The organism is Sulfitobacter sp. HI0027, from assembly GCF_001634775.1.
In the GTDB taxonomy this organism is placed as follows: domain Bacteria; phylum Pseudomonadota; class Alphaproteobacteria; order Rhodobacterales; family Rhodobacteraceae; genus Sulfitobacter.
On sequence record NZ_LWER01000135.1, the window covers coordinates 1 to 57,671 of the forward strand.

The 57,671-nt window shown below is 56.9% G+C and carries 49 protein-coding genes and 8 pseudogenes; 18 read left to right on the forward strand and 39 right to left on the reverse strand.

Annotation, left to right across the window (positions count from 1 at the left end):
- On the forward strand, window positions 1-211 hold a 211-nt coding region (locus A3722_RS07875), incomplete at its 5' end, for an ATP-binding protein (RefSeq protein WP_161487636.1).
- Between the two features lie 172 nt (window positions 212-383).
- On the opposite strand, the gene A3722_RS07880 is transcribed toward A3722_RS07875, so the two are convergent.
- From A3722_RS07880 to A3722_RS07910, 7 genes are read right to left on the reverse strand one after another with little or no spacing between them, the layout of a single operon-like run.
- Complete coding sequence (locus tag A3722_RS07880; RefSeq protein ID WP_067624000.1) at window positions 384-1,286, reverse strand: CobW family GTP-binding protein; 903 nt, start codon at window positions 1,284-1,286, stop codon at window positions 384-386.
- Window positions 1,283-2,785 carry an amidohydrolase family protein gene (locus tag A3722_RS07885; RefSeq protein WP_067624001.1) on the reverse strand — a complete coding sequence of 501 codons (1,503 nt, stop codon included), beginning with the start codon at window positions 2,783-2,785 and terminating at the stop codon, window positions 1,283-1,285. Before A3722_RS07885 ends, A3722_RS07880 begins: the two co-directional genes overlap by 4 nt.
- 13 nt (window positions 2,786-2,798) lie before the next feature.
- Window positions 2,799-4,247 (reverse strand): M81 family metallopeptidase, encoded by a 1,449-nt coding sequence (locus A3722_RS07890; protein WP_067624004.1) that lies wholly within the window; start codon window positions 4,245-4,247, stop codon window positions 2,799-2,801.
- On the reverse strand, window positions 4,244-4,768 hold the full coding sequence (locus A3722_RS07895; RefSeq protein ID WP_067624006.1) for a TRAP transporter small permease: 525 nt from the start codon (window positions 4,766-4,768) through the stop codon (window positions 4,244-4,246). The genes A3722_RS07890 and A3722_RS07895 overlap by 4 nt, the downstream gene beginning before the upstream one ends.
- A gap of 3 nt (window positions 4,769-4,771) precedes the next feature.
- Window positions 4,772-5,743, reverse strand: a complete 972-nt coding sequence (locus tag A3722_RS07900) for a TRAP transporter substrate-binding protein (protein ID WP_067624007.1) — start codon at window positions 5,741-5,743, stop codon at window positions 4,772-4,774.
- Window positions 5,744-5,778: 35 nt separating this feature from the next.
- Window positions 5,779-7,062, reverse strand: coding sequence for a TRAP transporter large permease (locus A3722_RS07905; RefSeq protein WP_067624009.1), 1,284 nt, complete (start codon window positions 7,060-7,062; stop codon window positions 5,779-5,781).
- Complete coding sequence (locus A3722_RS07910) at window positions 7,059-8,183, reverse strand: NAD(P)/FAD-dependent oxidoreductase (RefSeq protein WP_067624011.1); 1,125 nt, start codon at window positions 8,181-8,183, stop codon at window positions 7,059-7,061. The genes A3722_RS07905 and A3722_RS07910 overlap by 4 nt, the downstream gene beginning before the upstream one ends.
- Before the next feature lie 166 nt (window positions 8,184-8,349).
- Between A3722_RS07910 and A3722_RS07915 the strand changes: the two genes are divergently transcribed.
- The 4 genes and pseudogenes from A3722_RS07915 (at window position 8,350) to A3722_RS25270 (ending at window position 9,747) form a co-directional block, all read left to right on the forward strand.
- Window positions 8,350-8,961, forward strand: a complete 612-nt coding sequence (locus A3722_RS07915) for a helix-turn-helix domain-containing protein (protein ID WP_067624013.1) — start codon at window positions 8,350-8,352, stop codon at window positions 8,959-8,961.
- Window positions 8,962-9,005: 44 nt separating this feature from the next.
- Window positions 9,006-9,218, forward strand: a pseudogene (locus A3722_RS07920) (helix-turn-helix domain-containing protein); the annotation flags it as partial.
- A 189-nt stretch (window positions 9,219-9,407) separates the two neighbouring features.
- Window positions 9,408-9,644: pseudogene (locus tag A3722_RS07925) on the forward strand (UvrD-helicase domain-containing protein); the annotation flags it as partial.
- Window positions 9,610-9,747, forward strand: coding sequence for a DUF4145 domain-containing protein (locus A3722_RS25270; protein WP_150120002.1), 138 nt, complete (start codon window positions 9,610-9,612; stop codon window positions 9,745-9,747). The pseudogene A3722_RS07925 and the gene A3722_RS25270, both read left to right, overlap by 35 nt.
- A 157-nt stretch (window positions 9,748-9,904) precedes the next feature.
- Here A3722_RS25270 and A3722_RS07930 read toward each other — a convergent pair whose 3' ends face one another.
- Genes A3722_RS07930 through A3722_RS07960 form a run of 7 tightly spaced genes read right to left on the reverse strand, consistent with a single transcriptional unit; the run spans window position 9,905 to window position 16,540 of the window.
- Window positions 9,905-10,918 carry a TRAP transporter substrate-binding protein gene (locus A3722_RS07930; protein WP_067624020.1) on the reverse strand — a complete coding sequence of 338 codons (1,014 nt, stop codon included), beginning with the start codon at window positions 10,916-10,918 and terminating at the stop codon, window positions 9,905-9,907.
- Between the two features lie 28 nt (window positions 10,919-10,946).
- Entirely contained in the window at window positions 10,947-12,233 is a 1,287-nt protein-coding gene (locus A3722_RS07935) for a TRAP transporter large permease (protein WP_067624023.1), read from the reverse strand.
- Complete coding sequence (locus tag A3722_RS07940) at window positions 12,230-12,817, reverse strand: TRAP transporter small permease (RefSeq protein WP_067624025.1); 588 nt, start codon at window positions 12,815-12,817, stop codon at window positions 12,230-12,232. The genes A3722_RS07935 and A3722_RS07940 overlap by 4 nt, the downstream gene beginning before the upstream one ends.
- Window positions 12,818-12,831: 14 nt before the next feature.
- A complete protein-coding gene (locus A3722_RS07945) occupies window positions 12,832-13,692 on the reverse strand; it encodes an HpcH/HpaI aldolase/citrate lyase family protein (RefSeq protein WP_067624028.1) in 861 nt (286 codons plus the stop codon).
- The gene (locus A3722_RS07950) at window positions 13,692-14,156 is read right to left on the reverse strand and encodes a MaoC family dehydratase (protein ID WP_067624031.1); all 465 of its coding nucleotides are present in this window, start codon (window positions 14,154-14,156) and stop codon (window positions 13,692-13,694) included. The genes A3722_RS07945 and A3722_RS07950 overlap by 1 nt, the downstream gene beginning before the upstream one ends.
- A gap of 11 nt (window positions 14,157-14,167) precedes the next feature.
- Entirely contained in the window at window positions 14,168-15,334 is a 1,167-nt protein-coding gene (locus A3722_RS07955) for an acyl-CoA dehydrogenase family protein (RefSeq protein ID WP_067624034.1), read from the reverse strand.
- Entirely contained in the window at window positions 15,335-16,540 is a 1,206-nt protein-coding gene (locus tag A3722_RS07960) for a CaiB/BaiF CoA transferase family protein (RefSeq protein ID WP_067624036.1), read from the reverse strand.
- A 190-nt stretch (window positions 16,541-16,730) separates the two neighbouring features.
- Between A3722_RS07960 and A3722_RS07965 the strand changes: the two genes are divergently transcribed.
- Together A3722_RS07965 and A3722_RS07970 are read left to right on the forward strand one after the other, a co-directional pair.
- Complete coding sequence (locus A3722_RS07965; protein ID WP_082849389.1) at window positions 16,731-17,516, forward strand: IclR family transcriptional regulator; 786 nt, start codon at window positions 16,731-16,733, stop codon at window positions 17,514-17,516.
- 65 nt (window positions 17,517-17,581) lie between these two features.
- Window positions 17,582-18,610: pseudogene (locus A3722_RS07970) on the forward strand (IS110 family transposase).
- A 181-nt stretch (window positions 18,611-18,791) separates the two neighbouring features.
- Here the strand turns inward: A3722_RS07970 and A3722_RS07975 are convergent.
- A pseudogene (locus A3722_RS07975) lies at window positions 18,792-19,709 on the reverse strand (IS256 family transposase); the annotation flags it as partial.
- A gap of 233 nt (window positions 19,710-19,942) precedes the next feature.
- On the opposite strand from A3722_RS07975, the gene tnpA reads away from it, so the two are divergent.
- Window positions 19,943-20,329, forward strand: a complete 387-nt coding sequence (gene tnpA, locus A3722_RS07980; protein ID WP_236627366.1) for an IS66-like element accessory protein TnpA — start codon at window positions 19,943-19,945, stop codon at window positions 20,327-20,329.
- A gap of 377 nt (window positions 20,330-20,706) precedes the next feature.
- On the opposite strand, the gene A3722_RS07985 is transcribed toward tnpA, so the two are convergent.
- Genes A3722_RS07985 through A3722_RS08010 form a run of 6 tightly spaced genes read right to left on the reverse strand, consistent with a single transcriptional unit; the run spans window position 20,707 to window position 26,005 of the window.
- Complete coding sequence (locus tag A3722_RS07985; protein WP_161487374.1) at window positions 20,707-21,876, reverse strand: CaiB/BaiF CoA transferase family protein; 1,170 nt, start codon at window positions 21,874-21,876, stop codon at window positions 20,707-20,709.
- A complete protein-coding gene (locus A3722_RS07990) occupies window positions 21,869-22,054 on the reverse strand; it encodes a hypothetical protein (protein ID WP_067624046.1) in 186 nt (61 codons plus the stop codon). The genes A3722_RS07985 and A3722_RS07990 overlap by 8 nt, the downstream gene beginning before the upstream one ends.
- Window positions 22,047-23,972 (reverse strand): TRAP transporter permease, encoded by a 1,926-nt coding sequence (locus tag A3722_RS07995; protein WP_150120003.1) that lies wholly within the window; start codon window positions 23,970-23,972, stop codon window positions 22,047-22,049. The genes A3722_RS07990 and A3722_RS07995 overlap by 8 nt, the downstream gene beginning before the upstream one ends.
- A 41-nt stretch (window positions 23,973-24,013) precedes the next feature.
- Window positions 24,014-24,997, reverse strand: a complete 984-nt coding sequence (locus tag A3722_RS08000; RefSeq protein WP_067624052.1) for a TAXI family TRAP transporter solute-binding subunit — start codon at window positions 24,995-24,997, stop codon at window positions 24,014-24,016.
- Window positions 24,998-25,056: 59 nt separating this feature from the next.
- Window positions 25,057-25,512: a MaoC family dehydratase gene (locus tag A3722_RS08005; RefSeq protein ID WP_082849390.1), complete on the reverse strand. Its 456-nt coding sequence runs from the start codon at window positions 25,510-25,512 to the stop codon at window positions 25,057-25,059.
- A gap of 13 nt (window positions 25,513-25,525) precedes the next feature.
- A complete protein-coding gene (locus A3722_RS08010; RefSeq protein WP_082849391.1) occupies window positions 25,526-26,005 on the reverse strand; it encodes a MaoC family dehydratase in 480 nt (159 codons plus the stop codon).
- 160 nt (window positions 26,006-26,165) lie between these two features.
- Between A3722_RS08010 and A3722_RS08015 the strand changes: the two genes are divergently transcribed.
- Complete coding sequence (locus A3722_RS08015) at window positions 26,166-26,945, forward strand: IclR family transcriptional regulator domain-containing protein (protein WP_067624057.1); 780 nt, start codon at window positions 26,166-26,168, stop codon at window positions 26,943-26,945.
- A 75-nt stretch (window positions 26,946-27,020) separates the two neighbouring features.
- Here A3722_RS08015 and A3722_RS08020 read toward each other — a convergent pair whose 3' ends face one another.
- The 4 genes from A3722_RS08020 to A3722_RS08035 are packed head-to-tail and all read right to left on the reverse strand — an operon-like array spanning window position 27,021 to window position 31,351.
- Entirely contained in the window at window positions 27,021-28,472 is a 1,452-nt protein-coding gene (locus tag A3722_RS08020; protein WP_067624059.1) for an N-acyl-D-amino-acid deacylase family protein, read from the reverse strand.
- Window positions 28,473-28,513: 41 nt separating this feature from the next.
- Entirely contained in the window at window positions 28,514-29,044 is a 531-nt protein-coding gene (locus A3722_RS08025) for a TRAP transporter small permease (RefSeq protein ID WP_067624062.1), read from the reverse strand.
- A 15-nt stretch (window positions 29,045-29,059) separates the two neighbouring features.
- The gene (locus A3722_RS08030; protein ID WP_067624065.1) at window positions 29,060-30,043 is read right to left on the reverse strand and encodes a TRAP transporter substrate-binding protein; all 984 of its coding nucleotides are present in this window, start codon (window positions 30,041-30,043) and stop codon (window positions 29,060-29,062) included.
- Between the two features lie 24 nt (window positions 30,044-30,067).
- Window positions 30,068-31,351, reverse strand: a complete 1,284-nt coding sequence (locus A3722_RS08035) for a TRAP transporter large permease (RefSeq protein WP_067624068.1) — start codon at window positions 31,349-31,351, stop codon at window positions 30,068-30,070.
- A 126-nt stretch (window positions 31,352-31,477) separates the two neighbouring features.
- Here A3722_RS08035 and A3722_RS08040 point away from each other — a divergent pair, with 126 nt between their 5' ends.
- Window positions 31,478-32,380, forward strand: coding sequence for a LysR family transcriptional regulator (locus tag A3722_RS08040; protein WP_067624070.1), 903 nt, complete (start codon window positions 31,478-31,480; stop codon window positions 32,378-32,380).
- A 343-nt stretch (window positions 32,381-32,723) separates the two neighbouring features.
- Here the strand turns inward: A3722_RS08040 and A3722_RS08045 are convergent.
- Window positions 32,724-33,023, reverse strand: a pseudogene (locus A3722_RS08045) (transposase); the annotation flags it as partial.
- 199 nt (window positions 33,024-33,222) lie between these two features.
- Between A3722_RS08045 and A3722_RS08050 the strand changes: the two are divergent.
- The 3 genes from A3722_RS08050 to A3722_RS23195 all read left to right on the forward strand — a co-directional run bounded on the left by A3722_RS08050 (window position 33,223) and on the right by A3722_RS23195 (window position 36,166).
- Complete coding sequence (locus A3722_RS08050) at window positions 33,223-34,164, forward strand: DNA-processing protein DprA (protein ID WP_067624076.1); 942 nt, start codon at window positions 33,223-33,225, stop codon at window positions 34,162-34,164.
- Between the two features lie 13 nt (window positions 34,165-34,177).
- Complete coding sequence (locus tag A3722_RS08055) at window positions 34,178-35,443, forward strand: phosphoribosyltransferase family protein (RefSeq protein ID WP_067624079.1); 1,266 nt, start codon at window positions 34,178-34,180, stop codon at window positions 35,441-35,443.
- A gap of 312 nt (window positions 35,444-35,755) precedes the next feature.
- The gene (locus A3722_RS23195; RefSeq protein WP_082849394.1) at window positions 35,756-36,166 is read left to right on the forward strand and encodes a GFA family protein; all 411 of its coding nucleotides are present in this window, start codon (window positions 35,756-35,758) and stop codon (window positions 36,164-36,166) included.
- 227 nt (window positions 36,167-36,393) lie between these two features.
- Here the strand turns inward: A3722_RS23195 and A3722_RS08065 are convergent, their stop codons facing one another.
- The 11 genes from A3722_RS08065 to A3722_RS08110 form a co-directional block, all read right to left on the reverse strand.
- Complete coding sequence (locus tag A3722_RS08065; RefSeq protein ID WP_067624085.1) at window positions 36,394-38,508, reverse strand: J domain-containing protein; 2,115 nt, start codon at window positions 38,506-38,508, stop codon at window positions 36,394-36,396.
- Window positions 38,509-39,019: 511 nt separating this feature from the next.
- Window positions 39,020-39,463 carry a DUF6634 family protein gene (locus A3722_RS08070; RefSeq protein ID WP_067624137.1) on the reverse strand — a complete coding sequence of 148 codons (444 nt, stop codon included), beginning with the start codon at window positions 39,461-39,463 and terminating at the stop codon, window positions 39,020-39,022.
- Between the two features lie 89 nt (window positions 39,464-39,552).
- On the reverse strand, window positions 39,553-40,602 hold the full coding sequence (locus A3722_RS08075; RefSeq protein WP_067624093.1) for an AAA family ATPase: 1,050 nt from the start codon (window positions 40,600-40,602) through the stop codon (window positions 39,553-39,555).
- 462 nt (window positions 40,603-41,064) lie between these two features.
- Entirely contained in the window at window positions 41,065-42,102 is a 1,038-nt protein-coding gene (locus tag A3722_RS08080; RefSeq protein WP_067624096.1) for an IS630 family transposase, read from the reverse strand.
- A 15-nt stretch (window positions 42,103-42,117) separates the two neighbouring features.
- A complete protein-coding gene (locus tag A3722_RS23935; protein WP_236627367.1) occupies window positions 42,118-42,276 on the reverse strand; it encodes a hypothetical protein in 159 nt (52 codons plus the stop codon).
- 182 nt (window positions 42,277-42,458) lie between these two features.
- The gene (locus A3722_RS08085) at window positions 42,459-43,886 is read right to left on the reverse strand and encodes a C69 family dipeptidase (protein WP_067624097.1); all 1,428 of its coding nucleotides are present in this window, start codon (window positions 43,884-43,886) and stop codon (window positions 42,459-42,461) included.
- 32 nt (window positions 43,887-43,918) lie between these two features.
- Entirely contained in the window at window positions 43,919-45,979 is a 2,061-nt protein-coding gene (locus tag A3722_RS08090; protein WP_067624100.1) for a dipeptide ABC transporter ATP-binding protein, read from the reverse strand.
- A 1-nt stretch (window position 45,980) separates the two neighbouring features.
- Window positions 45,981-46,925 (reverse strand): ABC transporter permease, encoded by a 945-nt coding sequence (locus A3722_RS08095; RefSeq protein ID WP_236627368.1) that lies wholly within the window; start codon window positions 46,923-46,925, stop codon window positions 45,981-45,983.
- Entirely contained in the window at window positions 46,906-47,850 is a 945-nt protein-coding gene (locus A3722_RS08100; RefSeq protein WP_067624103.1) for an ABC transporter permease, read from the reverse strand. Before A3722_RS08100 ends, A3722_RS08095 begins: the two co-directional genes overlap by 20 nt.
- Window positions 47,851-47,926: 76 nt before the next feature.
- Window positions 47,927-49,477: an ABC transporter substrate-binding protein gene (locus A3722_RS08105; RefSeq protein ID WP_067624106.1), complete on the reverse strand. Its 1,551-nt coding sequence runs from the start codon at window positions 49,475-49,477 to the stop codon at window positions 47,927-47,929.
- 105 nt (window positions 49,478-49,582) lie between these two features.
- Window positions 49,583-51,604 carry a CocE/NonD family hydrolase gene (locus A3722_RS08110; RefSeq protein ID WP_067624109.1) on the reverse strand — a complete coding sequence of 674 codons (2,022 nt, stop codon included), beginning with the start codon at window positions 51,602-51,604 and terminating at the stop codon, window positions 49,583-49,585.
- 133 nt (window positions 51,605-51,737) lie between these two features.
- Between A3722_RS08110 and A3722_RS08115 the strand changes: the two genes are divergently transcribed.
- Entirely contained in the window at window positions 51,738-52,550 is an 813-nt protein-coding gene (locus A3722_RS08115; protein WP_067624111.1) for a helix-turn-helix domain-containing protein, read from the forward strand.
- A 110-nt stretch (window positions 52,551-52,660) separates the two neighbouring features.
- A pseudogene (locus tag A3722_RS23205) lies at window positions 52,661-53,271 on the forward strand (IS5 family transposase).
- A 230-nt stretch (window positions 53,272-53,501) separates the two neighbouring features.
- Here A3722_RS23205 and A3722_RS08130 read toward each other — a convergent pair.
- Window positions 53,502-54,302, reverse strand: coding sequence for a 3-keto-5-aminohexanoate cleavage protein (locus tag A3722_RS08130; RefSeq protein ID WP_067624118.1), 801 nt, complete (start codon window positions 54,300-54,302; stop codon window positions 53,502-53,504).
- Window positions 54,299-55,627 (reverse strand): aspartate aminotransferase family protein, encoded by a 1,329-nt coding sequence (locus A3722_RS08135; RefSeq protein WP_067624120.1) that lies wholly within the window; start codon window positions 55,625-55,627, stop codon window positions 54,299-54,301. Before A3722_RS08135 ends, A3722_RS08130 begins: the two co-directional genes overlap by 4 nt.
- A 178-nt stretch (window positions 55,628-55,805) precedes the next feature.
- Between A3722_RS08135 and A3722_RS08140 the strand changes: the two genes are divergently transcribed.
- The 3 genes and pseudogenes from A3722_RS08140 to A3722_RS23215 form a co-directional block, all read left to right on the forward strand.
- Window positions 55,806-56,660 carry a MurR/RpiR family transcriptional regulator gene (locus A3722_RS08140; protein WP_067624123.1) on the forward strand — a complete coding sequence of 285 codons (855 nt, stop codon included), beginning with the start codon at window positions 55,806-55,808 and terminating at the stop codon, window positions 56,658-56,660.
- A gap of 220 nt (window positions 56,661-56,880) precedes the next feature.
- A pseudogene (locus A3722_RS23210) lies at window positions 56,881-57,410 on the forward strand (IS6 family transposase); the annotation flags it as partial.
- Window positions 57,409-57,501, forward strand: a pseudogene (locus tag A3722_RS23215) (IS66 family transposase); the annotation flags it as partial. The pseudogenes A3722_RS23210 and A3722_RS23215, both read left to right, overlap by 2 nt.
- Between the last annotated feature and the right edge of the window lie 170 nt (window positions 57,502-57,671).

Genomic DNA, 57,671 nt, shown 5'->3' on the forward strand with positions numbered 1-57,671 from the left:
TGAGCGCACCAGTGTGATCATCACCACCAACCTTAGCTTCTCAGAATGGGCGCAGGTCTTCGGGGATGCAAAGATGACCACCGCTCTCTTGGATCGGCTTACCCACCGCTGCCACATCCTCGAAACCGGAAACGACAGCTACCGCTTCAAGGTCAGTTCTGAGGCAGCAAAGAAAACTGCAAAGGAGGCCAAAACATTGACCGCATCATAGACCACGACGCATAACTGAGGGTGGGTCAAATCTCGGTGAAAATACCGGGTCAGTTCTCAGTGACAATCAACAGCCTCAATGCCAACAGCGCATTTCGCCTAAAGGTCTGCCACTTTTTCTCTTTCAGTTTTGGGAGGACCTGAGGATGTTCACTGTGGACTAACTTGACCGCTCAGCGAGGCGTCAACTCGTCGAGCGCTCCCGCCGCGTGGGCGGCGTCAAAGACTGTGCGGTCGCCGATCAAGACAAGCTGGCAACCGTCTTCGTCCGATTTGGGCGCACGAGACAGGGTTGCGCGGGTTCCGGTAAGTTGGAATAGCATCCGGCCTTGCTGCTTCTCGAAGGTCATAAAACCTTTGGCCCGCAACAGGCTCGGTGCCAATTGCGACATCACTGCCTGAAACTTTTGAAGTTCTATTGCGCCGTCATGACGCCATTCCAAATAGGTAAACCTGTCATCTTGCAATGGCGGACGGCTGCTGTCCCTCGCTACTGGCGCGTCGCCTCCGATAAACGCAGAAATCGGCACAGGCTGCGCTAGGTCAAAAACATGAAATTTTCTCTGGACTGCAAATGCTGAGTGAACCGAGGCAAGGGCATCAGCGGATAATCCTTCAGTCTTGGCGAGACAGAGAAAATCCGACCCGCGGACTTGTGCCCGCCACAAAGGATCGTCCGACCTGTTGGGTACATCTGGCGCATCAATCACGCAGACAACCGTTTCCAGCCGTGCCTGATTCCACAGAACCGGATCAATCAGCGATTGAATGATACCAGCAGGATCGCCAACTCCACTGGCTTCGATCACGATCAGTTCCGGCTGCGGGCTTTGACCAAGCACGATCTTTAACGTACGCAATAGATCACCCTGAAGCGAACAGCATATGCATCCGTTCTTGAGACCAATGACGCCGTCGGCCGCCGCGTCCAGCAAAGCCGCGTCGATATTGATCGAACCGAAATCGTTCACGATTGCGGCGATACGCAATCCGTGTTCAGCTTGTAAAAGCTGGTTGATAAAGGTTGTCTTTCCGGCCCCCAGAAACCCAGTAACAAGAAGAACCGGAACGCTCATGCGGCGCTGCGGCGGATCGGTCGGCCCGGCGCGGCCGAGGTCTCAAGCTGCCCGTCCGCGATGACGGCCACTCCGTTTACGAGTAGATACCGGACACCCTCGGACGGGCGGTTCATTTCAACAAAGTCGGCGCGATCTGTCAGCGTGTCCATGTCAAAGATAACCAGATCGGCATCGCACCCTTCCTGAACGCGTACCTTCTGGGCGATCTGCGGCGCGCAGCCTTCGATCACCCGCGCGGGCAAGATCGTGCATTTCTTCAACCCCTCCATCAAGGTCATAACGCCCCGTTCGCGCACATATTCCCGCAAGAACCGCGTAAACGTGCCGGATGATCTGGGATGCGCAGAAAGACCGTCGGGCAAGGGCCAGTCCAGTCCTTCATAGATACTGCCGTCCGCGTTGACCCAAGGCATGGCATCCGACGCGATCGAACCCGCGGGAAAGGTCACCGACATATCCAACAGCTGGCGGTGCTCTTCGTTCACTTCCACATCCAGATAGTGCCACATCACCAGATCGGTCGGGGATGCTTCCCTAGCGCGTTCGATATCTTCGCGGCCGGTAAAACGGTGGTGGTTATGGACCAACTCGACATTCGAATATTCGCTACCTGTCCGTTTGGTGAAATCGGGATCGACAAAGAATCCTGCGCTGACCACCGTGGCGCCAGTGCCATATGGGTAGGCCTCGGTCGTGACGGGCAGACCCTGTTCCTGTGCCTTTGCAACCAGTTCGGTGACCCGTTCGATATCCATCAGCGACGTGGAGTTCAGGTGGCAAATATGCATATGCGCGCCTGTGGCACCCGCCAGTCCGATCAATCGCACATAGCTGTCTACCGAACTTTGCGGATCAATATTGCTGAGATAGGCGATGTGGGTGAAGGTCGGTGTGCCGTATTCAAAAGCCAGGTCGCAAATCTCACTCATCTCTTTCACGCCTGCCCCCGGAGCGTAACCGTTAGGGAGGCCGATGCCGATAGCCCCTTCGTTTAACCCCTGGCGCACATGGTCCACGATCGCCTTGGTCTGCTGAGGGTCTGCTGTCTCGGTTGACCAACGCATGTCATCTGCCCCTGCGCCCATCTGGTCGATGGGATGTATGGACGCATCCAGTTCGATAGCCCCCAAGACCGCCTTGCGCCCGAATATCCATGCCGCAGCGGTTCCGTAATTCAACGCGCGCGGGATTTCAGCTTGCCGGTCGTACCAACCCGCAACCGGCAATGCGCCCACTTCAAGCTCGAGCGAGGTGGTGACACCGTCAAAGGCCTGCATCCTGTCGGCCGCCACCGACTGGCCATGTGCGTGAATGTCTAGGAAACCGGGCGCCACTATCAGACCGGTTGCGTCGATCTCGTGGGAGGAGTTTCCGTCAATCGTGCCAATCTTGGCGATCGTCCCATCCTTGATGGCAACGTCACAGGTCTGGTCAAACCCCGTTTCCGGGTCCATCACGCGGCCCCCGCGAATGATGATATCGAATGCGTCGGCCATCACAGGCTCCTTCTCATGCAAAGGGATTTTCGATCTTGGGCCAGTAATTTCCGTCCCGCTTTGTATAGGGCACGATTGTAAAATCAGGTGTGATCGCCCCCGGTGTGCCCAGATGGATGACCTCAGCCGCAATCGGCGCGAAACCATCGTAGAAGTGCTGAGACGACTTCACCACGATGTATTTCATCCGTGCCAGATCCATACCGGTGTTTTCAAAGGCTTCTGGGTGGAATGTCTGGGTGCGCTTTGTGTTTATGATGATGTGCAAGCCATCGCTTTCCAGCCAGACACAGTCGCCCATGTTCATTGCTGCCGTTCCCAGATGCTGCACCGCGTCAAGGGCGATACCGCGCACCGTTACGTGCAGATCCACAGGATCGCCCGACATCGGCCCGATCTTACCGCCAACGCGCACCTGCATTTCGGCGCCCACGCCTGCGTCCATACACATGCCGACAAGGACAGGGTCCCAAAACGTGCCAAGCGCGATATCAGTCAGCCCCCTGTCCAAGGCTGCCCTGAGCACGAATGTTGAATCCGACGGCGCGCCCCCGCCCGCGTTATCCGCAAAATCGGCCAGCACAACCGGCCCTTGCGTCAAGGCCACAGCGCGGTCCAGCCCCTCATCCATGCTGGGGAATGTCCGCAATTGGCCGCGCATCTGCCAAAGCTCGGCACCAAGGTCCTGAGCCTGTCGTTGTGCCAAATCCGGGTCACCATCCGTGACAACCAAAGTGCGCGCACCGCAGCGGGGATTGTCCCCCCACGGGAATCCATGCACCAACGAGACCGACAGGATCCCGTTCTTGCCCTCCATCGCCGACATGCGGTCAACATAGCTGCGCACCGGCTCGAACGGCGTGTGATACATGGCCATCATGCGACAATCATAATCCCGCATGACAGGCCGGGTTTTGCCTGCGGCCGCATCGGCACAGATCGTAAACAACTCCTGGGCGCGTTCCACCACGTCCACGTGGGGGTATTCCTTGTAGCAGATGATCGCGGTCGCGTTGTCCAGCATCTGGTCTGTCAGGTGACAATGCGGGTCCAGTTCCAGTCCGATTGTGGTATCCGGCCCGACGATCTCACGCATGCGGGCCATCATATCACCCTCACAGTCGTCATATCCCTGGGCAATCATGGCACCATGCATCGACATCAAAACCACATCGACGGGCATTGCCGCGCGCAGGTCATCCAGAATGTCATCACGCATGGTCTCATAGACCTCGCGCACCGTGGGACCGGCCGGTTGGGCGTAGGTCGCCAAACCTTCGTCAACGTCCCACCCCAGTGCCTCGGCCCACTGCCGCCAGACAGTGACGGCCGCCGCATACAACCCCGCCTCTCCACGCGATGCTGTTTTCGTGTGCAGGTGTTCCTTGAATCCGCTCCACCCGGTTGGAATGGGCGAGAATGAATTGGTTTCGGTCGCAAGCGACGCCATGAACAGTTTCATTTCAGTTCCTTGGATTCAGTTAACGCTCTGGCCACATCTGCAACGATGTGCAGGAGAATAAGTGTAAAGGCGAGCGGGATGGCGATGCCGAAAACCACCATCGGCAGGTCCATCGTTTCGGTCTGCCGCCCCGCAAGGCGGGCAAGGTAGCCGCGCGCCGGGTTTGCACCTGGCCCGAAAAAGCTGAACCATAGGATCGGCAAGGCAAAGCAACACACCCCGAACGCCCGGAAAAGCGTAAACACCAGACCTTTGCCCCCCGCAGCCGAAAGTGCTTCGGGAAACAGTGTGGGATCAAGCCGACGGCGAAAGGCACAGGATGCGCCTAGCAACCCCCCCCAGACCATTGAGAACCGTGCCAGTTCCTCTGTCCAGATCGGCGGTTGGTTCAGAAGATAGCGGGCGATGACCTGCCAACCGGCCGCCGCCAGCATGATGGCGACGGCCAAGGTCGCCCCCACCAGTGCTGCACGGTTCAGGCCGTCAGAAAGCTTGTTCAGCAAATCGGAAACCGCCCGCATCGCTCAGCGTCCTACCGCTGCGTTCCAAGCGTCAAGCGCCCCTTCGGGCATATCTGTCGCTTCGTAGATAGGCTGGCTGGCTGCCCGGAATTTCTCCCGTTCCTCCGGCGACAGTTCGATCACCTCGATACCTGCTTCTTCCAGTTGTTTCAGCACGGCAGCATCATCCGAAACCAGCTTGCGGTTTGCATCATGGGCTGCTTGAACCGCTTCTGTGACAACTTCGCGTTCGTCGTCGGACAGGCTTTGATACCAGTCCTCTGACGCAATCGCGACGCGCACTGACGGGCTCATTTCGGCGTTGGTGAAATAGCTGATGAACGCAGTGTGACCGTATGTCAGCGGCACGAAAGCAGGGTTGATGTAGCCGCCTGCAACACCGGTTTGCAGGGCATTGGGCACTTCGGACCATGACACGATTGTGCCCTTCGAACCCCACTGTTCAAATGTGTTGATTTGCACTTCGTCCAATGCGCGCATCCGCACGTTCTGCATGTCTTCAAATTTGCGGATCGGCACTTCGGTTGTGAAAATTCCTGTCGCGGTCCCGGTCATAACCAGATCGAGAACACGCACACCCTTGGGCGTGGTGCCCGCGTTGATGCGCTCAAGCATACCACCCTGTTCCAGCGCCATATCAAGCTGTTCGAGATCGTCGAAGAAATAAGGCATCGACGCGCCCGAGATCGTCCCGTCCAAGGTGCCTGCGGATTTGGCATCGGACATCGAAACCTCCAGAAGCCCTTGGCTGACCTGATCAAGCCGTTCGGCTTCTTCGCCCAACGAGTTGCGCTCGTATTCTTCGGCTTCCATCCCGTTTTCATTCAGGTAGTTGCCGAAAGTATTGGCCCACACATATGTGCCGGATTTTTCAAGATCCGGCGGGCTGTCCAGCGCGATCTTGACCTGGGCCGCGGAGGGGATCGCCAAGGCCGCAATGATCGCAGAGACTGCGAGTGTAGATGTGATTTTCATTTTCTTTCCTTCCCTGATTGTTCAGTTTTTTTAGTTTACTTCCACAGCCCCAGCGTACGTGGCAGCCACAGGCTGATTTCAGGCGTGAACACGAGGATGCCCAAGACGACGAGTTCTGCAAAAACGAACGGCATAACAGCACGCGCCAGCTTCCAGTAATTAACGCCGGTCACAGTCGACACGATCAGCAGGCACCCGCCAAGTGGCGGGGAAACCAGACCGATGCACAGGTTAAAGCAAATAACGATGCCAAGATGCACAGGGTCGGCCCCGTTCGCTAGCGCCACGGGGGCGAGCAACGGCACCAGCAAAGCCAACGCCACCGGCACGTCCATCACCATCCCCGCAAGGATAAAGATCAGGTTCATCAGCAGAAGGAAACCAACCGGCCCAAGGCCCATCTGCTCGACTAGTCCAGCGATCGCCTGCGGAATACGTTCAAGTGCTGCCAGATGGCCAAAAGCGGCAACCGCGCACAGGATCATGAAGATTGATCCGGTCAGAATTGCTGTGCGTGAAAAGCTCTCCCAGATATCCGAAAGCGTCAGCGGCGAATAGAAGAACGCGGCAATCACAGCCGCCAGCACCGCAACAGCCGCGGCTTCTGTCGGGGTCATCCAGCCCAGAATGATCCCGCCCACAATGATGATCGGCAGGCAAAGTGCGGGCAGCGCCGCAAAGATGGCAACGAAGAGGTTGGGCGCATCGCCTTTCTCCACGCGGGGGTGGTCGTCACGCCAAGCGAAAAACCCATTAACCATAAACAAGGCAGTTGCCAGCAAAAGACCCGGCATGATCCCGGCCACGAACAACGCCGCAACCGATGTCTGCATGAGCGCACCATAGAAAATCAGTATGATCGAAGGCGGGACAATCGGCCCGATGATCGACGAGGCAGCGGTGATGGCCCCTGCATATTCAGCAGTGTAGCCTCGTTCGCGCATCGCGGGCACCAAGGTATTTGACAAGGCCGCCGCATCCGCAACGGCAGACCCCGAAATGCCCGCGAAGAACACCGAGGTCATAATGTTCACATGGCCCAGACCACCGCGCAGCCGCCCGATCAGGGCCATCGACAGATCAATCAGGGATTTGGTGACGCCACCGCGGTTCATCAGTTCACCAGCGAGAATGAACAGCGGCATCGCCAACAGCGAGAAAACGGAAATCTGCGAGAAAACCTTTTGCGGCAGCACGGCAAGGTATCGCGTGTTGTCCGAAAGCACGAAGGTCAGCACAGCCGCGCCGCCAATGACATAGGCCAGCGCCAGCCCCGAGGCCAGCAAGACCCCTGCTACTATGGGAACGATCCAGATCATCCGGCAAGCGCCTCTCTGTCGGGGGCAACGCGTGCCACATCAAAACCATGGTCAACTATGTGATCGGGAACAGGCAGGCCCTGAACAAGGGCTGCAGCCATTTCCGCCGCCGCCGGAGCGGACTGGATGCCATAGCCCCCCTGTCCGGCCATCCAGAAAAACCCGGGGGCATCCTTGGAGAAGCCAATGACAGGTTCTTTGTCGGCGACAAAGCTGCGCAAGCCGGCCCATTTATTCTCAATGCGCCTGATATCCAGCGAGAATGCCGTCATGATACGATCCGCGCAGATCGCGATATCCAGCTCGTCCGGCTGCACGTCACAAGGATCGACAGGTGTCTCATCTGCAGGCGAAATCAAAAGATGCCCCGCATCCGGCTTGAGATAAAAATTCTCTTCTATGTCGATGGTGATAGGTCCATCACGACCAGTGAAACAGTCAGGCTCTGCCACTACCATCGCCGTGCGCCGTTTTGGCACAAGATTGATCGCCTCAACCTGCGCCAGCCGCGCGATCTGGTCTGCCCAGGCTCCGGCAGCATTCACCACGACCGGCACTGTGAACCTGCCCTGCTTCGCCTCGACGACCCAGCCTTCGCCCTCATGCGACAGCGCGCGGACTTCTGCGTCCGTGATCAACGTGCCACCGCGCGCCTTGAACTGACGCAGGTAGCCCTGGTGCAAGGCTGCGACATCAATGTCTTGGCCGCCGACATCCAGCATACCCGCCGCAGCATAGCCCTCTCGCAGCAAGGGCTGGTGCTCGCGCAGCGCCTCGGCGTCCAGCATTTGGACCGATGTCACAACAGAGGCTTCCTTGAACAACTCCGCCAGTGGATCGGTCTGATCTTCGCGCGCAATCATCAGGATATCCCGCCGCGTTAGCAACGGTGCCCGAGCGAAATTTGCAGGTGGGGCATCAAAGAACGCCCGCGATGCCCGCGTCAGGGAACGCACACCCGCAGGACCGTAGTTCGGCGCAAAAACAGCGGCTGACCGCCCGGTTGTGTGATAGCCGGGATGGCGTTCCATCTCCAACATGATGACGCGCATCTTGCCGGCAAGTTCAGCCGCCAGAGAGGCACCGGCAATCCCTGCACCAATCACGACAGCGTCGGCCATATCATCCAATTCCTGCAACGCGTTCCTCCGATGGAGTTGCTTCCACATCCGAAACGCTAACCAAAAATTTTCGAATCACAACTAGAAATTTTCCTTTACGAAAATTATTCCCTTTTCTGACGAATGTGCATAAATTGATCCAACAACAACTGGAGGCACTTGGCCAATGACAGCGGCACACGAATTGGGCGCGCGGCTTAGGCATCTGCGCAAGTCTCGACAGCTCACACTCAACGCCCTCGCCAAACTGTCAGGCGTCGCAGTTTCCACAATTTCCAAGATCGAAAATGGGGCACTGTCCCCCACCTTGGACAAAGTATTGCGGCTTGCAAATGGGTTGGAATTGTCCATCGGCCAACTGATTGGCGAAGAGCAAATCGAAGGCGACAAACGTCCGCCGAACAGTCGATTTCTGCCAGCTCGCGAAGGCGAAGGCATTGTGATTGATACACAAAACTACGAGTACAGGTATCTCTGCGCCGAGCTTACAAACAAGCAGATGATACCGATCCATGCCCGCATCAAGGCGTCCGGCTTGCAGGAGTTCGGACCGCTGGAACGACATGGAGGCGAAGAGTTCCTGATCGTGCTGGACGGCGTCGTCGAAGTTCATACCGAGTTTTATGCGCCAGTCATCCTACGCCGCGGCGAGAGCATCTATCTCGACAGTACAATGGGCCACGCATACGTCAGTGCCGGGGATCAAGACGCAGAAGTGTGCTGCGTCTGCACAGAACCACTTCGGCTTGGCGACAGCATCAAGCCTGCCGTGGACTAGGTGTTTGATGGTGCGAGCCTTTCTCTGGCTTGGAAGGAAGCATTATGGGACAAGTTCGTCACGGGAGCGCCACGACAACGCACGCCGTCAGAGCTGCAATACAGCGATCGCAAGCTTCGCTCGCGCAGTTAAGTAAGGAGCTGGGCATCAACCCCAAGACCGTTGCGAAGTGGCGAAAGCGCGCGACTGTCGAAGACTTGAAGACCGGGCCAAAGAAGCCGCGTTCAACCGTTCTCACCGAAGCTGAGGAGGCAATGGACAGTGTTGGTGGGATGATGTTTGGGCAAAAACTGATCCCAATTCCGATGAAACACAGAACAAAGATGCTCAGCGCGGCGAGAAACGGCTGCGCGTCTTTACTCCCGTTCAGGCCAGTAAACAAAGCCCAGCCTGTTGATTTGCGTGTCGGATTGACCCATTGGGTCAATCCGACGCGAAAATGAACATGGAAACCTTTTTTCGACACCGTTGAGTCCATGCCTCTGACGCCAGAACAGAGGTTGTCGGTCGCCGTCGATGAAGACGCGACGCTGGTTCTTGCTGGCGCGGGATCAGGTAAGACTTCGGTCATCACCGCGAAAGCCGCATACCTTGTGAAAGCCGAAATACGGAAGCCGCACGAACTCCGGCTTCTCGCCTTCGCCAAGGATGCGGCGACTGAGATGTCGGAACGCATCGAAGCTGGACAGGCGGGTTCTCGGGCTGCTCCACACAATCCGGAAACTGGGAAACATCGCAGCACACGGAAAACGCCCAGTATCGGCAGATGAAGCCCGGGATGCCTGATCGGGACGCGAATCTTCGTTGCGTTGCGATATAACAACCTGACAAAGACTTATTTTCCCGCCATATGATCTCTCAAGATGGTTTTTCGGACGCTGCGTCTGGCTATGAAGCATAGGCGATCCACCCAACTTCGCCGACGCAACGCCCAATTTAGAGCTTAGTTCAGAGCTTCTGTGAACGCAGAAAGCACTTCGGAGCCGGGTTTGCCACGGGCATCAAGCTCTGCCGCCCATTCCTTACCGACGCCATCGAGAACTTTCCTGATTTCAAGGACGTCAGCTTCGGACATCGTCACGAACTGGACCCCACCTTCCGCTATGGCTTTCTTGTCGATGCCATCAAGCTCGTCTACACGCGCGCAGGCCTGACGGGTCGCATTTTCACCAGCTTTGGTCAGAGTGGTCTGAAGTTCGGCGGGCAGACTGTCGAACTTCTCTTGGCTGATCATGTAACCAAGCACAAAAGACCCTAGGTTCAACCCCTCGGTCGCGGATTTCAGATGCGGCGTCAGATCGTAGGGGGGTATCGAGCTGTGCGGAAAGACGACAGCGTCCAGTGTGCCGCGTGACAGAGCCTCGCGTGTTTCAGGAGCGGACATTTGTACCGGCACGCCACCAAGCTTAGTCATGGCAAGCGCCTGGGTGCCTCCGCTTGTCCGCATCTTCTGTCCCTGGAAACTGGCGAGGTCGCTGATCTCCTTGGTCGAGAACAGCTGATAGGGTGCCAATGCGAGAACCATCAGCGCACGCATGCCCTCGGGCGCATATTCCGTCTTGTCGAGCACGCCGCCCGGTTTGGCGAGCTCCCAATAGGCCATCGTACCTTCGCAGGACGAGTCGAAAGCACCCGGAAGCTGTGCGACCGCGCTGAGTGGAAGCTTGTCGGCCAAATAGGAGGCACCGATATACCCGATATCGGCAACACCAGTCTGGGTCAGCGACAGCATATCCTTGGCCTTGCCCAGCTGTTGCGCGGGGAAATAGTCAAAGCCAACCGTTCCGCCGGATTTCTCTTCGACCTCCGCCAGAAAAGGCTTGAGCAGGCTTTCGGCGATGTAATGATCCACCGGCAGGCTGTCCGCCACGCGTAGGGTGATGTCCTGAGCCGTTACCGCGCCGGCGCTCATACCAAGCGCCATTCCGGCCAGATATCCGCAAACTCTCTGTTTCATTTTAGTCTTCTCCTCCTTGGTTGTGTTTTCATTGCATTGTGGCTGGCAGCCACAGGATTATTCCGGGGAAAGCGGCAAGCAGCGCGATGATCAGCAGATGAGCCCAGACATGGGGCATGACGCCCCGGAATATCTCTTCCAGTGGCCGACGCGTGTACCGCGCAACGACGAAGACGTTCATGCCCATCGGCGGGGTAACCATGCCAACCTCTGCGGTGACAACGATCAGCACGCCGAACCAAACCGGATCGAACCCAAGCTGATAGACCAATGGCAGGACCACTGGCACAGTCAGGATCAGGATGGCGATCTGGTCCATGAAGAAACCCAGGATCAGATAGCCGAACAAGATCACGGCCAGGATCACCCAGCGCGAGGTCTCCAACGCGCCGACCCAGCTTGCCAGATCGTTCGTCACCCGTGTCAGCGTGAAGAAATAGCCGAACACATGCGCCCCCAGAATGATGAAAAGGATCATGCAAGTGGTTTGTGCAGCTGAACGCAGCGCCATCCAGGCATTCACAATCGACAGCTTGCGTTCCCAAGCAGCAATCAGCATGGCGAAAAATGCACCGATTCCGGCAGCCTCGGTGGGGGTGGCGATGCCGGAATATATCGTTCCCGTCACGGCAAAGAACAAAATCAGAACCGGGCCGACCCGTTTGAGAGAACGAAACTTGTCTGCAAAGCTATAAGCCTTGCCGAAGGGTGCCGCCTCGGGATCACGCCAAACCAGATAGGCAATGGTCAGCATGATCGTTGCCGTAACCAGTATGCCGGGGATCACGCCCCCGATCAGCAGCTTGGACACCGGAATATCGGCAATGATCCCGTAGAGGATCAGCGCGATGGACGGTGGGATCAGCATCGACAGCGTGCCAGAAATGGCGACCACGCCGCCCGCCAGCTTGGGATCATAGCCCTCTTTCAACATTGCGGGGATCGAGGTTGAGGCCAATGTTGCCGCTGCCGCCGTAGACGACCCAGAAATGGCGCCAAAGCCTGCACCCGCGAGAGCGGTGGCCATGGCAACCCCGCCCCGAAGGCGGCCGACCCAGACGGTTGCCGCGCGGAACAGGTCATCGGCGACACGCGAGATGATGACGAATTCCGCCATCAGGATAAACATCGGGATCGTGATGATCTCGTAGTCGTTCGCGGTGGAAAGCGGTGTTGTCTTCAGGATCCCTGCGAGGATCGGCCAACCGCCGAACATATAGAGACCCACGGCCCCCGACACCCCCATCGCCAGCGCGACGGGCATCCCGATCACCAGCATCAACGCCAGCAGGAGAAGTACAATTGCCACGCTCATTCGCCATGCTCCCCCGACTTTATGTCGGTGTTCGGTGGTGGAGGAAGTTCAACCAGATCGGATGAGGAGAAGACCGAGAGCAGATGGAAAATCGCCCGATAGCCGCAGCGCAGGGCCAATGTAGCCATTCCCAACGTCAGGAAAGCATGGGCGACCCATGTGGGCCAGGGTACGATTTCCGCCGCCCGATGGTCGGAGACCAGTGCGTCTTGCGCCTGAACAAAGCCGAGCCAGGCTATCACGACGACAAAGAACGTGGCCGCGCCGTAGCCCGCCGCCTGTGAAAGATGCCGTATCGGGCGAGGCATAAACGGCACGAACACATCCAGCGCGATATGGCCGTGATGGTGCATCGTGTCCGACAGAGCCAGAAAGAACACGGCACCCACGAGGTACAGACCGATCAGGCTGTAGGACCAAGCCAGAGGGGCTGCGAACATGTAGCGCATGGCTACGTCGAGCACGACAATCAGCATGATCGCAGCCATTGCCGCTGCCGAAATGCTGATCATCACGGTTTCCACCCGTGCCAAAAGCGCTGATAGCGCATTGGCCGGTCGGTTCTCCTCGATCACTCCTCCCATAGTTTCCTCCATTTCTACGTTTGAGTTGGTCCGCGTGCGGCCATTATTCTCCGCGCGGCGCGTTCGTGTGGTTTGTCGATCATCTGTCCATCGATGTTGATGACCCCAGCATTCGGGTTCGCCTCAAAACCGTCGAGAACCTTTTGCGCCCAGATCAGTTCCTCTTCGGTGGGTTGAAACGCGCGGTTCACCGGGGCGATGTGGTTGGGGTGGATCACGGCCTTGGCCCCAAATCCGTCACGCCTTGCGATCCTGGCCTCCGCCTCCAGAGCCTCAAGATCATTCAACGCGGCACAGATTGTATCGACGGCAACAACACCCGCCGCCGCCGCACCTGCAAGACACAGGTTGCGCGCCAGCCGGAAGGGTTCGTAATAAACATTGCTCTCCGCATTCTCCCGCGCGCCGAGCGAAGCGGCCAAGTCTTCGGCACCCCACATCATTCCCCAAAGGCGGGGGTCAACATTGCGATATTGCCCAAGAGTAAACAGCGATGCGGCAGTTTCGGTCACGATCGCCAGTATCCGGGTTTGCGGCAGTGCATGCGATGCCTCGAAGGCGGCCATATAATGCGCCAGCTGGCGCAGATCGTCGGGTCCCTCGCATTTGGGCAAGACAATCCCGTCCGGCGCAAGAGGCATGACCGCTGCAAGATCAGCGAGCGTCAAATCGGTATCCAGCGCATTGACGCGCACGAAGATCGCCTTGCCGCAGCTTTCCTCACGGAGCATGTCCGCCACGCAATCGCGGGCCTCCGCCTTGGCCGAGGCCGCGACAGAATCCTCCAGATCGAGGATCAGTGCATCGGCGTCGCCGCCTCTGGCCTTGGCGAATTTCCGGGTGCTGTCGCCGGGAACAAATAGAAAACTGTGCATCAGGCCTGCCCCTCAACGGGGTGCTTGCGCATCAAGGCTATGCGTGTGCATTTTGCCACGAGAACGCCGTTTTGATTAAAGCAAGAGTGCTCGAACTCCACTAGCCCGGCATCGGCCCGTGACTTGCTTTCGCGTTTGGAAACCACCAGCGTTTCTGCGCGCAACGTATCCCCATGAAAGACCGGAGCGGGGAACCGGACATCTGACATACCAAGATTGCCGATCGTCGTGCCCAGCGTTGTGTCCTGTACCGACAGGCCAATCAGGATCGCCAGCGTGAACATCGAGTTGAACAACCTTTGCCCCCATTCGGTGCCTTCGGAAAACGCAGCGTCAATGTGCAGAGGCTGCGGATTCATCGACATCAGGCTGAACATCGTGTTGTCAGCCTCGTTGACGGTGCGAGACAGCTCGTGGCAAAACTGGCGATCCACCTCGAAATCCTCAAAGTAAAGTCCGGGCATGGTCGCTCCTTTCAGTAGGATTTCGGAAGGCCCAGTGCCTTTTCGGCGATGAAGCACAGGGCAAGCTGAGGTGAGACCGGGGCGATGCGCGGGATCAGGCTTTCGCGGAGGTAGCGCTCGACGTGATATTCCTTGGCATAGCCAAAGCCGCCATGGGTCATCACCGCCGTCTGGCACGCGTTGAAACCAGCCTCACCGGCAAGATATTTTGCCGTATTGGCCGAAACGCCACAGGGCATGCCGTTGTCGTATTCCCAAGCCGCCTTCATGATCATCAACCAGGCTGCTTCCAGTTCGGCATAGGCGATAGCCAGCGGATGCTGGATCGATTGGTTTTTACCGATAGGCCGGTTGAAAACCTCACGTTCCTTTGCGTAGTTTGTGGCGCGTTCCAGCGCGACGAAGCCCAACCCGACCGCTTCAGCCGCGATCAGGATCCGTTCGGGGTTCAGGCCGTGCAGGATATATTCAAATCCGCGCCCTTCCTCACCAATCCGGTCGCTTTCGGGGATCTCGAAATCCTCAAAGAACAGCTCGTTGGAATCTACCGCCTTGCGGCCCATTTTCTCAATTTCGCTGACCTTGATACGTTCGCGGTCAAAGGGCGTGTAAAAGAGCGACAGACCGTGCGTCGGGGACTTCACTTCTTCCAGCGGCATTGTGCGCGCCAGAAGCAGAATATTGTCTGCCACCTGAGCAGTGGAAATCCACACCTTCTGGCCGTTTACCACATATTTGTCACCGCGCTTGTCGGCGCGTAGCTTCAGCTGGGTGGTGTTAAGACCCGTATTGGGTTCGGTGACGCCAAAACAGGCCTTTTCCTTGCCGATTGCCATCGGACGAAGCATGCGCTGTTTTTGCTCTTCAGAGCCAAACACGGCCACCGGATTCAAACCGAAAATATTGATGTGGACAGCCGATGCACCAGACAACCCCGCACCGGACTCCGAAATGGCGCGCATCATTACGGCAGCTTCGGTAATCCCCAACCCGCTGCCACCATGCTCTTCAGATGTGCAAATGCCCAGCCAGCCTTCTGCTGCCAGGGCTTCGTAAAAATCTTCCGGAAACCCGCCATCTCGGTCGCGGCGCAACCAATACTCGGCATCAAAGCCCGCGCAAATCCGGTCAACCGCGTCGCGGATAGCGTTTTGATCATCGGTCAAGGCAAAGTTCATTTATTGGTCCTCTTTGGTGCAATGCAACGTGCCGTTGCGCTGAAGCTCGGCGATTTCGTCGTCCGAGAATCCGGCTTCGGACAAGATTTCTGGTCCGTGTTCGCCCAAGCGTGGCGCATAGCGTTTCACCTTGGCCGGTGTGCGTGAAAAGCTGACCGGAACGGCCATCTGGCGCAGCTTGCCTTCGCTGGGGTGATCGACCGATTGAAAGAAACCTGTCTCGACCAGATGCGGATCCTCGATAATGGATTCAAAGCTGTGCATCGGCATCGCCGGCACATCGGCCTTGCGAAAAACCTCCAGCCACTCTGCGGTTGTCTTGGTCAAAATGATTTCCCCAAGCGATGCATAGACAAAATCGATGTTGGCCATCCGGTTGGCAAAGCTGGCAAACCTGCCGTCGCTCTGCGGAATGTCGGAGCGACCGATCTCGTCGAAGAAACGCTGCCAATGGCCGTCGTTGTAGATGAGGGCGCAGACATAGCCGTCCATGGTCTTGTAGGGACGACGATCCCTTGAGAGGTGACGCGAATAGCCGCCAGCATCCATCGGAGGGTCAAATGTAAGGCCACCCAAATGGTCACCCAAAATCATCGAGACCATTGTCTCGAACATGGGGATCTCGATCTTCTGGCCCTTGCCAGAGCGTTCACGCTCAAGCACCGATGCAAGGATCGCATTGTTGGCGGCAATTCCGACAATCCGGTCGGCCACCGCAGCCGGTACATAGGCCGGCTCCTTACCTGCGCGCGTAAAGCTGTGAGAGATGCAGGAACCGCCCTGGATCAGATCGTCATAAGCCGGACGCGCTGCATAGGGCCCCGTCTGCCCGTAGCCCACCAGAGCAGCATAGATCAGACGCGGGTTGATTGCCGAAAGCTCTTCATAAGACAGCCCCAGCCGTGCCATGGCCTTCGGCCGGATATTTGTCACCAGCACATCTGTGCGCTCGACCAGCCGCAACATTGCTTTACGGCCGTCTTCCTGTTTCAGATCAAGCGCGATGTCCCGCTTGGACCGGTTCACGTTCATGAACAAGGGCCCCATTTCTTTGTGTCGCGCCGGACCGATCTGCCGGATCACATCGCCGGTCGGAGACTCGACCTTGACTACCTCCGCGCCGAAATCGCCAAGGATCTGCGTTGCATATGGCCCCATCAACACTGTTGTGAGGTCCAGAATTCGCAGTCCTTCCAAGGGTCCCATCGTCGCGCTCTCCAGGTGATCTTAAATATGGACAAATCGTCCACAATGTTGAACAGTTGCGGTATGAGTATCCTGATGTCAACGAGTTTTTTTGGGTGTGTTCCGGAGGCTGGCAATAAAGCTTCTGGACCTACGCTGGACAAAATCTCGATGGACAGGGCACAGTAGGACACCGGGCGGAGAGAAAAACATGGCCGTAAAACAAATAGAAAATTTGTTGGATTTGCTCGAGTTTTTTGCTGATCGGCAACGTCCAGCAACGCTTGCAGATGTTGTGTCACACTTCGATTGGCCACGATCCAGCGCGTTCAACATTCTTTCGACACTGTCGGAACAAGGCTATCTCTACGAACCCCGCGCGCGTGCCGGCTACTATCCCACGCCACGCTGGTCTCAGCTCGCTGCGGGATTTGCTCAAGGAGAACCGATTCCCGGACGGTTGATTAAGATGATGATGGAACTGGCGGCCGAAACGAATGAGACCGTCTGCATATCTGCGCCCAGTGGGCTACACGCCGTTTTTCTGGATGTCATCGAGTCGCCTGCAAGCATCCGTTATGCAGCGCAGCCGGGAAAGCGCGTTCCTATTCACGCCACGGCCTCCGGTCAGGCCTTGCTGTCACAATACCCCAAAAACTCTCTGGATGTGTTGCTGCGCAAGGTGAACTTCGAGCAGTATGGCCCGGGCACCCCGATCTCCGGCGATGAGGTATTGGCACAGATAGAAACTGGGCGAAGACGCGGATGGTTCCAGTCCGCCTCCCACTTCTCACCGGACCTCGGCGGGGTAGCTGTTCCAGTTGCCCACAATTCGCGCATATTCGGGATCACAATCGCGGGTCCGCTCTTTCGCGTTGGCGAGAAGGCTGAACACCACGCCATATTGCTTCACAAGGCGATTGACCGCATTTTAGGAGATGGCCACAGCCTGAAAACACTTACAAACTTTGATGTTCCGGTGGCTTTGATGATGTAACCGCCCCCCGACGGCATCGATTTGCCAACGTGGGTCTGCAATGATCCACAAAAAGGAGAGCGGTCATGTCGGATATTATCACAGTCGGACTCGATTTGGCGAAGAATTTATTCCAAGTGCATGGAGCTGACGGCACAGGCCGGGCGGTTCTACGCAAGAAGTTGTGGAGAACGCAGGTTTTGGCGTTTTTCATCCAACTTCCGCGATGCGTGGTTGCGATGTAGGCATGCGGAGGCGCGCATTTCTGGGGCCGTGAGATTGGTAAGTTGGGTCACGAAGTAAGACTGATCCCGCCCGCCTATGTCAAACCCTTCGTAAAACACCAGAAAAACGATGCTTCGGATGCTGAAGCTATTTGTAAAGCCGCTGTGCGCCCGTCGATGCGTTTCGTTCCGGTGAAGTCCGAAGATGTGCAGGGCGCGGCTATGGTCTTCCGGGTCCGGGAACTGCTGATCCGCCAGCGCACACAGGCGATTAATGCGCTTCGCGGCCATCTGACGGAGTTTGGAGAGGTGGTTCCCCAAGGCGCAGCAAACGCAGTACGCCTGAGTGCAATCATAGAGGATCCGGCAAGCGGCTTGTCCGAGGAAGCCCGGGCAACGTTGCTGGTCCTGATCGAGACAAAGACCCGTCTCGACGACCAGATCGCCAAGCTCAACGCTGAGATCAGCCAGCGTGCCAAAGAAAATGAGGTGGCGCGTAGACTGATGACGATCCCAGGTATCGGACCGTTGATCGTCACAGCTCTGGTTGCACTCGCGCCGCCCTCCGAGACATTCCGTAGTGGGCGCGATTTTGCAGCTTGGCTCGGCCTCGTGCCGCGACAGCATTCGACAGACGGCAAGCAGAGGCTAGGGGCGACGACAAAGACGGGGGAGCGGACTTTGCGGCGATTGCTGATTATTGGAGCCAACAGCGTCATCATAAAGCGGCATTTCCACTCGATGGCACAGCCGGGTACTTGGTTGGGAGGAATGCTGTTGCGCAAGACGCCAATGCTAGTGCGCGTTGCGCTGGCGAACAAAATGGCGCGGATTGTCTGGGCGCTCATGGTCAAAAAAGAAGTTTACAGAGCTCCGGCTGCGACGGCGTAAGGCGACTGACAGCCGCGAGGACGTCGGTACGGAGGAGGGCAAGGAGTTGTATGGCGCAACGGTCGTGAGACGGGATTGGGAAAACCAGTGTGCAACAGAGTGCCTTTGAGCACGCGGCTTTGATCTGGGAGTGTCATGAACTTTGTGTATCTGGCCTGGCCCATGCGGGTTTTAGATACAGTCACGCATTGAAGCGATCGTCGAACATTATGGCAAAATGATTGCGGGCCGCAAACCATTCTCGAACATTCCGGCCGCCTTTCTCAAAGTTGCGGATCGCCAAGTAGATCAGCTTCGTGGCTGCGTCTTCGGTCGGGAACGATCCTCGCGTCTTGATCGATTTTCGGATTACCCGGTTCAAGCTTTCAATTGCGTTGGTGGTGTAGATGATTTTCCGAATGGCGGGATCAAAGGCAAAGAACGGTATTACCTCTTGCCAAGCTCTGCGCCAGGCGGGGGCGATTGACGCAGATTCCCCAGCCCATTTTTCTTCAAAGGCATCCAGCTCCGCAGCGGCTTGCTCGGCTGTAGGGGCACTGTAAATCCGCCGCAGATCGGCTGCCACCTCCTTGCGATCTTTCCAAGCACAGAAGTTCAGCGAATGGCGCACGAGATGAACAATGCACGTTTGCACGGCCGTGTCCGGAAAGGCTGCTGTGATGGCATCAGGGAAGCCCTTGAGGCCGTCTACGACCGCAATCAGGATGTCTTGCAGCCCACGGTTCTTCAACTCTGTCATCACGGAGAGCCAAAATTTGGCGCCCTCATTGTCAGCGATCCAAAGACCGAGAACCTCGCGCACGCCATCCCTGCTGACGCCGAGGGCCACGTAGACGGCTTTGTTCTTGACCATGCGACTATCGGCGTCGCGGATTTTGACCCGTAGAGCGTCAACAATGACGATGGGATACATCCGGTCCAGCGCCCGGGATTGCCACTCCCGAACCTCATCCAACACCGCATCGGTCACGCGGCTGATCAAGTCGGGCGAAACTTGCAGGCCATAGACGTCCTCAAGATGAGCACGGATGTCGCGGACGGTCAGACCCGCGGCGTAAAGCCCGATAATCTTGTCATCCATCCCATCAATGCGGGTCTGCCCTGTTGAATTTGACGAGGAATTGACCCGGTTTTCTGAAACGCCGTGACCCACCGATATCAACAATCCCGCCTAGTTTTCATGAGCTTATCATGTTTCTGATGGGTCAGCATCAAATGAAAAAGTGGGTCAATCCGACGCGAATATGAGTAAGCGGTGCGCCGCCCGCACACTTACGGCATAGCGCCTGATCTGCGATTCAGAGGCTTCTTTGATTTGTGGGGAGTTTCTCGATGGGAGCGACAAGCGAGTTTCTGGCAAGGATGCCGCACCGTGCGGATGGGAAGCGGAATTGGCCGCCGGAGGTGAAGGCCCAGATCGTGGCGGAGACGCTGATTGAAGGCGAGACGGTCAAGGCTGTAGCGAGGCGATACGAGCTGATCCCGAGCACAGTGTCGGATTGGCGGCGGATGGCGCGGCAGGGCGAGCTGGTTCTGGCAAACCTGGACGGCATGGACTTTGTGCCAGTTGAGATCGCGGCGCCTTCGCCTGTCGCCCAGCCTCTGCTCGCTACTTCCTCCAACACGCTTGATGTGATGAAAGGCGATGTCACCGTGCGTCTTGATGCTGCGGCGCCAGCGGCGCGGATCGCTGAGATCGCGCGGGCTTTGGCCACGTGATCACGACATCCCATACCCAAACATCTGGAACGGGTTGAGGTGGTCATTGAACCCGAACGATCCTGCGCCTGCGGAGCTGAGCGTCACGTCATTGGAGAGGTACAGTTGCTAGCAACTGACCTCGTGAAAGCTTCTTACCAAACGCGACTGACCCGTCATTGTACGCACCGCGCAACTGGAAAACGCGCTTTGCCAAGTCGACACCAATTTTAGTAATTTCGGACATGGATGCTCCTTCCTTCTGTGATGGCTTTTAAAACTCAACAGAGTGGCACATTGCGACGCCGTCGGGAGGAGGCATCCACGCCATCAACAGAGCCATGCTCTAACATTAAATTTAGCCACTTGATGGGGGGTACCACCTCCCGGTCACGCGGTTATCTGCCGCAATAGATTGCACCCAGCTTATCCAAGCTTTCAATATTCAGGTTCGATAAGCCAGCTGACCGCAGTGTAGCCTCTGTGTGTTCGCCCACATCAGGACTAGAGATCAATAGTTCAGGTGCTCCCGGCACGACCGGCACGGGCACCATTCCGACACCGGGATGGTCAAGCCATTGGAATGATTCGACTTCATCTACGTGCGGATCATCGAAGTAGTCGGAATAGTTGTAGACGATAGAGTTCATTACATCTGCCTGCGTAAGATGCGCGGCCCAATACTCGGAATCTTTTTTTGCAAACTCGGAAAACAAGACCTTGTTAAGTTCGCGTTCATTTTCAAGCCGCTGGCGGCCTGTCTGATATTTCGGGTCACCTACCAAGTCCTCCCTACCCAGCACGCGACACAACGCAATGAAATGATCGTCACGCATCGCGGTGATGTTTATCTGTCCGTTGCGGGTCGGATAGGCACCGACAGGTGCATATAGGTTGCCTGTGTCACCGTCTTGCAGATGGTACTCGATCATCTTGGGCGTTTGAAACGCCGCAGCAGCCTGCATGAGATTACAATCAATCCATTTCCCACGATTAAATCGCAGCTTTGAAATCAGAGCCATTGCAACTGCGTTTGCACCGTACAGACCGGTCATGACGTCCATGGCAACCATACGGGACCTTTGCGGTATACCTTGCTCATTTGCATTCATCGTCATCCAACCCGAAAACGCCTGTATGACAGCGTCGGTAACCGGGCGGTTCACATAGGGTCCCTGCTGACCAAATCCGGAAACAGAAAGGTAAATCAGGTCGGGTTTCAGGCCCGCCAACTCGTCGTAGGATAGCCCGAGCCGGGCCATGACACCCGGGCGAAAGCTTTCAGCGACAACGTCAGCTGATTTTACCAACGTTTTCACAGCCTCGCGCACGTCGGGGTTTTTCAAATCTACCGCCATGCTTTTCTTGCCTCGGTTAAAAGCAATTGAATGGGCCGTGTGCTCTCCATACGCACGCCCGAGCGTCCGCCCCCATTCTCCCTTCAACGGTTCGATCTTTATGACATCCGCGCCATGAAGAGCCATAAGTTGCGTTGCGTGTGGGCCTGCAACTCCCGCAGTAAAGTCCAGAACTTTCAGCCCCGAAAATGCGTCTTGCATATCACTCATCATCTTGCCCTGGTTTTCTTCGTGTCAGGCGCAACCAGACGACCGCCAACACCGAGAACAGACCTATCCAGCCGATGTACTGCAAAAAGCCTCGGAAATGCAGGCCGAACCAAGCCGGAATAACGGCAACCGCTAAAATGGGAAGGAATATCAGCCATTTAAGAATGAAGTTACGCATCGGCTTGCCCCACTTTGTCTTTACGCACTCTGAACCAGAGCCCTGACAATACGACTACAGCGACCAGCATTGACTGCCACGTCGGGACGATAAACAGCAATGCAACTGTCCCCAGCAGACCGCGTTCCCATCCAGACAGTATACGTCGGAAGAACCCTTGTACCGCGGCTGCCAGACAGATGATCCCGACACCTGCCGTTACACTGTCGATCAGGATACGATACCAAGCTCCTTCTAACAGAAGGCTTGGCGTATAGATGAACATAAACGGTATCATGAACGAGGCGATGCCAACTTTCACCGCTTCGATCCCGGTCGACCACGGATTCGACCCCGCAATGCCGGCCGCGGCATAGGTGGTCAGCGCCACGGGCGGGGTGACTCCGGACAGACATCCGAAATAAAAAATAAACAGATTGGCCGCCATGATAGGTGCGCCCATTTCGGTAATCGAAGGAGCAACAAGCGCCGCAAGCGTGATATAGACGATCGTGGTTGTCATCCCCATACCGAGGATCACACAGACAATGGCCGTGATTGCCAGCGCCAGCGCCAGATTCCCGTCAGCCAGCACAGTCACAGCACCGGAAACCCGCCCCGCAAGGCCCGAAAGGTCCATCGACCCGATGATAATGCCGGCCGCCGCGCAGGCCATGACGATCGGTATGGTAGCGCGAATGCCGGTTTCAAGCGCAGCACAAAAGTCCTGGGGCGACAGGCGTGTTTCCGCTCTGAACAGCGTCACGATCACAGTCAGGACTAGCGCGGTCGCACCGGCGATCATCGGAGTGAACCCGAACAAAAGGAAGCCGACGATCGCGCCAAAAGCGATGAGTATTGGCCAGCCTTCACGCAGGGTAATCCATGCACTCGGCAAATCCTTGCGTGGAACGCCAGTCAGTCCAGCTCTGCGCGCTTGGAAATGGATCATCGCCAAGATCGAAATGTAGTAGAGCAGCGCCGGAATTGCAGCAGCGAGCACCACATCCCGATAACTTGCACCCGGGATATACATAGGAATGATGAAAGCCGCTGCCCCCATGACGGGCGGCACGATTTGACCTCCGTTGGATGCCATGGCTTCGACGGCAGCCGCAAATCTGGGATTGAAGCCCGAACTTTTCATCAAAGGGATCGTGAACGAGCCGGTTGTGACCACGTTCGCCGTGGTGCTGCCAGACAGTGTGCCATACAGCCCCGACGCCAAAGCCGCTGCTTTTGCAGCGCCGCCTGACATCCAGCCCGTCGCAGCATAGGCCAAGTCGGTAAAGAATGTCCCGGCGCCAGATCTTACCAGTACCGCCCCGTACATCATGAATATGACGATAAATGAGGACGAAACAGCAATGGGCACCCCAAGCATACCATCAAGATCCACGGTCAGATAACCAACGAGAGACGAGAACCGCGTCGGAGCGGCAAGGAAAATTGATGGGAAATGGTCTGAATACAAAGCATGAAACATGAAGAGCGCAGGCAAGATCACAAGGGCAAACCCCACCGTACGGCGAACGCCCTCCAGCACCAGCAAGATCAACACGGTTCCGCTGACGACATCACCACGGCTTGGAAAGCTCGAACGGGAGGCAAGCGCGTCCACATCCTGCATCCGATAGACAAGCACCCCCACAGCGCAAGAAATAAGTACAAAGTCGATCACCGACGTCCAGCGTAGCTTTTCGTGCCATCCGGACCGACCCAGAGGATAAAACAAAAACGCCAGAACCAGAAACATGGTAATATGAACCGTGCGGTGCCGGAATGCCTCGGCCGTGCCGAACAAACCGCCAAGCAGGTGATACATTGCGGTCCCGAGTGAGACCGCAATGATAATGGCCACAAGCCACGTCGGGACGGGAAGAGCCTGCCGGAGCAGATAGGCGTCGGTTGCATTTCCGATTTCTCGTCTGTCAGTCACTTCCGACCCCCCCTATGCGCGCCTGCTTTGCAAAGACCGCTTCAAAATGCGCCCTTTTCCTCAAGGTACTTCTGCGCCCCTGGATGGAAGGGGATGACACCGCCCTTCAAACTGGTTGTCGCATAATCCAATGCCAACGACGGGTCGGCGCCCATGAATTTCTTGAGGTCAGCGTCTTCGTAGAGAAGCTTAGTAAGTTCAAAGACAACTGCGTCAGGCACATCCTTGTTTACAAGAAAGATTGACCACATGGTCGGAACCGGAAAATTACCGGCGCTGCCTTTGTAGGGATCTGCGGGGTAAGTCATCTCGACGTACGCACCAGCTGGCGTCAGAGTAGGCAAAATCCTGTCCACCTCTTCTTGTGTGTACGGCACGATAGAAATGCCAGGCTGTTCGTTAAGCTTCAGCAAAAGCGGGCTTGGAACGGACGAGTAGTACATGAATGCATCCAGACGACGGTCTGCCATCATGTTGGTCACATCTCCAAAACCAAGGTACTGCATTTGCCCGCCGTTTTCAGACAGACTTTCCTCGGTGACGCCAAAATCGTTCAAGATCTGCATCGCGATTGCGGCAGTTGACCACTCTCGCTTGCCAGGGCTCACGACTTTGCCTTGCAGGTCTTCCATCTTTTCGATGCCTGCCCCGTTGCGAGCCACGGCGTGCAAGTAGGCCGGATAAAAGGTCCCAACGACACGTGCGTCCTGCCACTTCTGGTCAAACCCACCTTCGCCATTCCATGCCTCGATTGAGGTAGGAGAAAAGCTGAAGCCCATTTGCGCATCGCCGGAACTGACCAGCTTGTGGTTCACGTTCGAGCCACCCGGCACATGGCTGACCGCCATCTCCGGAAAAGCCTTGCCAAGCTTGTCAGCCAACTGTGTTCCAAACGTATGCCACAGGCCACCAGGCGATGTGGAAACGATCTTGAAGAATTTTGGCACCTCTTGGGCCGATGTCACAGCTGGTAGCGCGGCTATGGCTAAGGCCAGAACCCCGCGTTTTGCAAAAGTCTTAATCATTGTCTTTCCTCCCTATTGTTGCATTTCCCCGATCAGCCGGACTTTCGCCCGACTGCTCCTCATACCGGGATAGTCTCTCGAAATTCGGCCAGTCCCTGACCTGTTGCGACGGGGTCTCCGTGCTGGTTCTTGACGACGATATCGAATTGAACCCATTGACCGCTGTCGGTCAGATTCTTCCGGCTTACCGTAGCTTCGGGCGTGATGGTGTCGCCCAATTTGACGGGTTTGATCCACCGGGTTTCAAGTCTCCGGTGATATCCTCCGCGAGGCACCAGCCAATCCGTCAGCGTCCGCGTGATAAGCGCAAAGTTCTGCATGCCGTGCATGATAACACTGCCGAACGAAGTACCACCGAAGTCGTTCTTTTCCATCCAATCCGGATCGAAATGAAGCGGGTTATAGTCCAGCGATGCATCGCCAAAGTCCTGAATCGTTTCTGTTGTGACAGTGAAAGAGCGGCCACGAACGACCTCGCCCAGTTCAATTTTGTCAAAATTTTCCATAACAGTCATGTGTTGCGTCTCCTTATATCGGCCGGATGGTCTGGCCGCGGCCTGAGCACACAACCTGGCCATTCTGGTTGGTGAAAAGGTTCTCGTGAACCGCAAACAACCTGTCTTTCTTGATGAACTTGTCTAATGCCGACCCGCGCATTTCGATCGTGTCCCCGGGTCGGATTGGCACGTGATAGTACCAATTCTGACCAGCATTGATTGTGCCCGGAGACCTCATCCAATCCTTGGATGTCGTGCAGGCAAACATCAAAAGAATGTGGATGGAGGGCGGGGCGACAATTCCTTTGTATGGTGTCGAGAGGGCGTACTCTTCATCAAAATACAGCGGATTGTCTTCACCCACCTTGCGGGCAAAATCCTGAATTATCTTTTTGGTCAGAGTAACGGGTCGGGTCTCGCGTAGCTCGCCTGGGACGATCATGTCCCATGTCGCCCTGTCGTCCACTTCCTTCCAGAAATCCGTCTCAAACTCTTCGCCCATTACGTTCATGCGCTACTCCCTTATGTAAATTTGTTTGTTATTCAAACACAGAGTAATGTATTCAAACAACTCGACCAAAGGGTGCAGTGTCGTTCTGCCACCCGTCAATCCAAGGCAATCACGCAAAAGGCTAAATCAGGCCATTTGTTTGAATAGAGAACAGATAGCAATGTCAGAGAACGAACCCTCAAACACATACGCCCAAACTTTTGCGCGCGGCCTGAAAGTTATTACGACCTTTGATGAGGGCTCGCGCGTCCTCACCTTGACGGATGTCGCAGACCGCACAGGAGTGACCCGCTCCACGGCACGTCGATTGCTTCACACACTCGTCACGCTTGGCTATGCCGCGACAGACGGAAAGTACTTTTCTCTCACGCCGAAGATCCTGGACCTGGGATTTGCTTATCTGGCGTCTTCGGAAATATGGCGGTTTGCCGAAGCGGACATCCAGGCACTTGCATCGGAGGTAGGCGAAAGCTCGTCGATCTCAGTCTTGGACGGTCACGACATCGTTTACGTACTTCGGGTTCAGACTCAGCGTATTCTCAGAAACTCTCTGAATGTCGGAAGCCGCGTGCCCGCACACGCCAACTCTATGGGACGCATCCAACTGGCCGAATTGCCAGAACGGGAATTGCGTCACTACATTGAAACTGCGCACCTTGAACCCTTTACACCCTGGACCATCACCGACCCCAAGCGGCTTCACGAAAAGATTTCTCGTGACGGGCAGCAGGGCTGGTCCATGGTCTATCGCGAGTTGGAAGAAGGTATCGCTGGTATCGCCGTTCCGATACGCGCAGCCGGAGGACGCGTTATTGCGGCGGCCAATATCTCCTTGGCGCCAGTTCGGCTAAAGGAAGCAGGAAGACAAGAAGAACTCATCCAAATTCTACGGGAAACCGCCAATAATATTCAAAGGCACCTTTTAGAAGGTCGGACGTGACCTCAGAGATGACGACAATTCGATCCCGCGCCACGCAGCGAACGTCCCCTGCGATATGACAGATGGGAGGATATGCTAGACCACTCTGCACGGCACTGTCTGCTCAAGCGGGCGCCCTGGCCGAGCACCCGTCTTGTGGCCATCTTTCCAGACTTCTCGTCCATTGACAAAGACCCAGTCAATCCCAATCGCGGGACGGATTGGCGTCTCGAATGTGGCTCCCTCGGCAATCGTGTCCGGATCAAAGATAACCAAGTCGGCAAAGTGGCCCACTGTGATCCGTCCACGGCCTCCCAGGCCGAACCGGTCAGCAGGCATAGACGTCATGCGCTTGACCGCTTCTTCTAAAGAGAAAAGGCCGACGTCGCGCGCATAGCGCCCGAGCACGCGCGGGAAGGTGCCCCACACGCGTGGATGCGGATGCGATCCGGTGGGGATGCCGTCGGAACAAATGATCGTATGCTCATATGAAAGGATCCGCTGCACGTCTTCTTCGTCCATTATGAAAAAGATACCAGTTGCTGGAAGCAAACGCTCCAGAGCGTCGTCGATGTCCGTATTCCATCGCAGAGCGATATCGGCAAGATCTTGTCCGGCCAGCTCAGGATAGGGCTTGCTCTCGGCGACAATGACACGTGTTGCTTGTTTGTGACGTCCCGAATTGAGCATGGTCGAGGACGCAATCCAAGGCGTAGTATCAAGCCCGACATCTTGTTTTTGCATCGCGTCGTCGATCATCTTGAGTGTCTGGATTGATTTGCCGTGATTAGCCAACCCAGCACATTTATGGTGGGACACATGCACCCCGCAGCAACTCTCGCGACCAACGGCGAAAGTTTCCTGCAACGCTTCGATTACGCGGTCGCCTTCGTCGCGCATGTGAGTCACATAAAGCTTGCCGTGTTGGTGCGCGATGCGAGCAAGCGAGATCAGCTCTTCGGTCGGGGCCGCCCGTGAAGGAGGATAAAAGGTGCCAGTCGACAGTCCGATTGCACCCTCCTCCAAGGCTTTATCCAGCTGGCGGCACATTTCTAAGGTCTGAGCCTTGTCCGCAGGCAAACCAAGGTTGGTTAACTCGTTGATCCGCAGGGTAGAATGTCCGATCAGGCACGCCGCGTTGACAGCGGCAGGTGCGTCAGCGATGCGGTCACGGTAGGCCGCATAGCTTGGGAATGCCAGTTGATCGTCGTCCACGATCATGCGCAGCGCATCCGGCATTCTGCTCGTGTCTTTCAACGGGGCAATCGAAAAGCCGCAGTTGCCGTTTATCACGGTCGTGACCCCTTGAGACGTCATAAACTCCATGTCCGGGTGGGTCAGCATCGCACCGTCGTGATGCACGTGTGGATCAATAAATCCCGGCGCGACGACCTTGCCCCGCGCGTCTATTTCACGGCCCGCAATCCAATGAGACAGATTACCCGTTGCGGCAATCCTGTCATCTGTGACCGCTACGTCCCCCTTGAAACGAGTCGCCCCCGTCCCGTCAATAATATCCGCACCGCGAATGATAAGATCAGCCTGCATGGGACCACCTTTCTGAAAATTTTGTATTTTTGTTCGGGTTTTTATTGATCGGCGTCCGTGTGTGCCGGTCGATCGTCTCCACTCCAGCGCGCGACTAGATGCACAAGAATAAACACGATCATCAAAGGCACCGCGATTGCCACCCAGACCGTGCTGAAGGGAAGAGCATCAGCCATTGTCCGACTATGCCGCAGAAGAAAGCCGCGTGCAGGGTTCATGCCGGGGCCAAAAAAGACATACCACAAGATCGGTAGAAGATAGATTAAGACCACCACAGACTTGATCAGCCGAGCCCCGATCTTTATCCAGACCGGACCGCGGTTAATACCATTGAACAGCGCCGGATCGAACCGACGTTTAAAGGACATCGAGGCACCAATCAGACCAGCCCAGATCATTGCATAGCGGGCCAGTTCTTCGGTATAAGCAGGTGGTTGGCTGAAAACATATCTGGCCACCACCTGCAAAATTACGGCCCCCACAAGCACCACGATTGCGATACCGGAAAGGACCATAGCCACCTTATCCAGTGTGTCGCTAAAGCGGATCATCGAACTTCTATACGTGCTCATGAAGGCCTCCTTACCCTATTGACCCAAGGATGCTTTTGCTTCGGTCCACTGCTGAAGTTGGGCTTCACTCAGTGATGCCGACCAAGTTTCACGGGCCACTTCTGCCATTTTTTCTCGCTCGCCGTCTTCAAGCTCGGTTATGGTCACACCGGCAGCCTCATGTTTGGCGCGAACTTCGCCTGACCATGCATTGACCCACTCCCGATTTGCCTTGATACCTGCCTCCAACGCGGTATCGATCAACGCCTTTTCTTCATCTGGAAGCGCGCCGTACCAGTCCTCCGAAATCAGAACGACACGCGTGGAAGGCGTCAGATCAATGGGTGTAAAGTGCTTGAGAAACTCCGTATGGCCTGTGCGGATTGCAGAGTTTGGTGGATTGAAATAGCCATCTGCAACGCCGGTTTGCAGAGCATTTGCCACCTCGGACCACGAGATAATCGTGCCAGTGGTGCCGAGAGCCTCTTGCAGTGCCAACTGTTCAGAATTCAGCGCCCGAAATCGTAGGTCCGACAGGTCTGACATTTTCGAAACGGGCTTTTTGGAATTGTGAATTCCGATATCCATGCCGATGTAGTTCAAGCCGACAACCTTGACCCCATTTTGCAAAAGCGGTTCGTTCAATTTGACCAGCATATCGGTATCGGCCATAACCTGATCCAGCTCTTCCCTGCTTTCGAAGAAAAACGGCAGTTGAACGCCTTTGGCCAATGGTGATTGCCCGAATGTGGTCGACAAAGCAGCGAGGTTGATTTCAATTAGGCCTTGGGACACTTGGTCATAGCGCTCTTTTTCCGATCCCAACGTGTCGGACGGAAAAACCTTCACATCAAACTCAGTTCCTTCCAGCGCATCCGCAAAACCATGGACGAATGCGGCTTCGGCGTTCGTATCAGGATCATCCGCGCCGTTTAGTGCAACCTTCACCTCAGCGGCCTGAGTGGACAGTGCCACTACGCTTAGGGCCGTTGCGGCCAGCAGTTTTGAAAAGATTTTCATGTTCTCACTCCTTGGTTGGTTGTGTCAAGCAAGCCCAAGCCACCGTGGCAGAGCCAAAGAAATATCGGGAAAATAAGTAAGGATCAGTAGCAGCAAAACCTCGGCGACAAAGAACGGGAAGGTCGCGCGGATCAGCCGCCAGTAGTCCATGCGGACGGTCGTCGCGAGGATCAGCAAAACCCCTCCGAGTGGTGGAGAGAGCAAGCCAGTGGTGATGTTAAAGCAAATCACGATCCCCAGATGTACAGGATCAACGCCCATGCTCAGCGCGACGGGCACAAAGATCGGCGCGAAGAGTGCAACCGCCGCCTTTACATCCATTGCCATGCCAGCCAGCAAGAAAATCACATTGACGAGCATCAGGTATTGTAACGGTCCAAGGCCCCACGCCATCACAGTGCTTGAAATCGCCTGCGGCCATTGCAGCAGCGCTGCAAGATAGGAAAAGGTCGAAATCGCACACAAGATTATGAACAGCGCGCCCAACAGTACCCCAGTACGCTCGATGCTTTTGAATACATCCTTGACTGTCATTCCCCCAAAGACGAAGCCCACGATCAAAGCAGCAACCACAGCCACTGCTGCCGCTTCTGCAGGTGTCATAAATCCGAATAACGTTCCGCCCAGAATGATGACAGGCAGCATCATGGCTGGAATGGCTCTCACGAATGATCCCAGAAACGGCGGCACGTCATCGTTCGGTCCGCCCGGATGGTTGTCGCGGTGAGCGTAGAATGCGTTCATCGCCAACAGCACACCCGCAAGCAACAACCCCGGTATGATGCCTGCAGCAAAGAGTGCGGTGACATTGGTTTCCATCAACGCGCCGTAAAAAATCAGGATCGACGACGGGGGGATGATCGGACCAATAATTGAAGATGCACCCGTGATAGCCGCCGCATAGTCTTTCGAGTATCCGCGCCGACGCATTTCAGGCACGAGCGAATTTCCAAGTGCTGCGGCGTCTGAAACGGCTGAGCCTGACACGCCGGCGAAAAATACCGATGTGAGAACATTTACGTGGCCAAGTCCGCCCTTGAGACGACCAAGAAATGACATGCAAAAGTCAATCAGGGATGTCGCCAATCCTCCACGGTTCATCAGATCACCTGCAAAGATAAACATAGGCATGGCCAGAAAAGCAAACACGTCCAGTTGGCTAAATAACCGCTGGGGTAAAGCTGCCATGAAACCCTCACGACCCGCGGCAAAGAACGTCAGGATCGCAGAGGCACCGATGACATATGCAATCGCTGACCCTGCAAGCAGGCCCATGAAGGTGAAGACAAGTATTAGTGGCGCCTGCATTGTCGGCGGTTCCTTATTCAATGTTACCGCCAAGACTGCGGGCAAAAGAATGTTAAAGAAATAGAAAGCTTTTCGGCCATACATAGCATAATGCTATGGTCAGGACGTAGAGAAGGGCTCCAAAATATGAAACCAATCACCCTTCAAAGGCTTCAGGTTTTTCGCACAGTCTATGAGCGCGCCTCCATCACTGCCGCGGCCCGCGCACTCAAAATTTCGCAGCCGACCGCCAGCCGTCATCTGCGAGATTTCGAGCTGGCCTTAGGACTGAAGCTGTTTCTTATTGATAAGGGTCGGGTAATTCCAACACCGGAAGCTGACTCGATCTATAACGAAAGCCGTTTCTTGGACGATGGTATCACCCGACTAGAGCGCAGAATCGATTCCTTGCGAAAGGGTGTAGGAATGCGCCTGCCAGTGATGACAGTCGGGTTGCTTAGCCCGCATTTTGTTCCGAACGCATTGCGCCGCACGATGCATTCACTCCCCGGTCTGCGTGTTTCCGTCGATGTCGGCACGTCGGAGCAGCAGATTGTCGCAATCAGGGCCGGCATGGTCGAAGTGGGTCTTGTTGTTGGCAGATTTCAAAGTGAAGATGTCGTCTCAGAAGTAATCGGTCGGGGCCGACTTGTCGTGCTCAGCCCCGCTGATGGTCCACTTGCCGCAATGACGAGCGTCTGCCTGGAGGATCTGGTTGCGACGCAAATGCTTGGTCTGACCGCGCGCGGGCCGCTTGGCCGCATCTTGAACGAAGAATTGATAAAGCGCGGATTGCCCTACGATGACACTGTGACTGGAAACACGTTGGTATCGGTACCTCACTTGGTGAAGGCGATGCAGAGATCAGCTGTGGTTGATGAATTCACGGCTGCATTTCATGGTGTAGATGGACTTAAAACTTTAGATTTAGTTCCGGCGCTACCGTTTGAAGTCCACGCGATTACAAGAAGCGGAAGCGCCAGTAAGGCAACCATCCAACTCTTTATAAAAGAAATGAAGTCTTTGCTCGATGAGTGGTCAGGCCCATAATTGCGACGACCTCCAACTGTATGAACGGCGGAGCAATACTCAGCCACGGCGGCATTCGCCTTGCCACGCTTAACGAAAGGTTTGACATAAGCCTCGGGCGTCAACGCACATTAGGGCCCATCCGCTTTGAGCCGTCAGATCCAATGAAACGGCGCGCGAAAATTGGACTTTCGCTGCAAACAAGAGGGCACACCTGTTGATTTTAAGGACGAATTGACCCTTTTTTCCATTTGACGCTGACCCTCCTGAAGCTTTCTATCTCACGGAAAGCTGGCGGAATTATTCACAGCCGGTGGGTCACTGCGTTTCGGAAAACTGGGGCAATTTCTTGCAGAATTCAACAATGTGCCTTCAGGTAGGTCGCGTCGATCATAACTGTCTTCTGTTCGCCGTGCTCGGCAGCCAGCCCCACCATCATCCGCGCAAATATGCCCTTTTCGCTCCAACGCTTCCAACGGCTATAAAGCGTCTTGTGTGGGCCATAGGCTTCAGGAGCATCGCGCCACCTTAACCCATTGCGGTTGATGAAAATTATCCCGCTCAGAATCCGCCTGTCGTCGACCCTTGGCTTACCGTGCGACTTTGGAAAGTAGGGCTTCAGACGCGCCATCTGTGCGTCGGTCAGCCAGAAAAGATTGCTCATGTCACCGCTCCGTTTTCGGAGCCGTGAATCACGCAGCGCTCGGGAAATCAATGCATCCTGACCCTAAAGCGTAATGCCAAAGGCGGAAGCACATCAGTGCTTCATGACCACTTGCCCTGGGCCTTCCCTCCGCCTTTAGTTACAGATACCATTTGAGCATCGGCAATGACGCTGTTCTCAGCAGCAGGAAATTTGGTATATGAACAAAGAGCACATATCATTCTTGGCTCTGTGCGATTTACGTGGGGTTGGTTTCGAGACGCTGAAAAAGATCTCATCAGAACGTATCAAATATTCTTCGTTCTTCGATTTTGAGATAAGGTCGGAGCTCTCTAAAGATGATGCTCTGATGACAAAATTCTCTAAGATTTTTGAGCACCTAGACACACCGGCCTCCTGCAGCGGAGCCCTCGATGAGGGGCGCCGAAAGCTCGAATATTTCGAGCGTCGAGGGGTATCTCTTATTTTTCGAACGGACGAACGGTATCCCAAACGCCTTTCTGATCTTAACGATCCGCCTCACTGGATTTTCGTTGAGGGGAATATCAAAGCCCTGCAAGGAAATTCAGTTGCAGCGGTTGGCTCTCGTAAAGTGTCGCCTGACGGAAAGTGGCTCGCAACCTATTTCGGCTACTGCTTGAAAGAATTGGGTGTCGTAACTGTAAGCGGCTTAGCGGAGGGAATCGATCAAATTGTTCATCGTGCGAGTATAGCGTCTGGACTTCCCACCATCGCGGTCCTCGGAACAGGAATCTTGCTGAATTACCCCAAGGGCTCTGAAGGTCTCAGGCAAGAAATAATTGACGGCGACGGCTGCATCGTAACGGAGTACCTACCTAACGACTCCTTCAGCGCTCGCAATTTTGTCCGGAGAAATAGAATTCAAGCTGCGCTCGGGGATGTTGTTTTTCCGATCGAGTGGGGTGTGAAAAGCGGGACCGCGCACACGGTTAAATTTGCATCCGATTTAAAGAGGCCAATTATGTATGCTCGAACTCCAATGCAGGCGGAGCAGGATTGGATACCTTCAAATCTGCTGCACAACTCAGTCCGTCTAACATTACCTCAAGAACACGTCGCATTTCTAAATTTTTTCAAGGTTGGCTTAGCCGCTGAGCCCGCCCAGAAATCTCTACTTTAAGTGAAGGCACAACATGCACAACCTTAAAGGAATAATCTTCTCTCTCAGCGACGTCCTTGCGCATAAGGGATCGATAAATCCTGATCTTTTCTTTGAAACAGTGAAACTGTTGAAATTCCTCTTGTCTAAGGGGATACAGCCTGTCCTCGTTTCAAACACCACTTGGACTGTCGCTATAAAAGACGAGGATGAGAAGCCCTTTCAGGAATATCTGTCGCAGTTCGTCGGCTCACAACTCCCCTACTACCAAGGCGGCAAGGATATTGACTACAAGCAATACGCGACTGCCATGCAAGCCATCTTGGACAAACATGGCTGGACTGCTCCCGAAGTCTTCTATGTTGGGAATACACAAGAAGATGTCCAAGCTGCATCCAATGGCGGCTTTCCACTTCTTAACGCCAAGTGGCATGGTGACAATTCTCAGTATGGTTTTGAGTTTGCCTCTCCAAAAGACATTGCAAGCTTCGTTGACTGCTGCTGCCTGACACCTCAGGATTGGTTCTGGGGCATTGAAGATGGTGCTTTAAGAATTTATTCGATTGCGCCTTTTGCCGAATATTCAAAAGCCTATCCCGAGGGCGCGATTTACTCGTATGACGCGAAGCAAGCCGTAAAACAGGATACTGGCAACATCCGATTCTGGGGCCTTTTAATGGCAGCACGCATTCACTTGTCTGGCATTGGGACGGAAGTTGACTTTGTCGCACCATATCCCGGCCATAAGACGACATCTAATAAAACCAAGCTGATGAACGCCGTCGCCGTTGTTTCAGGCTCTCTTCGTGCAAGATATTTATTCGACTTCATCGATCGGCATACTGATGCTGAAAAATCGCAAATACTTAGAAATAATGGAAAATCGCCAACCGCAAATAATCAACTATCGACAATCAAGCTGAACCCGACACCAACACGAACTGGGCCCAAGCAGCTAAAGTACAAAAACAAGCCCAACATCAAAGGCAAGACTGTCTTAGTGGTGGATGACATCTGCACACAAGGCTACTCATTAGAGGCATCCCGCGCCTTCCTTGAGGCAGCTGGAGCAAACGTAATTCTCTTGTCATGGCTTAAAACGCCGGGCCGCAACGACTATCATGCAATTGACAAAATCACTCCAGCCATCAAGCGACCATTCTCAAAGTTCTCTCCTGCAGGTGTCGATGAAAAAATATACTCAAATTCAGGGAACGTAATGAACCCCAACGCCGATACAGAAATTGCGGTGGCTTACAAGAAGTATGTTTCTTGGGGATGGCCGACAGGACTCATCTGAAGAACCAAATTTTCAGTTTTCATCTGCGCAGCGAACGGCAGGTTTTCCGCCCTTCGTGCTTGATCGGGAGTCGTGCTACGTCATGTACGAAGGGTAACTTTAGGTTGCTTCAGGACCTTAGCAGATTGCCGTCCAAATGGCCACTTTGGTGCGTTGATGTCGATCTGAGGGGGCCGGTACTCGCGATGCATGCCGCGCCGCCGCGGGTCGGATTGGAGTCCTCTTTGACCGTGTTCCAACACGTGGATACAAGGGATAGGTGAGAGTGCATTCGACTAGCAGCAGTGGTTTTACCTTTCGAGAGGGGTGTGAATGGACAACAATCTGGCCACCGGACAATGCCTTTGTGGCGCAGTGAAATTCCGCATATCGGGAGAGTTCGAGAGCTTTTTCCTGTGCCACTGCGCCCGCTGCCGCAAAGACAGCGGTTCAGCCCATTCGGCGAACCTTTTTTCGTCCACGGCCAAAATTACCTGGGTGTCAGGCGAGGAAAACATAAAGGCGTTCCAGCTCTCCGGGACACGCCATATAAAGAGCTTTTGCTCCGATTGCGGGGCGGCGCTGCCTGTTTCCCAGCCGGAGGTTGGTTTGCTTGTGGTGCCTGCAGGGTCAATTGACAGCCGGATCGACATACGACCCAACGCGCATATCTGCTGTTCCAGTCGCGCAAGCTGGGACAACGACTTGGCCTCCATCGAAAGGATCGACGGGCTTCCCTGTTGAATGGTCGAGTCCATGATGCACCTCGGACAACAGCCTGACGACAAGAACACGACCATCGGTTTCGACCTGCTCTGCCGAACTTCATTCCCCTAGAATGTTGCGCCATGGACGAATGGCCGGACTGGCCAAGCTGCGGGCCGCATTGACGTAGAGGGTGGATGATGGTTCCAGGCCGAAAATGGACGCGTCTCGCCTGTTTTGGTTGGTCGTTGAACGGGTAACTCGCTTTATCCCTTGAAGCCGCTGAACCGGCCGCGATGGGTTCGTGTTTCGACGACGAGCACGCCATCCTCGATCCCAGCCCGACGGATGGGCGCTTTGGTCAGGGCGATGCCCAGCGGTTTGCCCGCCTTCGTCAATACCCGCACACCCTTGTTCTCAACCAGCAAGACAAATCCCTCGTCTACCAGCAGATCGCATTTGGTCGTGCAATCCTGCAGCCCCACAAGCTGTTCGCCCTCGAGGACGTAGAGCCGAGTGAATGTCTGGATGTAAAGGTAGCGATCCGTCTCTAGGATCCTGAGTGGTGTGCTGCCCACATCGTAGAGGGCGATCGGCTTGCCGGAACCATCGATGCGCAGGACCCGCCCCTGGGAGGTTCCCAGCAACACTGTATCGCCACTCCCTGAGAAGGTCGCAGCCTGAAGGCGATCAGGACCACCGCCGGTCGTGAAAGTCACAGTGGCGGTGAGCGTAAGCAAGTCCTCAGCGCTTTCCTTGCCCTGCAGTTCTTCGTGGCTTGCCCCGGTCAGCACCTCGTATGCTGCGTTGACCACCTTCATCCGCTCCTCGCTACCGGGATTGAGGTCCGGGTGCAGCTGACGCACCAAGCCACGGTATTTCTGCCGAATCTCATCCGGCGTTACTGGCAGTGCAAGCTCAAGTCCCTTGAGCGCCTCTTCGATTTCCACGGCGGTTCCCGTATGCCTGCCCATGCCGCCCGCTTCAAAGGTATGATGATAGGTCTCCACGCGGCGTTCAGGCATACGGACGCCCCAGAGGCGTTTTCCGTCCCGGTCGATGCACCAGCCTTCATCCACATGCGTGTAAAGGTAGCGGTCTCGACTGGGGCTGAGCGCGATGCAGTTGAGCGCCAAGTGGGGTTCACCCCACAGGATACCACCTTCCCCGCCAAGATCGAGACGGCGGCGCCCCGCTGCGACTTCGGGCGTGGCGGAAAGGTCGGTCTCGAAATCGACTTTCAGGTCCGCACCATAGACGGTCAGGATATTCGTTTTCGACCGTGTCGCGAAGCCCTGGCCCTCGGGATGGACATCGAGCGCATAAATCGGGCGCTCCAGTCGTTCGATCATTGGGGTGACGCCCTGCTCGGAGGTGAACATCACTGCGCCTGGCGCACCGAGGCTTGCCTCGGACTTTCCAAGGTCATCGAAGGAAAGGACGCCGCCACGTGTGGTGAAGTGCTTTCGGAAAGCAGGGTTCGGGCGATCCGTAGGCGCGATCGCCTCTACAGTGAGTTCACGCCAAGTGCCTTCGGCATCCTCGAATGTTTCAGAGGTCGCAGGCAGCGTAACCTGGCTCGTCCAGGCCTCCGGAGATCGTGGCAGCGGCACCAAGGTCAGCTTGTCGAAGTTGAGCTCGATGGGCTTCCCCGGCTTGGATCTGGCCTGATGAGACCCCGGGCGCGGCGGCTCGGTGTAGACTGCCGAAGCGTCCGTGGCGCTCATCTCGACGCCGTCTACGTAGAGCGCGTAGGTCTTTCCGTTCTTGGCGCGGCTGATCTCTCCAGCCTTCTCCAGCCACGAGATCAGGTTGCTGACAAGGCGTCCGTCCTCGGCGCCCACCTTCGACTTCATCTTGTTCTGCAGGATGCCAGGCTTCGCTGCGACGGCTTTGCGTATAGCGTCGAAGAGGTCGATGGCGGCGAGATGCTTCTCGGCATCCGCGCGGTATTCCTCAAGATGATCGAACTGCGATACAAGTTCATGCAGCATCTCCAGTCCCTTCCGGTCGCCGGTTATGGCCAGCATGGTGCCGCCCTGAGTAAGCGCGGGCATGTTCAGGCTGAGCCTCTTGCCGTTGCCCCTGGGATCCTCAAGCCACTTGCGAATGAGCGGCAGGCTCTTGTGCGCCGCGGTGGCGGCGTCCATGTATCTGCGGTCAGAGATACTTTCCTGCAGAGCCTGCAATTGGCTGAAGTAAGCTTGCCCCGGCATCTCATAAGATTGTGCCTCAAGGCGTTCCCTCGTTTCTCGTTCGAACTCCTCGAAGCGGCTCTGGCGCTCACCGCCTGAGCTAACCGTTTCGCGGATTGCGGCGACCCCCTCATCACGCACTGTAGTCTTCCCCGCGCCGAAAAGTTTCTTCAAAATGCCGAACATTATGAACCCAATTGCCTGACCTCTATATGGCAATTGGCGCATCCTAATTTCCGCATGTCAATCTTCCGGGGCACCAGCGGAGACGTTCAAGCGCAGTGGGCGCGCGGGTGCGCCCCCGGCAGGGAGGCGGAATAGCCTCGGACCAGCGACCTACCAGAGCGCGGATTCATCGAAGGCAGCGACGCGGCGGGAGGGGCCGCGTCGCCGCGCCCCGTTGCACCTCATGTCCACCCCAATTGGCGGCCGGCCCCTGTGCTGAAGCGTCAATGCTCACTGCTATCTGAACCCCGTTTCCGATCGAAAGAAATCCACTTGAACTCGCCGGTCTTCTTGTTCCTGTATAGGGCCACCCTGTCGCGCCTGAGTTTTCGAAACGGCATGTTCTTACGCTGCAACTCGGCGGGGGAAATCTCCCCGCGCCAACCGCTCCTCGTCTCGTTGCCGAGCCCGCGCTTTCTGCCGCTGCCGTTCCGCAAAGTTGAAGTGCTTGGGACCTTCTTCACCGGACATGTCAGCCCTCCCCACTGTCGTTGAACACCATACGTTCCCGCCAGGCCCCCAACAGTTCATCAAGCAGCGACAGGTCATCTAGTGGCCGATACCCTGGCAAGTCGACCTGTACAAATCCCGAAGGGGCTTCCTCCATCCCGAGGCCCTTGGCGATCTTCACCTCATAGGCAGAGAAGGGTTGAGCCAGAACATACCACCGTGACGCCGTACGCGCCCAAGCTCGGTCGACGTCAATTGCGACAAGCTGGGATGTCGTGATCCAGCCGCCTTTCAGCCTTGGGTGCCCAGACGCGATCCCCCAGAGTATGGGGGCGCCATGGCGCGATACATGTGGACGCCAATATGTCAGGATTGGTGCGCCGGCGAGGTCGGTTTCGGAAGGTCCGGCATCAGCAGCGGTGATGGCAGTACGTATTTTCTGAGCCCAGAGGTCTCTATTGTTCATGGGGAACTCCATTAGATTCTGATAGTGTGATTGAGGGACGGTCATTAAGGTCATTCGGACGAGACACACCTCGGCCTTGCCGACCTTGTTCAGTGCAACACTGGACGGTTCATCGCCTGGTCGACAGCATCCAGCATCCGAATGACTGATCTAAGGCTGACGTTGTGCGGCATCTTGATTGCCATGATGACGTCCTTGACGGCATCAACTGCATCTGGGGGAAGGTCACGTCGCAACCCTTCGCGCTCAGCAAATCCGAGCAGGTGTTCTTGCGTCAGGGCGCGCAGTTCGGTGGGAGGGCATCGGCTCAGGAACGGGGCTGGCAGACCGTTCACACTGTTTGCTGTAAGAATCCATGTGATCCACGACATGTCGAAACCAATACGGAAGTAAGGGCATGACCAACGACGCGCGGTGGACCTCTCAAGGAAGGGCAGCAAACCCTCAGTCAGAGAATACCGTTGACCGCCCGCGGACTGGACATCCCCTGCTTTCTCGATCTCGTCGACCACGATCACAGGATTCGCAATCTGAGACGCCATGATCCCTTCCAGAACCTTTCCCGGGCCCGCTGATCCCCATCCCTTTTGAGACCCCGTAACCGCAAATGCAGCGGGTTCACTCGTGGCCTCTATGATTGTCGTCGGCACGGAGAGCTGCGCGCCCAATAGGCGAGACCAGTAGCTTTTACCAATCCCGGGCGGACCGACGAGAAGCATTGGCCGGACAAGGGGCGCAGGATCACCATTGCGGACCGAGGCCCGCATGTCGTGCCAAAGACGCTCTGTTGCAGGAGCCATCCACGGCATCTCCGTGTGGAGACAACTGGCGATTTCGTCCGCGCGGTGCTCGGTCTCTACGCACTTTAGCTCTGCACCCCCTCGGAAAACTTGCAACTTTCTGCGATCTTTGTCGTCGAGATGGTCCATGCCTGATCGGCGTGAAATGGCGCTGAGATACGCAGCCGCCCTTCGCCGTACTTTTAGCCGGTCCGCGTCGGACAGCGCGTAGTCAAATTTTGGGCTCCCGATTTGTTCTCTGAAACGATCCAGGAACTTCCTTAGACGAACTTCGATGTCGTGGGCCGACGGGATGTTGTGATCCGGGAAACTGACGTCGGCAAATTGAATGCGTGGCATTTGGTGTCCTCTCTGAACCGGCCCGCCCATCTTTTGGGCGGCCAGCATCTGGCAGCGTGTGGCTGCCAAGGGTTTCAGTACGAGGATCCGGATCCACAGGAACGTAATGAGAACATTCCTGCAGGTGCGTCAATGCTGGCGCTGACCCTTGAACAGCCGTCCCTGGATCAGAAAGAGCGCACAGCACATTTCACCATAAGCCATTGATATAAAACAAAACCACCGCCAACTAAGGTTGACGGTGGTCATTTGATCTGTGTGGAAAGGTCAAAAAAACAGTGGAAATGGACATTTATTGGTGGGTCTCACATCAATGAAACGGCCAGGCGCGATCTGCCACCGACCTATATCTAAAGCACTGATTCAGTTGATGTTGGAAATCGTTGGCGCCGGCTGGCCTGCCACCACGGCGGGTCATTTTTTGCCACTATACCGCAGCTACGCCAAAACCCGAACTTTGTCTTAGTTGATGACCCTGAAGTTGTCAGACACCTGATCGCGGAATGATTTCCACTCATTTGGGATGGTTTTACGGAAGAACTTCAGGATCGCATTCGCGAACTGCTTTTGGTTGGGGTAGTGCCGATTATGCGTCACATGTTGGTGCATGACGGCCCACAGTCTTTCTATCGGGTTCAGGTGTGGGCAGTATGGCCGCAGCTGGATCAGATGGATGCGACACTCTGGCCTGGCGAGGAATTCCCTGACATCCGGCCCTTTGTGGTAGGCGGCGTTGTCCCAGATCACATGGATCAGTCGCTTGTCAGGGTTGCGCTCTTCGATCTTGGCCAGAAGCTGTGTGGCACTGACCCCGTCAACGGTGGTGGGCTCAACAAAGGGTGCGTCGAAGGTTTCCAAGTTGACTGCACCGTGGATATTCACGCGGCCACGGCCTGCGGTGGTTGTGACGGCAGGATGTGAGCCTGTTTTCACCCAGCCGTATGCGGGCTTTGTCTGATATTCAGGGTGAACGGCATCGGCAAAATAGACGGCCTCATCCGCGCCAAGCTCGGCCAGCAAGCTCTGGTACATTGTAATAAAGCTGGCCTGTTTTTCGGTAGACGCAACCCGTGGGAGGGCCTTGGGCTTTCGATACTCGAACCCCAAGCGCGCCAGAAGCTTGATGCAGCCGGAGTGAGAGCAGCGCAGGCCAAATTTCTCGGAAATATGGGCCATGATCTCAACGGTCGAGCGGCAAAAGCGATCTTTCAACCAGTCGCATAAGGCCGCCTCCTGATCGGCAGTCATACGAGACTGACCACCTTTCCAGCCATCAAAAGAAAGCGCATCCCAGCCAGCTTCGCGATAGGTTTTATACCAACCACGGATCGTGTCGTCGTCCAGATAGAGAAACTCCGCTATGGCGTGGCAGGATTTCCCGTCATCAAGCAACAGGATCGCATTCGCACGACGCGCAATGCCATGATCTTCACGCTGACTGCGCACGCAAGAGACAAGCTCACGTCGCTCCGCAGGGGAAAGAAAACCAGGCCGGATCATGCTTTTATACCGTTCCTACTTCAAAACCCGAAAGTTTTCGTGGGTTATGACGCGGAAGTTGTCGGAGACCTTGTCGCGGAATTTCGTCCATTCCTGCGGGATGGCTTCACGCATGAATGCAAGGATGGCGTCGGCGAACTGCTTCTGACTTGGGTAGTAGCGTTTGTGGGTCACTTATCGATGCAAGAAGGCCCAAAGCCGTTCAATCGGATTGAGGTGAGGGCAGTTAACGTTTGCCCTCCGCATCAATCAGGTAACAACCGGCGATAGCTTATGGAGCATCATGGCGCATGGAGCGGGCAAATGCGTGGTTCGGCATGGTTCTTCCCTTGTGTGGTGGTTTGATCGGTCCCCGCTCACCAGAGTTGGTTGAGCATGCGGGGCTCGTGGGTCATGTTGAGGTCGTTCAGTGCCCGCAGCCTTGCATAAGCTGCCACCGACATTGCCTGGCAATCAGCCAAGGCCTCGGCCATGCGCGCCTGGCTGAATTGGGTCAAGATCTGGGATGCCAGTACCTCTTCACCTGCCTCCAGAAGGTGTCCTGCCGCGCGCAGGGTGTCGGGGATGCAAGCATTCACGTTTGCCTCGATTGCGCGCCAGTGTGTCCAGACCTCATTCAGGATCGGTTCCGGTTTCTGGAAGGCCAAGTGCATTAGCCGCTTGAACTCATGGAAGGCGGATTGCCCGGTCTCAATACCCTGGGGGACTAGGGACACCGTGTCCGGGTCCTTGTCCTTCTTGCGGCAATCAAGGAAGCGATGGCTTTCGCCGGTCGTCAGGTAGCGGTGTTGCCGCCAAGCGGACGGGACGGAATTCTGCCCAAGGAAGACCGGCAAGAGCGGCGCGGTGACCGGGCCGACGGGCGCGTGCCACATCATGCGCAGTGCGTCATGCCCGGGATGCGTCAGCGGTACCACCTGCCCGTATCCGGCGGTATCGCCCGTCAGGCGTTCGGTACTGATCGACCAGAACACGTCCTCGAGACCGATCTTTTCAGGCCGATCTGCAAGGACGCGCATCTCGTCCTCGATCCAGGCGACGCCGTCCCAGCGGTGCTTTCCGTCACCATAGATGTGGTTGACATGAAAGGCGCCCTCCGCAGGCGACCACCAGCCCAGTTCGCGGGCCGGGTCGAAGAAATGCGGTGGGAACAGGAAGTTCTCGTCGGGGGTTTCGGGTATCTCGCCAATATAACCCGGGCGCGAGGCACGGATGCTGTCGGGCCCGAGCCGTTCGGCGCACCAGAGGCCACGGCCCCCGGCAAACTCGATCACCACCCAGGCCTCGTCAGGGTCGGCGATCATGTGGGAATTGCCGCCATAGGTGGAATAGCCATGCGTGGCGATCAGCTCTCCGATCAGCTCCACCCCCTCGCGGGCGCTGCGGGCGCGTTCCACCACGATGCGAGCGAGGTCGGAATAATTCGGCCCGGTCTGGTCCTTGGGCGTCATGGCAATTAGGTCGGCCCGCGAGGTGGACCAGATGTCGCGCACCGCGACCCCGCATTCGTTCAGCCCGCCGTTGGTCAGCGGGGCGGGCACGCCGAGATAATAGCTGTAACTCACCCGCATGTTGCGCAGCGTCTCGGGCGCCTGCGGGATCTCGGTCAGATGGCCGGGCATGTCAGCCTGCGGCGTCACGCCCACAGTGAGTGTTGCGCCCTCCGGATGCTCTGCACTTGGACAAATCTCAAGCCAGTGACTGCTGGGCTCATCGCCATAACCGGCCAGATAGGCCACCCCGTCGGCCGTGTGGTTGCGCCCGATGTAAATACCGTAACTCATTGTGTTTTCTTCTCAGGTGATATGCGCCGGGATCAGCCCAGCGGGAAGTGGCAAGCGTGCCGCCGCCCGTCCGCCATTGTCACATGCGGCGGCTTCTCGGCCCGGCAAAGGTCTTGTGCGAACGGACAGCGACCCGCAAAATCGCACCCCTTCGGACGGTTGAGAAGGCTTGGCACCTCGCCCGAGATCGACACATGTACGCGGCGACGATCGGGGTCGGGTTGCGGCACCCCCTCGACCAAGGCCTGCGTGTAGGGATGCACGGGGCGGGCGAAGACCTCGTCCGTGCGGCCCTCTTCCACGATGCGACCCAGATACATGATTGCCAGCCGGTCCGCGATATGGCGCACCACGGGCAGGTTATGAGTGATGATCAGGTAGCCCAGCCTGTGCTCGGCCTGCAAATCGGCCATCAGGTTGAGAATCTCACCTTGGACTGATACGTCCAGCCCCGCGGTCGGTTCATCAGCGATGATCAGTTTGGGGTTCAGCGCCAGTGCCCGCGCCACGCCCACGCGGCGTGCCTGCCCGCCCGAAAGCTCATGTGGATAGCGCGACAGGAAGGGTTTGGGCAGACGCACCATGTCGGCCAGCCGTTCGGCCTCGGCATCCAGATCGACGCCGTTGACGCCGTGGATCTGGAACGGCTCCGTGATGAGCGCCCGCACCGATTTGCGCGGGCTGAGCGAGCCGACCGGATCTTGGAACATCATCGCCATATCCCGGCGCAGCGGTTTGAACCGGCCTTCGGGCATGTTGAGGATGTCCTGGCCCTCGAAGCGGACAGAGCCGCCCTGTGCCGGCACGAGGTTCAGCACACAGCGCCCGAGCGTCGTCTTGCCCGAACCGCTCTCACCGACCAGCCCAACGGTTTCTCCGGGTGCGACTGACAGGCTGACATCCAGAACGGCGTCCACATGGCGTTGGGTGATGCCCTTTAGGCGCGCGCGCAGAGGCCCAACGGTTTCGAACTGCACGTTCAGGTCGGACACCTCCAGTAGCGGCTTGTCGCTCTTGACACGGGCGGGCTTGCTGGCGCCGGCCACGCCTCCGCCCACGGTCATCACATTCAGCGGCGGCGGCCAGCTTGGATCGTGGTGTGGCCCGTCGAGAAGGTGACAGCGCGCAAGGCTCATCTCGCCGCGGGTCACGTCCGGGGGCAGCTCCGTGCGGCAGACCGGCATGGCTCGCTGGCAGCGCGGGGCATAGATACAGCCCGAAAGTGCCTTGGTCAGGTCGGGAATATCGCCGGGGATCACCGGCAGTTTGCGCGACACGTCGTCGATGCGCGCCGGGTCGCATTCCAGCAGCGCGCGGGTATAGGGGTGCTGCGCGTTGTGGAAAATCTCACGCACCTCGCCCGCCTCGATCACCTCGCCGGCATACATGACCACCACATCATCACAGAGCTCGGCGATCAGACCAAGATTGTGCGAAACCACCACGACCGATGTGTCTAGTTCCTTTTGCAGATCCTGCAAAAGGTGAATGATCTGCGCCTCCATGGTGACGTCCAACGCGGTGGTCGGCTCATCCGCCAGCAAGAGTTGCGGACCTGTCAGCAGCGCCATGGCAATGCCCGCGCGCTGGCGCATTCCGCCCGAGAAATGGTGCGGATACTGATCAATCCGCTTCTCGGGGTCGGGGATGCCGACCTTACCCAGCATCTCGACGGCCATACGGCGTTTCTCGGCGGCGGAGACATTGGGGCGCCGGTAAAGGATATCCAGCATCTGCCGGCCATAGGTAAGCACAGGGATCTGGCTGGTCATCGGGTCCTGAAAGACCACCGAGATCTCCTCGCCGCGCGTGGCGCGCAGCTGCGCTTCGCTGGCATGCAGAAGGTCACGGTCGCCAAAGCGGACTTCGCCGCCAGTGACATCAGCATTCTTTGCCAAGAGGCCTAGCAGCGCCCAAAGCACCGTGGATTTGCCTGATCCGCTTTCGCCTACGATACCAATAATCCGGTTCTTGCGGATCGGGAAGGTGATGTCGCGCAGCGCCTTGACCCGGCCCCGGGGGGTGCGGAAGTCGACCGACAGGTTGCGGACGTCAAGCAGCGTCTCGGGGGAGTTTAGTGCATCCTTGGGCATATCAGCGGCCTTTCCCCATACGTGGATCGAAAATGTCGCGCAGTGCTTCGCCTAGGAAGGTAAAACCCAGCGTGGTCAGGATCAGCGGGATGCCGCCGGCGATCACCATCCAGGGCGCGTCGCGTATCACCAGATAACCCTCGTTCAGGATCGTGCCCCAGCTGGCAGTGGGCGGCGTCACGCCAAGGCCCAGAAAGCTCAAGCCCGCCTCAACAGTGACCACTACCGGTACTTCCATCGCGGCCAGGATCAGCAAAGGGCCGACGACATTGGGCATGACGTGGTGCAAAAGGGTTCGTGTCATGCTGGCCCCCAGCGAGCGTTCGGCGAGGATGAAATCGGTGTTCCTCAGTGTCAGCGTCGCCGTGCGCGCCACCCGCGCATATTGCGGGATTGATGTGATAATCACGATGGCCAGCACGACGCCAAGGCTTGGCCCGGTGAGCGCCACAGTTGCCAGCGCCAGCACGATGGTCGGGAAAGAGCGCACCGTGTCAAAGACCAGCAGAAGCAGATTGTCCAGCCAACGGGGTCCGAACCCGGCAATCATGCCGAGGATCAAGCCTATAACCAATGAAACAGATACGCCGATCGCTGCGATATAGAGGGCCACTCGCCCACCGTAGAGAATGCGTGAAAGCGTATCGCGGCCCAACTGGTCGGTACCTGCTAGATGCTCCAACGTTGGACCAGACAGCCGTGCCGGCACATCCAGCGCGTTCGGATCATAGGGCGCAAGCCAGGTCGCGAAGATGGCGCTGGCAAAAAATAATGTGACAAGGATCAGTCCGGTCAGTCCCTGCCAGTTGGTCAGGAACATGCGCAGCTTTTCGAGGCGCTCACGGGCGGCGGATTCACGGATGTCGGCTTCGGTCACATGGTCGGGAAGTCCCGATGCATCGACCGCCGGTATACCGGTTTCGGATTCAGAGGGATTCACGGACACGGGGATCAAACCAAGCTATGAGGATGTCAGAAAACAGGACGACGAAGATATACAGTCCGGTGGCCACCAGAACTGCGCCCTGCACAATCGGGAAGTTGCGCGCCATCACGGCGTCGAAGATCAGCTTGCCGATGCCGGGGCGGGCAAAGATGATCTCGGCGAAGACAGTCGAGGAGATCATGCCGCCAAAGCCCATGCCGATCAGCGTGATTGTAGGCAGGATGGCGACGCGCAGAGCGTAACCAAAGATCACGCGTCGTGGCCGAAGGCCGAAGGCTCGGGCGGATCGGATATAGTTTTCGCCCATCACCTCGAGCATCGAAGCCCGAACCATCCGCGCAAGATAGCCCACCCAGCTTAACCCGATAGCGAAGGCCGGAAGGATCAGGTGGGAAAGCTGGTCGCCGATGTCTCCGGGCTCGCCCGCCCCGATGGCCGGTAGCCAGCGTAGATGCACCGCAAAGATCAGCAACGCCCAGATCGAAACGAGAAACGACGGAACCGCAATGGTTCCCACCGACAACACGCCCGTGATGCGGTCGATCCAGCTATTGGGTTTGACCGCCGCAAGGCAACCCAGCGGAATGCCCAAGAGCATTGCCCAGCCCATCCCTGCGCCCACTAGCGCGAGCGTAAAGCCGATCCGCTCCATGATGATCGCCGTCACGGGTCTGTCGGAAAACACGTCCAGCCCCAAGTCGCCTGTCAGAGCATTCCCGATATAGATTAGGAACTGCCGCCAGACCGGCTCGTCAAGATGCATCTTCTCGGCATAACGCGCGATAGCTTCTTCCGTTGCGCGGGGGCCGAGAGCGATGGTCGCAGGGTCGCCGGGGATGAAGTATAGCAGAGAAAAGAGCACCAGCACGACAAGGCCGACAACCACGGCGGACAGACCCAGACGTTTGGTCAGATAATAAAGCACGAACGACCTCCTCTCGACTGAATTTCACGATGTCGACCCGCGCAGCGTGGCGCGGATCGGTCCGGATGGCGGACAGTCAGGCTCGGGTGAACCTGCGATAGTTCAATTCGCCCGACGGCGCGGCATTCACGCCGATCGCAGTGCTGTGCACGAAGGCTTCGGGTTCATGGTTGATCCAGACATAGGCGCCGGTGTTTTCCATGATCTCCTGCATGCGCACGTAGATGTCGTGGCGCTTTTGCATGTCGGTCTCGTTGACGCCTTCATCATAGAGCCGATCGAACTCGGGATCTGTCCAGCGCTCCCAGTTCCAGACACCGACCTGATCCGAGGTGAACCACTGTGTCGCTTCGTAGGGGTCCGGCGTTGTCCCGAAGCGCATGATCCACAGTTCGAGGTCCTTCCAGGTATCCCCCTTGTTTTCCTGACCCATTTCCCAGTAGGGGCCGCTGTCGAGCGGCAGGATATTGACGGTGATACCGACCGCAGCGAGGTTGGCCTGGATGATCTGAGCGGCCAACATCCGTTCCTGGTTGTTTAGCGTCCGCAAGGTCACTTCAAGGCCAGACACGCCAGCCTCGTCCAGCAGCGCGCGCGCCTTGACGGGATCATAACTGTAGCCCGCGCTGTCGCGTTGACCGGTCAGGCCGGGGCAGATGATGCCGTGGGACTTGGCCGTTGTGCCCGAATAGGCGCCTTGCAGGATGGTGTCGACATCCACCGCGTGCTGAATTGCCTGCCGAACGCGGATATCCTGCAGTTTGGGATGCTCGGTGTTCATCCCTATCCACATATATTGCAGCTCGCCCGCCACCGCGATCGCGGTGTCTTCTGGCATGTCCTTGGTATAACGCGCCAGTGTGTCGGCGCCGACCTCGGTGCAGTCCAACTCCCCGGCCTCGAAGGCCAGCTCGGCGGCCTTGACCTCGGTGATGACGTTGCATTCGACCCGGTCGAAGGCCGGTTTCGGCCCGGTCCAGTCGGGATTGGCACTGAACACCGCGCGCTGGCCCGGTGTCGCCTCATAGGTGTAGGGGCCGCAGACCGCTGGGAAGCTGGTTGTGAACTTGCCGCCCGCATCGGCCATGGCCTTCTCGCTCAGCACCGCGCCGGGGCCATGGCAGAGCGTGATCATGATGAAGGGCGCGAAAGGCTTGTTCAGAACGATGGTGCCTGTCCGGTCTCCGGTCACATCGACACGCTCCAGCGCATCGAAGTAGCCGGACCAGTCACTGTCCTTCATCCGCTCATAGGAAAACTTGACGTCCGAGGCCATGACCGGCCCGTAGCCGTTCGACCATGTGAGCCCTTCGGTCAGTTCGAAGTCGATATGGGTGCCGTCGCTCTGTTCGAGCTTGGTGACGAAATAGGTCGGCTCCCAGGTGAAAGTCTCGCCGTCCCGCGCATATTGTGCCAGGAAGGGCAGGCATTGCTTCTGCGCCTCGATCTCTGTCCCGCCGGTCATGAAGCCGGGGTCAAGCACATCGTTGTCGCCGTCGATTCGAAGACGCAAAGTGCCGCCGGTCTGTGCAAAGGCCGCCGTGGTCCAGGCCGGGGCAAGCCCCAATGCGCCCAATGCAGCGGTTGTGCCGAGAAAGCCCCGGCGGGTTGTTCCTAACTGTTTCAATGTTGTGTCCTCCCTAGACAATTCCTGACCGGAGCATGACATCTCGATGACACCGGTCAATTTCGCACCCTTTCGCTATATGACGCCATATACACTTCTCAAAGCTTACATATGGTCGCGCGGAATGCGCTCCTCCCACTGCTTTTCCAGAACCAGAGTGTCGCCCTCCCAAGCACGCAGTTCTGCTGTGATGATGAAATCACTGGCGTCAGCCCGCAGCAGGGTCCGCGTTTCGGACCGCACAGACCAATCTCCACGGCTGAGCCCGTAGTGCCATTCGGTGCGACCCCAGGCCGAAGTGACGTCATTGAGACTCACGCCATAGGTTTCGTATCCCTGTTTGTGCAGGGTCAGGTCATTGGAAAAGAGGCGTGTGACCCCGCCACCATCGGCGATCTGCATCTGGATTTCCCCGCGCGCGGCGTCCTCGACAATGCGGAACCAGGTTTCGGGTTCAGCGATCTGCTCTGTCGGGGGCGGCGGCCCGGCCGAAGCTGCGTCAAAATCGGCCAGGGTCTCATCTAGGGCCGAAGCGGCGCGCAACGGCAACTCCAACGCACTGCCTTGCGTATGCACGCTCAACGTGACCCGTTCGGGCGCGGGCCAAATCATTGGGAAATAGCTGCTCGACACTGCCAGGCGCAGGCGATGCCCACTCGGCAGGGATTGGGCGACGTGTTTCATCGGGATGATCACGTCATAGATTTTGCCCGGTACGAGCAACTCGGGGCTGTCATGGCCTTGCTGGTGGTTCAGATTTAACACACCAAAGGACAGGCGTGTACCGCGGCCATCGGGATGCACATCCACAAGGCGCGCGGCCACCTGCGCCACAGGCCGATCGACGCTCAGGCGCAGGTGCAAGTTGGCGTCCCCCGCAAAGGTCAGGCCATCCTCGGGAATGCCGATGTCGAAACACAGGCTGCCAGCGTCCTCCCGTCGTTGATCTACGGGGGCATCCCCCGGCGTTCCGTAGCCGCACCATTTGCCCGAGGACATGCCGACATCCGCGGGGCTGTGGTGGTGAAGAACACCATCTTCGGAGGGGCGCTCAGGGTTCAACCCGCCGTCCGGCGTCAGGTGATACAGTGTGCGCGAAACCTGCGGCGAGGGCCAGCTTGGTTCGGCAATCCAGCGGCCGGGGCGGGTCTCGTAGTGCCCCTTGGGCGAAACGCTGTCCTGCATGTAGAGCCGCAGCATTGGCTCATCCATGATGCCGGTGTCGCATCCCTTGAGCCAGTGATCCCACCAGCGCAATTCGTCCTGCAGGAAGCCGATCGCCGGGCCCGGCTCGCCCATATGCGGATACCGATGCGCCCAAGGGCCGACCAGTCCCTTCTTGGGGCCGGGCAGGTTCTCGAGCAGGCGGAACACGCTGCGCGGATAGCCATCCGCCCAGCCCGAAACCGCGTAGACCGGAATCTGCACCTGCGACCAGTTCTCGCAGATCGAACCATGTTGCCAGAAAGCGTCGCGTCGCTGATGCTCAAGCCAGTTCTTCAGCCAGAGTCCACTCCCCTCAAGGCGCTCGAGCCACATATCGCGCCATTTTTCTCCGACATTTTCCGGATCCGGCGGCAGGGTGTTGCGCCCGAACATGATAGAGGCCCAGCTCAGCTGTTCCCCCAGCAGGCAGCCGCCCATGTAGTGAATATCGTCAGCATATCGGTCATCGGTTGAGCACAACGTCACCACAGCCTTCAACGCTGGCGGCTGCAACGCGGCGATCTGCAGCCCGTTGAACCCGCCCCATGAAATGCCAATCATGCCGACCTTACCATCGCACCAGGGCTGTTCGGCGATCCATGCGATAGCGTCGCAACCATCCTGCAATTCCTGTGGCAGATACTCATCCACCATTAGCCCCTCGGAATCGCCCGCACCGCGCAGGTCCAGCCGGATCACCACGTAGCCATGTCCGGCCAGGTAGGGTTGCATCGACGCATCGCGCGCGGTGGTAAAGTCGTTTTTTCGATAGGGTAGATATTCGAGGATGGCGGGAACCGGCGTCTCTTCTGCGCCCTCCGGCATCCAGATGCGCGCGGCCAGCTTGCAGCCATCCGGCATCGGGATCTCAATGTGGTGGATTTCCCTCACGGCGTAGGGATAGGCGTGAACCTGCTTCATCTTTTTACCTTCCGATCGTCCTGCACCCCCGCGGTGCCAAGGTCGTCGAAAAGTCTACGCGCATCATGAAGGGCGGCAATTTCGCGAGCATTCGCGAATTGACGCGAATAGCGCTTCATTCTAACAATGCTTTATGTCTGATGAACTTCGCCATAACTTGGTTCTGCTTTGCAGCTATCACCCCTCCATCGCCGAAGTATGCCGCAGGCTCGACATTAACCGACAGCAATTCAATAAATATCTTGCTGGTAGATCCCATCCATCGCGCCGCAACATGCGCAAGGTCTGCGATTTTTTCGGCGTGTCCGAGGCCGAACTGTTGATGGAGCCGCAGCCATTCGAGGAAATTGTCGCCCTCAAACGCAAACCCCTCCAACAAGAAGCGTTAAGCAAACCGCTGCGTCATCTCGACAGGCTGTATCAGCACAGCCAGGATCTTGAAAAATATCTGGGCTACTATTTCCGATACTTCTACTCCTTCGGAAATAAGGGGAAAGTCATTCGCTCACTCGCGCTCATCTACACAGAAGATAACAAGTATTACTGGAAGAACATCGAAGTTCTGCGCAACCCTGATACGGGACGCTCGACAGGGCTGAACAAATACGAAGGCGTGCTGTTTTTCTTAGCCGACAGGATATACCTCATGGAGTATGAGGCGCTCGAAATGAACACGATCACCCAAGCCACCTTCTATCCCAGCCACCGTAGTCGATTGGACATTCTTTTGGGAATTCACACTGGCGGGCCCACACGGCGCGGGCGCAAACCTGGGGCGTCAAGAGTCGCGCTGGAATTTCTCGGGCGCGATATCGACACGCGAGCGGCGATGAAAAGGACGGGCCTCTTCCAGCCGGAGAGCGGCATGATCAGATCGGAAATCCTGAATTTGATCGAAAACCGGATTGAAGATAAGAGCTTCGTCTTTGACGTAGATGAACCCTGATCTCTTCATTCTGCTCGTCTCCTTTGTTGAGACGAATTTCACCCAAGGCTCAGGACCCATTGATTTCAGGTTGGTTGCGTGTTTCACAGCTCCGAAAACGGAGTGGTGACATGTCTGATCTCTTCTGGCTGAGCGACGCACAGATGGCGCGTCTGGAGCCCTATCTCCCGAAATCCCACGGCAAGCCGCGCATCGACGACCAGCGCGTTCTTAGTGGAATTATTTTCTTAAACCACAATGGCTTACGGTGGCGTGATGCGCCGAAAGAGTATGGTCCACACAAGACGCTATACAACCGTTGGAAGCGGTGGAGCGACAAGGGCATCTTTGCGCAGATGATGACTGGCCTGGCAGCTCAGCACGGCGAGAAGAAGGCAGTGATGATCGATGTGACCTATCTGAAAGCCCATCGCACCGAGTCCAGCCTGGGCGCGAAAAAGGGGGGCGTGGCCGCCTGATCGGTCGCACCAAGGGCGGCATGAATACGAAGCTGCATGCTATCTGCGACAGTCAGGGGCGCCACAGGCCGACGCGGCTGCGGGAGAAAATCATGCGGCGGTTCAAGTCACCCAGGCAGGCACAGCGGTTCCTCGCCGCCCATGACCAGATCAACGCCATCTTCAAACCCCGCTGCTATCGCCTCACGGCCAACTCCTATCGTCATGCAAGGGATGATGCATTCAGCCTCTGGACCGACTATTTCTGCGAGATGACCGCCTGAGGGGCTTGGGTCAGGCTGCAACCGGACAGATCAAAATAACTTGGCAATGCCGTCAGGGATCATTGCGGCAGCGTTCTCAGGTCTGATTGCGGTCTTCATTCTTGCTCACATTCCGTGGTCATATGGTGTGACCGGTGGCCAAGCAACAAATAGCCGAATGTTCTCACTTTCCTGCAAAAGTGACACTTTCAAATGGCTGGGGCGCGCAGCGCAAGGAACCATCGGCGAATTCATGAGCGTGTATCTTGCTGCCAGCCAAGGCCACTCAGCTTGGCTTGTGTCACCAGTTCCGCCACCCGCTCTGCGTTGTCGACGGCCACTCTGCCGTCCGCGTTCAGGCGATTATTCTCGAACCCGATCCGGGCTTTGCCGCCATGCCGCATGGTCTCGATAAGGCAGGCGGTTTCATTTGGACCAAAGGCGCAGGCCGACCAATCAACACCGGGAAGCGCGGATTTGAGGTCTTCCGCAAGCAGCGCAACATCCTCGGGCGCGCTTGTTTGGCCGATCGTATAGCGCCCCAGAACGATCAGCGCCTTCAGCCCCGCACGCGGTACATCGCCTTGCGCGACAAGCCGGGTAAGTTGGGCAACATCGGCCCCGTCATACAGGATATGCTGAACGCCGATGCCAGCTTCGTCGCACAGCGCAAAGAACCGCCGCGTCACGACCTCATCCTGCATCGCGGTGATTTCCCGCAATGCAACAGATACTGCGTCGGGCCGCAAATCCTGGACCAGACGCCGTTGTTCTGCAGGGGTGAAAGAACCCGCTGCCTCGCTCGTGATCTGGACATAAAAACCGGGGGCGAGCCGCTCGAGTTCGCTTAGGAGTTCTGCGTAAAGTCCGGCATCCAAAACGTGCCGCTGTTCTGCATCGCGCACATGCGCGTGCAGGCCGTCCGCGCCCGCCACGCGGCAGGCGAGAGTACAGGTCATGATTTCGTCGATTGTGACGGGAAGGGCCGGATGATCGGCCTTGGTCAACCTTGCGCCATTCGGCGCGACCATCACAAAGGGCAGGTCTTTCATGCTGCAAGCACCCGGTCGATAGCTGTCGAAAGCTTGCTGACAAGTTCGTCGATTTGTGCGTCCTCGATGATGAACGGCGGCGCGAGCAGCACGTGGTCGCCCCGCTGCCCGTCGATTGTGCCCGACATCGGATAGCAGATCAGACCGGCGGCAAAAGCCTCTTTCTTGATCCGCGCAGCAAAACCCTGCGACGGATCGAACGTCGCCTTGGTCCTGCGGTCGGCAACCAGCTCGATACCGCGAAACAACCCGCGCCCGCGAATATCGCCGACATTCTCATGTTGGCCAAACTTGGCCCGCAGAGCGACGTCAAGCTTATCTCCCTGTGTGCGAACCCGTGCCAGCAGATCGCCGTCCAGAATCTCGCCTAACACCGCGTTGGCGGCTGTGGCGGCCATTGCGTGGCCCATATAGGTGTGGCCGTGCTGGAAGAACCCGGTTCCGGCCGCAATGGCACCATAGATGCCGGCCGACGTCAGCAGCGCACCAATCGGCTGGTAGCCCGCGCCCAGTCCCTTGGCGATCGTGATCATGTCCGGCGCAACGCCGTCCTCGCTGCAAGCGAACAGATGCCCAGTGCGACCCATCCCGCACATCACTTCGTCGAGAATCAGAAGCACGCCGTACTGGTTACAAATTTCGCGGATACGCTTGAGATAGCCTGGCACCGCCGGGACCGCCCCAGCGGTGGCGCCGACGACCGGCTCGGCCATGAACGCCATCACCGTGTCCGGACCAAGCCGCAGGATTTCTGTTTCCAACTCGTTGGCCACGCGAAGCCCATAGGCTTCCTGCGACTCGCTGTTCTGGCGGTCGCGGTATTCATAGCACGGGCTGATATGTGTGGTGTCAGCGAGCAAAGGGGCAAACTGGGTGCGGCGCCACGCATTGCCACCAGCCGCCAAGGCACCCAAGGTATTTCCGTGATAGCTTTGGCGGCGCGCAATGACGCGATGCCGGTTTGGCTGGCCAATCTCCAAGAAATATTGACGCGCAAGCTTGATCGCAGCCTCAACGGCCTCAGACCCGCCGGATACAAGATAGACCCGGTCAATCCCCTCTGGTGCGTTTTCGATCAGCCGGTCAGCCAGCCGCTCGGCTGGGGCGGAGGTGAAAAAACCAGTATGAGCGAAGGCGATATGGTCGATCTGGGCATGAAGGGCTGCGCGCACGGCAGGATTTGAATGCCCAAGGCAGGAAACCGCAGCACCGCCCGAGCCGTCGAGATAACGGCGCCCGTTCGCATCGACGATATAGCAACCCTCCCCTTCGGTGGCTACGGGCAGAGCACCCTTGGTGGATCGACCGAAGATATGGCTGTTCATGTTTCTTGTCCTTGCATGAAGAAGCGTCTGCTTAACGTCACATCGGCACTCGCCCGAGAGCGCAATGCAGTTGTATTATTTGGTGCCGATAATTAATACAAGTGCATTAACGACTTTGCCTTGCCGAAGTGATTGGCGAGGTGATAATCGATAAAAAGCAGTCAAGGGCTTGAATTTCATGAGTAAGACAGAGACGCTGAAGGAAAGGCTGGCGCGCGTGAGCGTCGAGGGGACACCGGCGCTGAGGGCGTTTGCGCCATGGGTTCTCGACAATCTGTCGCAGGTCGCATTTCATTCGATTCGCGGGCTGGCGAAGCAGGCCGGGGTGAACCCCAATACCGTTACCCGTATGACCAGAGAACTCGGGTATGCTAGCTTTGACGCCTTACGTGCCGATGTGCAGACAATTCTTCAGATGGCGGCACCGACCTATGGCGAAAGGGCGCGGACGCTCAGGACTGAACTCGGCGGCAATGCCTTTTCCGCGGTGATCGAAGCCCATCACAAGAATGCCGAAACCCTCTTTTCAACAGACACCCTGGAAAAACTCAATGCCTGCATTGATCCCATGCTTGGCGCGCGCAAGATCTATGCGGTCGGGGTGCGTAGCTGCTATTCGATCGCCCACTATTTCTCGTATGTCGGTGGCATGGCTTTCCCGAATTTCGTGGAAGTGCCAGCGATTCCGGGGGGTATTGTAGACCAGATGTCCCAGGCCACGCCCGAAGACATCGTTGTTGCGATTACATATGCACATTACTCCACTGAGGTCGTTCGGGCCTGCCAGATTGCACAATCCCGCGGCGCGCGGATTCTGGCATTTACCGACAGCCATTCCTCGCCAATCGCGGTCGGAGCGTGGAAGGTGCTGCGCCTCCCAATGGCCGGACCACATTTCATACCGTCGCTTAATTCGGCATTCTTCGCCGCGGAAATGCTGCTAGTCGGAATGGCTGCCCGATCGGATAGTGCGGCAGAAAGGGTGACCGCCTTCGAGGATCGTATCCAGCAATTCGGGGGATACACCTCGTGAAGCGCCGGAACCGGTCCTTCCAGCCCCAGGGGTGAAGGTCAGCAAATTCTAAGGTTTGTGGCTGCTGTCAGCGCGGGCTGCAGCGGCGACAAATCTGACAAGGAGGAAAGCGCGGGCTGTTTTGGAGCTATGGGGATGGTTCTGTCGCAAAGTTTTCGCGACTTGAGTGCTTTTTGCGGTGGCTTTACCTTTGCGGCTGGATGACGAGCGGGAGGTTGTGATGGTCGATTTCAAGGGAAGCCAGTTTCCAAAAGATGTGATCTTGTGTGCGGTCTGGTTCTATGTCCGTTTTGCGGTGCCGTATCGTGATCTTGAAGAGATTATGGCTGAGCGCGGAGTAGAGGTCGACCATGCTACGTTGAACCGCTGGGTTGAGAAATTCTCTGGGCAGATCGCGTCCGAGGCACAGAAGCGAAAGGCACAGCCCGCGCGTTCCTGGCGGATGGATGAGACTATATCAAAGTGAAGGGCCGCTGGTGCTACCTGTATCGGGCGGTCGACAAGTTCGGAAATACGCTTGATTTCATGCTTTCGGAAACACGCGATGAAGAAGCAGTCACCCGGTTTTTCGCGCGCACCATCCGCAACAATGGCTGGCCGGATCGGGTCGTCATCGATAAGAGCGGCGCGAACGCCGCAGGTTTGGGAAACATGAACCTGCTGCACCTGCTAAGCGGCTGGTGCTGGCTTATTGAAGTTCTACAGGTCAAATATCTGAACAACATCATCGAGCAGGATCACCGGTTCATCCTTCAGCCTGTTCCTGTCCGATGGTCGGGTTGCAATCGACAACAACCCAGCAGAGCGGGCTCTGCGACCAATCGGTATTGGGCGAAAGAACTCTCATGACCGTTGTCAAGATTTTAGACGCATTTTACCGATCGCCGGTACGACGTTCATGGACTTCTGGCTGATGGGCTGGTGCAGAGCGCTGAGTTCAACGCGACGGTTGCTCAAACTCTCATTCGGGGATCCTGTTCGGCCCCATATTGATGGTACGGCGTAAAGGGC

Bases quoted from the DNA above. Each gene is read 5' to 3' on its own strand.
- A3722_RS07880 (WP_067624000.1), bottom strand. From the start codon at position 1,286: ATGAGCGTTCCGGTTCTTCTTGTTACTGGGTTTCTGGGGGCCGGAAAG.
- A3722_RS07885 (WP_067624001.1), bottom strand. From the start codon at position 2,785: ATGGCCGACGCATTCGATATCATCATTCGCGGGGGCCGCGTGATGGAC.
- A3722_RS07890 (WP_067624004.1), bottom strand. From the start codon at position 4,247: ATGAAACTGTTCATGGCGTCGCTTGCGACCGAAACCAATTCATTCTCG.
- A3722_RS07895 (WP_067624006.1), bottom strand. From the start codon at position 4,768: ATGCGGGCGGTTTCCGATTTGCTGAACAAGCTTTCTGACGGCCTGAAC.
- A3722_RS07900 (WP_067624007.1), bottom strand. From the start codon at position 5,743: ATGAAAATCACATCTACACTCGCAGTCTCTGCGATCATTGCGGCCTTG.
- A3722_RS07905 (WP_067624009.1), bottom strand. From the start codon at position 7,062: ATGATCTGGATCGTTCCCATAGTAGCAGGGGTCTTGCTGGCCTCGGGG.
- A3722_RS07910 (WP_067624011.1), bottom strand. From the start codon at position 8,183: ATGGCCGACGCTGTCGTGATTGGTGCAGGGATTGCCGGTGCCTCTCTG.
- A3722_RS07915 (WP_067624013.1), top strand. From the start codon at position 8,350: ATGACAGCGGCACACGAATTGGGCGCGCGGCTTAGGCATCTGCGCAAG.
- A3722_RS25270 (WP_150120002.1), top strand. From the start codon at position 9,610: ATGCGGCGACTGAGATGTCGGAACGCATCGAAGCTGGACAGGCGGGTT.
- A3722_RS07930 (WP_067624020.1), bottom strand. From the start codon at position 10,918: ATGAAACAGAGAGTTTGCGGATATCTGGCCGGAATGGCGCTTGGTATG.
- A3722_RS07935 (WP_067624023.1), bottom strand. From the start codon at position 12,233: ATGAGCGTGGCAATTGTACTTCTCCTGCTGGCGTTGATGCTGGTGATC.
- A3722_RS07940 (WP_067624025.1), bottom strand. From the start codon at position 12,817: ATGGGAGGAGTGATCGAGGAGAACCGACCGGCCAATGCGCTATCAGCG.
- A3722_RS07945 (WP_067624028.1), bottom strand. From the start codon at position 13,692: ATGCACAGTTTTCTATTTGTTCCCGGCGACAGCACCCGGAAATTCGCC.
- A3722_RS07950 (WP_067624031.1), bottom strand. From the start codon at position 14,156: ATGCCCGGACTTTACTTTGAGGATTTCGAGGTGGATCGCCAGTTTTGC.
- A3722_RS07955 (WP_067624034.1), bottom strand. From the start codon at position 15,334: ATGAACTTTGCCTTGACCGATGATCAAAACGCTATCCGCGACGCGGTT.
- A3722_RS07960 (WP_067624036.1), bottom strand. From the start codon at position 16,540: ATGGGACCCTTGGAAGGACTGCGAATTCTGGACCTCACAACAGTGTTG.
- A3722_RS07965 (WP_082849389.1), top strand. From the start codon at position 16,731: ATGGCCGTAAAACAAATAGAAAATTTGTTGGATTTGCTCGAGTTTTTT.
- tnpA (WP_236627366.1), top strand. From the start codon at position 19,943: ATGGGAGCGACAAGCGAGTTTCTGGCAAGGATGCCGCACCGTGCGGAT.
- A3722_RS07985 (WP_161487374.1), bottom strand. From the start codon at position 21,876: ATGAGTGATATGCAAGACGCATTTTCGGGGCTGAAAGTTCTGGACTTT.
- A3722_RS07990 (WP_067624046.1), bottom strand. From the start codon at position 22,054: ATGCGTAACTTCATTCTTAAATGGCTGATATTCCTTCCCATTTTAGCG.
- A3722_RS08000 (WP_067624052.1), bottom strand. From the start codon at position 24,997: ATGATTAAGACTTTTGCAAAACGCGGGGTTCTGGCCTTAGCCATAGCC.
- A3722_RS08005 (WP_082849390.1), bottom strand. From the start codon at position 25,512: ATGACTGTTATGGAAAATTTTGACAAAATTGAACTGGGCGAGGTCGTT.
- A3722_RS08010 (WP_082849391.1), bottom strand. From the start codon at position 26,005: ATGAACGTAATGGGCGAAGAGTTTGAGACGGATTTCTGGAAGGAAGTG.
- A3722_RS08015 (WP_067624057.1), top strand. From the start codon at position 26,166: ATGTCAGAGAACGAACCCTCAAACACATACGCCCAAACTTTTGCGCGC.
- A3722_RS08020 (WP_067624059.1), bottom strand. From the start codon at position 28,472: ATGCAGGCTGATCTTATCATTCGCGGTGCGGATATTATTGACGGGACG.
- A3722_RS08025 (WP_067624062.1), bottom strand. From the start codon at position 29,044: ATGAGCACGTATAGAAGTTCGATGATCCGCTTTAGCGACACACTGGAT.
- A3722_RS08030 (WP_067624065.1), bottom strand. From the start codon at position 30,043: ATGAAAATCTTTTCAAAACTGCTGGCCGCAACGGCCCTAAGCGTAGTG.
- A3722_RS08035 (WP_067624068.1), bottom strand. From the start codon at position 31,351: ATGCAGGCGCCACTAATACTTGTCTTCACCTTCATGGGCCTGCTTGCA.
- A3722_RS08040 (WP_067624070.1), top strand. From the start codon at position 31,478: ATGAAACCAATCACCCTTCAAAGGCTTCAGGTTTTTCGCACAGTCTAT.
- A3722_RS08050 (WP_067624076.1), top strand. From the start codon at position 33,223: ATGAACAAAGAGCACATATCATTCTTGGCTCTGTGCGATTTACGTGGG.
- A3722_RS08055 (WP_067624079.1), top strand. From the start codon at position 34,178: ATGCACAACCTTAAAGGAATAATCTTCTCTCTCAGCGACGTCCTTGCG.
- A3722_RS23195 (WP_082849394.1), top strand. From the start codon at position 35,756: ATGGACAACAATCTGGCCACCGGACAATGCCTTTGTGGCGCAGTGAAA.
- A3722_RS08065 (WP_067624085.1), bottom strand. From the start codon at position 38,508: ATGTTCGGCATTTTGAAGAAACTTTTCGGCGCGGGGAAGACTACAGTG.
- A3722_RS08070 (WP_067624137.1), bottom strand. From the start codon at position 39,463: ATGAACAATAGAGACCTCTGGGCTCAGAAAATACGTACTGCCATCACC.
- A3722_RS08075 (WP_067624093.1), bottom strand. From the start codon at position 40,602: ATGCCACGCATTCAATTTGCCGACGTCAGTTTCCCGGATCACAACATC.
- A3722_RS08080 (WP_067624096.1), bottom strand. From the start codon at position 42,102: ATGATCCGGCCTGGTTTTCTTTCCCCTGCGGAGCGACGTGAGCTTGTC.
- A3722_RS08085 (WP_067624097.1), bottom strand. From the start codon at position 43,886: ATGAGTTACGGTATTTACATCGGGCGCAACCACACGGCCGACGGGGTG.
- A3722_RS08090 (WP_067624100.1), bottom strand. From the start codon at position 45,979: ATGCCCAAGGATGCACTAAACTCCCCCGAGACGCTGCTTGACGTCCGC.
- A3722_RS08110 (WP_067624109.1), bottom strand. From the start codon at position 51,604: ATGAAGCAGGTTCACGCCTATCCCTACGCCGTGAGGGAAATCCACCAC.
- A3722_RS08115 (WP_067624111.1), top strand. From the start codon at position 51,738: ATGTCTGATGAACTTCGCCATAACTTGGTTCTGCTTTGCAGCTATCAC.
- A3722_RS08130 (WP_067624118.1), bottom strand. From the start codon at position 54,302: ATGAAAGACCTGCCCTTTGTGATGGTCGCGCCGAATGGCGCAAGGTTG.
- A3722_RS08135 (WP_067624120.1), bottom strand. From the start codon at position 55,627: ATGAACAGCCATATCTTCGGTCGATCCACCAAGGGTGCTCTGCCCGTA.
- A3722_RS08140 (WP_067624123.1), top strand. From the start codon at position 55,806: ATGAGTAAGACAGAGACGCTGAAGGAAAGGCTGGCGCGCGTGAGCGTC.